The organism is Streptomyces colwelliae (genome assembly GCF_048158785.1).
In the GTDB taxonomy this organism is placed as follows: Bacteria; Actinomycetota; Actinomycetes; order Streptomycetales; family Streptomycetaceae; genus Streptomyces.
The window spans coordinates 1-56,335 of record NZ_JBLTJC010000012.1 but is presented as its reverse complement, the minus strand read 5'-3'; the positions used below and the strand labels follow the sequence as shown (position 1 = coordinate 56,335).

Sequence of the window (56,335 nt, the reverse complement as noted above, 5' to 3'; positions counted from 1 at the left end):
CCTGGATCACCGGCGACCGTCACCCGGTCGACCCCGCCGACCCGCCCCGCTACCTGATCCGCGTCAGCGCACCGGCCCCCTGGCGCAAGGAAATGAGCGCCTACGCCATAGACCGGCTCACCCAGGCCCTGGCAGAGACCGAGGAGAAGGCGGGCCGGGATCCCAACCGGCTGCGCGACCAGCCGCACGCCCTGGTCCACGTCGTCGGCATCCAGGAAGGCAGCCTCGGGCTGTACGGACGTCCGATGAGCAGCCTGGATCTCATCCAGCACATGACCGCCCCGCACCGCGACACCATCGCCCACCTGCCCACCGACGCCCTGCCCCCCGGCACGGTCATCGACCCGGTGTGCGGGATGACCGTCGACCTGAACACCACCGACCTCACCCTGGAGGTCGAGGGCACACTGCACGGCTTCTGCAACGGCCAGTGCCGACGCATCTTCGCCGACGAGCACGGGGTACCACTGAAGGCATAGGGCTCAGCGGTAGTCGGGGTTGGGGGCGTCGAGACGGCAGCCCGCGTCCCACTCCGAGCGCTGGTTGCCGTGCGCCGGGAAGCCCTTGGCGCGCTTGAGCATGGCGGCCATGTGCATCAGGTTCCAGGTCATGAAGGTGGTGTTGCGGTTGGTGAAGTCGTTCTCCGGGCCGCCCGAGCCGGGGTCGAGGTACGACGGTCCCGGTCCCGCCGGTCCGATCCAGCCGGCGTCGGCCTGCGGCGGGATCGTGTAGCCGAGGTGCTGGAGGCTATAGAGGACGTTCATCGCGCAGTGCTTGACGCCGTCCTCGTTGCCGGTGATCAGACAGCCGCCGACGCGGCCGTAATAGGCGTACTGGCCCTCGGAGTTGAGCAGACCGGAGCAGCCGTAGAGGCGCTCGATGACCTTCTTCGTGACCGAGCTGTTGTCGCCGAGCCAGATCGGCCCGGCGATCACCAGGATGTCGGCGGCCATGACCTGCTCGTACAGCGCGGGCCACTCGTCCGTCGCGAAGCCGTGCTGGGTCATGTCGGGGTAGACGCCGGTGGCGATGTTGTGGTCGACGGCCCGGATCTCGGACGTGGTGACCCCGCGCGACATCATGATCGCCGCGCTCTTGTCGATGAGCCCCTGGGTGTGACTCTGCTGCGGGGACGGCTTGAGCGTGCAGTTGACGAACAGGGCGGTGAGGTCGTCGAAGCGATAGCTGTCGTCGGTGGCGTTCACGGCGGCTCCTTGCGCGCGAGGCGGTGTTTCGTCCCGGGACGGGGACGGATCCAGCGGCAGCTTCTCGCGGGGATCTGCGTTTGTCGCGCTTTGTCCGCCATCCGTCATCCTTCCGACCGATGTCGCGCACGAGGGGGCGCCGGCTGGGATCCTGGCCCCGTGGCAATTGATGTGACGGTGCGGCGCGTGATCCCGCTGGCGCCCGAGCAGGTGGCGGCGTACGCCATGGACTGGTGTCACGACACCGAGTGCACGCAGGGCATCCGGCAGGCGGAGCTGACCAGGGAAGCGGACGGCGGCGGGTTCGGAGTGGGCGCCGAGGTGACTCGTACGGCGTACTTCCTCGGTCGGCGCATCGACTATGTCCTGCGGGTGACCGCACACGAGCCACCACGGCTGCTGGACATGATCGCCACGGCCGCCTCCATGCCCATGCACGTCACCTACACCTTCGAGGCCCACCCACGCGGCACCCTGGCCGGCATCCGGGTACGCGGTGGCCCCGGCGGTCTCCTTCGCCTGGCGGCACCCCTGATGTCCCGCCAGGTCCGGTCGTCTCACCAAGGACTTGCGTAACCTCGAACGCCGGCTCACCGACCCGGAAAGCGGCACGTGATGGCGTACGACGAAGGGCTGGCCGCCCGCGTCCGGGAGCGCTTGGGAGCGGGTCCCGACATCACCGAGGTGGGGGGTCCCCCCCGCTCGAGCGAAGCCGAGAGTGGGGGAGGACGTTCGGGGGCATCGCGTTCCTCCACCACGGCAACATGGCCGTCGGCGTGAGCGGCGACGACCTCATGGTCCGGGTCGGCCCCGACGCCACCGACGAAGTCCTTGGCCGGCCCGGCGCGCGGATCTTCGACATGACTGGCCGCCCGATACGCGGCTGGGTCGTGGTCGCGGGCTCCGCCGTCACGGAGGACGAGGCGCTCGGCGAGTGGATCGACGAGGGCCACGCGTTCGCGGCGAGCCTGCCGCCCAAGTGAGGCTCGGGTGTTCGGTCCGTGCCGCACCCGCAACTGTCTCGTTGCCGACGATGCGTCAGTTCCCGGTAAGCAGGTGCCGGACGACCGGTGCTGCGTTTGCGGCGGATCAGGAGGTGCCGGTGTCCGGGGCAGTGGGAGCGCAGAGCTGGTGGTCGATGAGCCTGTCCATCGCATGGTCGGTGGCCAGCCCGTTCGGGGTGCCGTCGCCGCTGACCGCCACCACGACGATGCGGTGCCCGTCGGGGGTGGAGCCGTCGCGAGTAGTGTAACCGGGCATGTCGCCGCCGTGGCCCCAGTAGCCGCCCCCGCAGCTCAGCGGGATCCACATCACGCCGAGGCCATAGCGGGCACCGGGCCACTCCTCGGCCAGGGCCGGGGCCGGGACGGTTGACTGCATTTCGGCGAGCTGATCCGGGCGAAGCAGCCTGCCGCCGATCAGTGCGGACCAGAAGCGGACCAGGTCACCAGCGGTGCTGACGACCGCACCGGCCGCACCGGCCGCGGTCGGATTGAACGCCGTTGCGTCGATCGCCTCGCCCGAGCCGAAATTGGAGTAGCCGTGCATGTGCCGCCCCGGGATACGCGGCGACGTCCCTGGCGCGAGGGTGCGGTGCAGGCCCAGCGGCGCGATGACCCGTTGCTCGACCTCGTCCTGCCAACTCCGCCCGGTGATCCGTTCGATGATCATCCCGACCAGAATGTAGTTGGTATTGGAATACTCCCACCTTGTTCCGGGTGCAAAATCCGGGGCATGACGCATGGCGATGGCCACGAGCTGCCCGCTGGTCCAGGTGGTGTACCGCTGGGCGAGGAAGTTCTCCTTGGTGTCCATCTCCGGGAAGTCCGACGTGTAGTTGAACAGTCCGCTGGTGTGCTGCAGCAGCTGCCGGACAGTGATCCGGGAGCCGTCGTTGCCGTTGCCGTCAACCACCCCGGGCAGCCACCGCTCAACCGTGTCGTCGGGGGTGAGCTGCCCCTCGCCGACGAGCTGGAGGAGCACCGTGGCGGTGAATGCCTTGGTCGCGCTGCCGATTCGGAACCGGTCGCCTGTCTCTACCGGCGTGCCCGCGGCGGTATCCGAGAGTCCGGCCGTGGCCTGCTCGCGCGCGTTCCGTCCGGCCACTTCGGCCACCACCCCGACCGTCCTGGTCCGCTGCACCGAGTCCACCTGAGCACGCAGCCCTCCCGCCCCGAACGCCTCCGCCGGGCCCGAGGCCAACACGATTCCAGCCAGCACGGTGGCGGCCGAAAAGGCCGCGGTTCGGCGGCAGGTCCGTACACGCATACCGGGTCTCCCTCTGCGTCGGGGCATCAGGCACCCACGCTAGGACTCCCGTCCCGCCCCCACGATGGGGCTGACCCGCCGAAGCCCATGGGGCAAACCCCCGGTCCCCGCTGGCATGCGGATGACCAGGAACGATACGAAGGGTCACAGTGAACCGCCCGTGCTTCAACGCGGGATATCGACGCGACGCAAGCCGAGTTTCAGCAGGTCAGCGAATTCCGTCGGTGCCCCCACCCACTCCCACTGTTCTTGGGCAACGAAGTTGGTCGTGCGTCTAGCGCTGACCTGGGCGGACTGAGTTGGATGGCAAAGGCTGTTGCCGATCCTCCGGCTGTGATCGTTTCGGGCTGCGCATGGGCGAGCCGGCGGGCCCCGAGTCGTGGTCGCGTTCGTGCCGTCGCCGTGTATGGCACCCAGGTGCGGGTACGGGGCCCCGTCCGGGAGTCACAGGATCATGAAGGGTGAGTGCTCGGCCAGCAGGAGCCTGCGCAGCGACGAGCGGATGCGCGACAGGATGTGGCGACGTGACGAGGCACATGCAGACATGGCTCCCCCGACAGCGGTAAGGTACGCACTGTTGCGTACCTTCAGGAAGGTACGCAACAGTGCGTACCTTGTCGAGAGGTGGAGCGATGGCGGCGGGCGAGTTGGCGCATCCTCGCGTTGAGGAGCTGGAAGTAGGGGCCATCCTTGTGGCGCTGGCTGATGCGAACCGGCGTCGGGTCGTGGCTGAACTGGCCGCGGGACCGGAGGAGGAGCGGTTGTGTGCTTCCTTCGATCTGCCGGTGGGGAAGTCCAGTCGCACCCGTCACTGGCGCGTCCTGCGTGAGGCGGGGTTGGTGTATCAGCGCGATGCCGGGAACGGGCTGTACATGCGCCTGCGCACAGAGGATCTGGACCGCCGCTTCCCGGGCCTGATCCAGGCCGTCATCTCGGCGGACTAGGCGTACCCGAAGCTGATCCAGTGGTGCCGACCTCGAACCGTTCGGCCCCGGGAGCTTCGGCAACTGCCGTGCCGGGGGCTCTGGTTGTGACCGGAAGTGATCACCGGGTTGGGTGATCCGGCGCCCTGCTGCACCGAGGCAGGGACCCATGATGTGGGGATGACTGCCAGCTCGCGTGCTCATTCGTTCAACTCGGCCGCTGCCCAGTACGAGGCGAGCCGCCCTTCGTACCCGCCGGCGCTCTTCGACTTCGTCGAGGAGTTCCTGAGCCGTTCCCTGGCGGGTGCCCGCGTCGCCGATGTCGGCGCGGGCACCGGAATCGCGACCTCCCTGCTGCGGGAGCGGAGTGCCGATGTGGTCGCCGTCGAGCCTGGTGACGCGATGGCCGCCGAGTTTCGCCGGGTGCTCCCGGACGTGCCGATCGTCCGAGGAGACGGCAACGCTCTGCCACTCGCCGATGCCTCGCACGACCTCATCACCTACGCGCAGTCCTGGCAGTGGACCGACACCGGCCGTTCTGTCCCGGAGGCCCTGCGGGTCCTGCGCACGGGCGGGGCGCTCGCGATCTGGTGGAACACCACCGCCTTCGATGTGCCATGGATCCGCGCTCAGCACGAGCGCATCGCGCACCACTGCGGAGTTCCCTCCCGCTCTGCGGCGCGCCCCGACGACGGCGAGGCCATCCGGCTCGCGGGGCTGACCGGACTGCGGGTTGTGCGCCGGCAGATCCGCTGGCAGCGGACCGTCTCCCTTGCCACACACCTCGCCAATATCAGCAGCCGCTCGGCGTTTCTTGTCCTCGGCCAGACCACCAACCGGGCCTTTCTCGCCGAGGAGCGCAGGCGACTGCGCGAGGCTTTCCCCGATGAACTGGTGGACGAGACCTATGTCGTTGACGTGCTGGTAGCCGCTCGTCCGTGACCGTGCGACGGGCCGGCAGACAGCGCAGGGCGGCACGGCGCCTTGGCCGATCCTGGATCGTTCCCTGCGTTCGGGCAGGCAGCTGTCCGTTACCGTACGCCCCATCGTCCACCACGCCTCGTCGAGTTCGGCGGGGAACCGAGTGAGAGGGCGTCCATGACGACGACCGTCCCTGCCCCCACCGACAACTTCACCCACCCCATCGAGGACCGCTACTTCGAGGACTACGTGCCGGGCGCCGTGCACGTCTTCGGCAGCAGCACCCTCACCGAACAGGACATCCTCGACTTCGCCCGGCGCTTCGACACCCAGAGCTTCCACACGGATCCCGTGGCGGCGCAGGCCGGACCGTTCCAGGGGCTGATCGCCAGCGGCTGGCACACCACCGCCGTCATGATGCGCCTGTACGCCGACCACTACCTCAGCAAGGTCGCCTCGCTCGCATCCCCCGGCGTCGACGAACTCCGCTGGCAGCGGCCGGTACGGCCAGGCGACACCCTCTCGGTCCGGGCCACAATCACCCGCGCCCGCATCTCCCGCTCCAAGCCCGACCGCGGCATCGTGCACACCCAGGTCGAGGTCCTCAACCAGCACGGCGAAACGGTGCTCACCATGACCGTCATGAACATGCTGCGCCGCAGGCCGTAGCGGCCCCGGTCCTCGGTACGGGCGGCGTGCAGGGCGATGATGCCAGTCATCGCCACGGCGCGAAGCCGACGCGCTGCCCAGTCGTCGCCCACCAGTACCAGTACCACTTCGAGAAACGCCAGATGGTCAGTCGGCCACGCGGTATCGCAGGTGCGTGACCCCTGGGGTGTCGATCACACGGACGAGGTCGAGCCGACGGGGCGAGCCCAGCGCCGCACACTGGCCGGGTTGCTGATGCCGACCGAGGGGTACTGCACCACGTGGACCGACCGCGTCGTCCTGATCCCCGAGGACGAGCAACACCTTACCGACTGTATGCGCCAACACCTCCGCCTGCGCAGTGGCGAGCGGGAGTCGCGTGAGGTCCGCTGCCCCGGAGTGGACGGAATCGATCAGCGCCTGCCCCAGCCCGGCGGGCAGGGAGGAGTCCGTGTCCGCGTGGATGCGGACCTCGGCGCCGTCCGAGAACCCTACCCAGGCCGGGCAGGTGCCACCTCGCCGGGCGGTCTCGTCCGCGGGGAGTCGCCGTCCAGACGGGCCAGTCGGACCACCGTCCGGTGCCGGCGACCCGCGTGCGTACGTCCACCGTGCCGTCGAGCGTCGCGGTGGGGTCGTTCCAGATGACACCCAGCATGGGGATCGACGGAGCGCCGGTTGCACTCAAGGTGGCGTCCCGCACAGCGCGCACCTCGCGCTTCACCGGACCGGCTCAGGACTACCCGGGCAGGTGTTTTCGCGATCATCGGATCATCAACACGGACGGTCGGGAGTTCTGCCGAGACGCGCGTCCGAGGCAGTGACGTGTGCTGGACTGGACGGCGTAGTCCCGATCGCTCGGTTCGCGCGACGCTTCCCCACCCCGGACGGACGCGAGGCAAGAAACACGTGTCCCACAGGCCGCTCATGGCTCGCGCCTGGCCGCGACGGCCAGGATGCGGTATTGCGTTCGCGTGGGAGTGGGCGGGATGCGTGCCGCCCGCGGCAGCTGGCCCGTGTGGCGTTTTCACGCCCGGCGATGCCGTGCGATGGCCGGATACGGACGAACAAGAGCGGTCGGGTACGACCCGGTCCTAGTGTGATGGTGTGCAGAGGAACCTGGCGGTGCGATCAGCCCCCAGCGACCCGCAGGATACCGGTCGGCCGTTCGAGATCGTCCTTATGGACGGCGAGCAGAAGGTGGTCGGACGGCTGCGCTTCCGGGTCTGTCTCCCCTGCCGTGCGGGCCAGATCCTGGACATCTGGGTCAGTGAGGCGCGCCAACGCCAGGGGCTGGGGCGCGAGGCCCTCTGCTGCCTGTTGACTCGCTGTCCGGACTACCGGTGGACCACTACCACGCAGTCCCGGCCGGGGCGTGCGTTCCTTTTGGCGATGGCCCAGGAGACCACCACGGACCTCCCACCCGGCGGTCCGCTCTGCCCCCATCTCAGGGGATGGCCGAGTCGGCTCTGGCACCACATGATGAGGCGAAGCGCTTCGTTGTGACCCGGCAGGGGCAGACACACACGAAGTGCTGAGCCGGTCTGCCGACGGGGACCCATAGGGACGTTTGCGACGAAGGACAGTGCGTGCGCGTGCCGAGGAGGGCTGGGCTGAGAAGGAGAAACCCGCCGCGTGACGGTGCTTGTCGTGCGGCCCTTCGCCATGATGGCCGTGGCCGCCGTGGGAGACATCGCCGCGGGCTCCAGGTGGGCTTTGTGCCGCTGGTGTCGCTGGGGCCGGCCTTCGCCTCGCTCGTGGGCGGCTGGCGGCGCACCACGCGCATTGGTGGGTTCGCACTCCTGCTCACGCTCCTGCTGGGCTGGTACGACGACCTGTTCGATGCCCGCCGCGGCTTCATGTCCGTGGCCTCGGTCATCGGCGTCACCGCCGCGGGACTCGTGGCCGTGTCCATGCGCCGACGGAGGGAAGCGGAACTGGACAACATGCGCTCCGTCGCGGAGGCCGCGCAGCGTGTGCTGCTCAAGCCCATGCTGCGGCTCGTAGGGAAATTTTGCGCCGCCATCTCGTATACGTTCGCCGTCACTGAGGCGCGCCGCCGGACGGATCTTCGGGACGCCTTTCGCCTCGGGCGCTCGCGGAGTCCTGGCATGAGACGAGTCCGGGTTCCGGCGAAGGCCGACTGACTGCCGAGCCTCCAGGTCACCCAGAACTCCCTGGCCGGTGCCAAGCCGGCGCTGAGGACAGCGCCGATCATCCCTGTCCGGCGACCACAGCGTCGCCATATGGCTGGGTCGACTTCCTCGGGCCTGCCCCAGCTGGCTCAGCACCTGCAGCGTCCGACCAGGGAGTGACCCCTTTCTGGCCAGCGCGGCCCAGGATGCCTCGGCTGTGCAACGGACACACGAACGGGTTGGGCCCGTCGAAGGCCCCGCCGCCAGAGACGGCGGGGCCCGGCACGGCTGCGTACAGAGGTACGGGACGGGGGCCGGTGCGGTGGCCTCACCGTTTTAGGGGCGGCTGAGGTCGTCGCCAAGGTAGCGCGGACCGCCGGGTTCTTGATGAGAGTCATCTGGCCCTGGCTGCTCCGGCCCGGAACGCGCCGCTGGTCAACAGACGCGGGTGTTCGTTTCGTTGCGTGGATGCGCACGATGGCCCAGCGCCCGGAGGCTGCGCCGAGGCAGGGGCTGTGGTTGGTGAGCTAGGTGGTGGCTCCGCCTACGGGGGGAGGTGGAGCCGTAGGCAGGGTAATGCGCACAGTCGATTTTTGAATCGGAGCAGTACGAATGGCCGACTGGGGAGGACAGCGGCATCAAATCTTCGTAAACATTGCCAGGATCAGGCAATGTTCCGTACGGCGTGGACGTGTGAGCATGCCGGTGCAACGACGAGTGACAACTGGGAGAGGCGGTGACTGGGAATGACCTGGTTTCTGGGGCTCGGCATCGCGGGGGTCGTCCTCCTTGTCCTGTCGCTGGTCCTCGACGGATTCCTTGAGGGTCTCTTCGACGGCGTCGGCGTTCTGGAGGGTCTCTTTGACGGCCTGTTGTCGCTGCCGGTCATCGCCGGGTTCGTGTCGATGCTCGGCTTCTCCGGCGCGATCGTCATGGGCACCACCGATCTGGGCGCCGTCGGCGCCACTGCGGTCGGGGTACCTGCCGGAGTCGCCACGGGCTGGCTCGCCTATCGCCTCAGCCGCGCGCTGATGGACGACCGGTCCGGCGCCGCCCCACGCAACGACGACCTGATCGGCGCCCCGGGGTCCGTGGTGACCGCCATCCCGGCCGACGGCTTTGGCGAGGTGCTGGTTCACCTGGCCGGGCAGCCGGTCAAGCTCGCGGCGAAGAGCCCGGTCCCTGTGGCACGCGGCGCGGAGATCTGGGTGCAGGAGACGCTGTCGCACACGGCAGTCTCCGTCCGTCCGGTGGAACGCTGACCGGCCGCTCCGCTCACCCCGCCCGGCACCGGTCCCGTCGATTCCTACGTGCTCTTTCTCGTCCACATGACCCGTATCGATCTGCCGTCCCCCGGGAGGGCTGAGGGGAAAACACCATGCGTTCGGTTGTCATCGCCGTGATAGGAGTCGTCGTACTCCTCGTCCTGCTCGCGCTGGTCGTCATCACGCGTTACAAGGTCGCCGGCCCGAGCGAGGCGTTCATCGTCACCGGGCGGCGCGGCAAGAAGGCCACCGACCCGGAGACCGGCCGGGTCTTCACCGACAACAGCGGCCAGAAGGTCGTGGTCGGGGGCGGCGTGTTCGTCGTGCCGTTCGTGCAGCAGAAGTTCAGCCTCGACCTGTCCTCACGGCACATCCCGGTCGCGGTACGCGGTGCGGTCACGCTGCGCGGGGTGAAAGCGCACCTCGAAGGGGTCGCCATCGTCAAGGTCGGCGGCAGCGAGGATTCCATCCGGGCCGCGGCCCAGCGGTTCCTGATGCAGCAGAACGGCATCGTCGGCTTCACCCAGGAAGTGCTCTCCGGCGCGCTGCGCTCCATCGTGGGCCGCATGTCGGTGGAGGACATCATCCGCGACCGGGCCGCGTTCGCCGGTCAGGTCGCAGAGGAGGCCGAGGCCAGCCTGTCCGGGCAGGGCCTGGTACTGGACGCCTTCCAGATCCAGGACATCACCACCGAGGGCTCCTACCTGGAAGACCTGGGCCGACCGGAAGCCGCGCGGGCCAAGCAGGAAGCCGACATCGCCGAGGCCGTGGCCCGGCGTGCTTCCGAGCAGGCCCGGCTGAAGGCCGAGGAGGAGATCGCGATTGCGCAGCGGACGTTTGCGCTGAAGCAGGCGGAGATCAAGGCCGAGACGGACCAGGCCGCCGCCCAGGCAAATGCCGCGGGGCCGCTCGCTGAGGCGGCCAGGCAGCAGGACGTGCTGAGTGAGCAGGAGAAGGTTGCGGAGCGTCAGGCGGCGCTGACCGACCGCGAGTTGGACACGAAGGTCCGCAAGCCCGCGGACGCGGCCCGCTACCAGGCCGAGCAGGAGGCCGAGGCCCGCCGTATCGGCCTGGTCAAGCAGGCCGAGGCGGACGCCCAGCGGTCCCGGCTGACCGGTGAGGGTGAGAAGGCGCACCGCGCCGCGCTCGCCGACGCCGTCCGTATCGAGGGCGAGGCGGAGGCCGCCGCGATCGGCGCGAAGGGTGCCGCCGAGGCCGAGGCCATGCGGAAGAAGGCCGATGCCTTCAGCCAGTACGGCGACGCGGCCATGCTGCAGATGCTCGTCGAGGTCCTGCCGCAGGTCGTCGCCAAGGCATCCGAGCCGCTGAGCGCCATCGACAAGATGACGGTCATCTCCACAGACGGTGCAAGCCGGCTCTCGCGCACCGTCGCGGACAACGTCGCCCAGGGCGTCGAACTCCTCAACTCCACCACGGGAGTCGACCTCGCCGAACTCCTGAAGGGCATCACCGCCGGCAAGGCGTCGGTCCAGGCTCCCTCGGCCCCGGCGCCCGCCGAAGCCAACGGAAAGATCGAAATCTCCGGCTGACCTTCTTCGGTTCCTACCAGCACAGAGCCTGGGCAGGGAGCGCGCTGCCCGGGCTCCCGCGCACGCAACTCTCCAGTGGGTGCGCAAGAAGGTGCGCGTCCGTCAGCCGCCTGTGTGTACCTCAGGCGCGGAAGAACCCCGAACGTCCCCGCTGCCTCAAGGGCGCCTCGAAGCCCCCGCAGGAACCACCACTAGGCGAGAAGGGGGATTGACCGCATGTGTAAGTCGCCGCCCGTCACGCACACGACGGCCGTCATGGCACTGCCGGTGACCACGCGCGCCCTCGCGGACCACCGTCGACGCGCATGGCGATGGATCATGACCGGGTGCGCCGCCGCCGTCATCGGACTTGCCCTCCGACCGGCCGCGGACGATGCGCGGATCGGCTGGCTCAGCCATGTCGCTGTTGTCTGCGTGGGCAGCGCTCCTGTCGCCCTCGCCGTGGGAGTGGCAGCCCTCGCCAACAGCCACCGCATGCGGCGCACGCTATCGGCCTTCCCATGGGCGTCGTCCAGCGGAGGCTATGCACGTCCCACCGGATACAGCTGCGACGAGTACCCCTTCGCCTCCAGCCACGAGGGCGCCGCCAGCAACCCGCTGCTCGGCCGGACCTTCGACTGGTGCCAGATCAGCACACTCACGAGCCGCACCGGCCCCGGCTGGAGCGCCTGCATGATCCCCGCCGAGGAAAATACCGCCGCCGGGCGCGACGACCTGCGCGTTTTCTACAACGAGAACCGCGTCCTGGAGGACGACGCGTTCTACGTGTGGATCGTCCAGTAACAGCCCCTACCATGGCCGCATGACGGAGCCAGCACCCACCGTGGCCTCCAGCCCGGTCCACGTTGACTACCACACGTTCGAGCTGACCGACTCGGACAAACGCATCCCCATGGGGTTCGACACGTCGAACGGGCTGGTCTTCTCCCGGCCCGGGCAGGTCGTCATCTGCACCGGCATCAGCACGGGCCCCGTGAACGTCAGTGTCCAGGTGCGTCGGCAGCCTCCAGCACAGGTGGATGCCGACGTGTGGGACGAGATCCTCGACCACAGCGTCGCAACAGCGACCGGGGCCCTGCGCGTCACGAGCGTAATGACCGATGCTCCGGATCTGCCCCTCCTTACGCCGCAGGGGCCGGGGACGTACCGCGTCCGGGTTCAGGCGCGGGGCCGCGACAACGCCCCCGACGGTGTTGCCGACGACCCCGTCGAGGATTATCTGCTCATCGTCTGGCCGGCAGAGTCTCAGCCAGACGAGATCCACAAGCAGACAGACCTCTACGGCGCCGAACTACGAGCCCGGCCAAGCAGGCCGGCGCCCCCGCTGTCCACAGGCGATGCCGAAGACGATCGGCGGCGCACACGCGAACGGCTCCACCGCCGTCGCACACCATAGGCCCTCCTTCCTTCAAGGAGCCACGCTCGTTGCCAGTGATGGGATCAAGCTCCGGCAAGGCTCACGTGTGTTTGCCTTGACGGACTTCGACGATGGGCAGCGTGGTGACGGTGGCAGGAAGGACTCCAGCAAAGCCCAACTCCCAAGGAGAATTTGCAGCACATGCTCGCGTTCATCTTGCTGACCGAGGATGAACGTGCCGCGGTCGACGACGGCCAGACTGCCCTCGACGGGCTCCTCGCCCGACTCACCGACATCCCCACCCCTGCCGGTCCCACCCCACGGGAACTCAGCCTGCGCCACCCTCGATCTGCGCGGGCAGTGCGCAGGCTATTGAGGCACGGGGGCTCTCCGTGTGCCGACAGTGCTTGGTGTGCCACCCGTCGGTCAAACCAGCAAAGCTCAAACATTAAGGACTCGTGTCACATGGACAGGAAATGGCTGGATAGCATCTATGCCGACATTGCTTTCGCGGCGGGAGGACTTGCCATTACGCTCTCTTGGTTGCCTGCTTGGTATTCAGCGGTTCCAGGGATCTTCACCAGCGGGTGGATTGTTCAAATTTACAGGCGCGTGTTGAATGGCAATAAAGGCGCTGACTCGAACAGTGGTGGTGTCGATTCCGCAAGTTAGGCGGATAATGGCTAGCTTCGGTCAGTGCTCGACGTATTGGTGCGGCGGGCCTGGACGGACAAGAACCCGTCTGCTGCACTCCGGTCCCCGCTCCAAGCGTCGGGTCCTCAAGCATCCCGGAACCCTTGAGAAGGAGAGCCGCAAGGCCGCCGCCTACAGAGAACGCCCCGGTGATGACGGCCGCGCGAAGACCTACTCTGCGTCTCATCACAGCGATGATCTTCGGCGAGCTGTAACGGCATGGCGCCGAGTGGAAGTTCCGCGCGGTCGACCAGGGCTACGCCTCCGGGCTGGCCGGCATCGCCTCCGACTTCGGCAGCAACGTCTGAGGGCAGCCGACCGTCGCCTCATCGCTGTCACGTTCCCAGCGGGCGGGCAGTGGGTTGAACCCGTACTCCTGCCGAAGGTCCGCCCCGGCACGAAGGCGGGCACCCTGGCCACGGTGTGGGTCGACCGGCGGGGCCAGCTGACGTAGAAGCCGCTCGCGCACGTTGAAGGCCCGCTCCAGGCGTCCTGGACCGGTGTCCTGGTCGGCCTGGGGGCGGCCGGAGCTCTGCTCGGCGGCGCCCAGTTGGTTCCGTTTCTGCCTGGCCAGGCAGCAGTCGAGGCAAGAGGGCGACGAGTGGGCCCGTGCCGACACGCACTGAGGGTGGAAGGCCGGCTGTCATGGCATGGCGGCAGCACCATGGAGGACGACTTCGTACACCTGCCCGACCGTTCCCAGGACCAGACATCACGAATCGTGGCACGATGCAAAGATAGCCGGAACACAAGCTCGTGCCGCACGACGAGGGGACTGACCATGTCCGCCATCACCATCGCGATCCGCCGGGCGATGCGCCTCGACGGAGCACCCGGCGTGGCGGTCGTCGACTATGTCAGCCGTATGACGCTCGGCGCCCTCGGCGAGCCGGACGGCCTCGACCTCGTCAAGGCCACGAGCGGCGGCACGGACATCGTTCGCGCCGAACTCTCGGCCATGGACCTGATCGGTTACGCACCGGCGCGACTGGAGGACATCCTCATCACCCTGGATACGGAGTACCACCTGATCCGGCCTCTGACCCGCCGCGCACACGAAGGACTCTTCCTCTACGTTGTCCTCGACCGGGACCGCACCGATCTGCCCAGCATCCGCAAAGAGTTGCGGCAGATCGAGCAACTCCTGTGACTGCTCTCCGCCAGCCACTCGCGGCACCGACGCGGCGGAAATGAGGATGTGCCCGACCGCAACTGGGCAGTCCTGTCCCCGTCGCTCGCGGCAGCCGCGAGGCCCAAGTCGAGCGCCCGCCGTGTGCGGCGATGCCCGCCCGTCAACGCCCCACGCCCCGCCCGACAGCCGGGAGTTCCTGAATCCACTCCTGTACACGAGAGTACGCAGGGCCCGGCTGATTCCCACGAGGCCGCACGCTGGACCACGGGAGCCGAAGCAGTCCGGACCGCAGCACCGCCGGACGCCGACCTGAGGAAGCGATGACCAGGAACACCGGCGCGCCGACCACAAAGCGCCATACACCATCGCTCCGCGAAGCCGCCGTCGACCGCTGCCGTGTCCTCGCCCTCACCTTCTCCCCCGGCGGCAAGGATATTCGGAAGGCGGCCACTGCCCGGTTGCCGCTCCCCGCGTCCAGCTGGCCGGCCCAGCAGTGCAGGAGGAAGGACCGGGCCCTCATGCTGTCGACGCGCCGGATGCACGTGTCGCCGCGTTCGTCGAAGACCACCATGGCCCGCAGTATCGGTACCGGTCGGCGCAGCAGTACGACATCAAGGTGGCAGGCGCGAACGCCGGAGACGAGCGGCATGAGTGCAGGCAGGGCGGAGCCTAGGGTGGCCATCCGCCAGCCGACCGGACCATGAGGCTCCGCGGCGCCCCGGGCCATGCTCCGTCGGCCAGCACTTCGCCCCGCTGGCCCGGTTCGTAGTCCTGAGGGGACTAGGCATCCACCGCATGCGTCGCGCCTTCCGCTCGGACACGGATGCTCGTGTCGCCGCGCGCCACGACCCAGCCTGTGAGGTGATCGGCCCTGCGGGCCAGCGGGCATCGTCGCGGACGCCGTGAAACGCCGTACATTCCGCACCGGCCTCGACTCCCAGCAGTGTCAGTGCCACGACGATCTGGAACATACCGCGCACCGACGCCTTATCGGCACCGGTCACGCGGTGACGTGTCGCACCGGACACCTGACCAGCCATCAACCACTGCCGCCGACACGCGACCAGGCCCCGCACCCACACTGCGGCCACAGTCGGCCAGCACCGCCTCGGCAACGACGGTGTGGAAGCCACCCGACTACGGGAGCGTCTCGGCGACAACCACCAGAGCGAACACCGGACATGTCAGCAGCACCAGCCCGGGGAAGCGCGGCGACCACAGAAGCAGACCCGGCAACAGGCCCCACGTGCACACACCTGGCCAGTCCGCACGGCACGGATTGCCTGTGCCGCATGCAGGGACTGCGGCAAGGAGGGACAGAGCGACCACCGCCGCAACCACGTCATCAGCGTCGGCCAGAACGGTCGGGCCCACCGGGTCAGGATACTGGGCCGCCCATCGGCCCGCGTCCTGTGTCGTCCGGTCGGACACGCCGTCGGGTATGGAAGCCCGAGACGGCAGAGCCACCCTGTCGGTTTCGATCGCTGATCGACCATGCAGGAGCCCAAAGGCTCCGGGCCCCTTCCGCGGGATCACCGACGGGCGGCTCCCTTACGTCCGAACAGAGATGAGGTGTGAAGCCAGCCGGGCCGACGAACAGTCGCAGCCACAGCTGCCGTTGCCGACGATGCGTCAGCTCCCGGTAAGCAGGTGCCGGACGACGTACCCGGCGGAGTTCACACCGGAGCTGCCGCCCTCGACCAGGGCAGCGACTGCGATGCGGGAGTCGTAGGCGGTCAGCCAGCCGTTGGTGTGGTCGCCCTCCTCCGCAGTGCCGGTCTTGGCGCCGACGCCGGCCAGACCGCCGAGCCGTGGTGCCGCGGTGCCGCTGGTGGCCACGGAACGCATCATCGTCTGCAGGTAGCCGGCCGTGCGGGCGGAGATGGGCCTCGGCGCGGTGTCCTGATGCTGTCCGGGGAGGATGACGGGCTGCTTGAAGCCGACGCCTCGCACCGTGGCTGCCACGGACGCCATGAACAGCGGAGTGGCCGTGACCTTGCCCTGGCCGATGAACTGGGCCGCCTGGTCGCCGCCTTGGACGTCCGCCGGGATGCTCGGGTCGGTGGTGGCGACTCCCCCGCCGATCGACCAGCTGCCCATGCCGAAGACGTTGACGGCCTCGTCGTGGAGGGCGGAGGCGTCTCCGTCGTGCACGAGGTAGTGGAAGCCGTCCTTGATGAAGGCGGTGTTGCACGAGACGGTGAACGCCTGAGTGAGTGTGGAGGCGGGGTTGGCCCTCACCCCCGAATCGTTGTGGAACAGCTGGCTGTTGGCTGTCAGCGACTCCGTGCACGGGGCGGCGCTGTTCGGGGTGAGGCCCGCTTGGTCGAACAGGGCCGCCGAAGTGATGATCTTCATCGTGGAGCCCGGCGACTTGATGCCGTTGACAGCGATGTCGCCGTCCGCGCCGGAATGGGCGATCGCGAGGATGTGACCGGTCCTCCAGTCCAGTGCCACCGTCCCGGCGGGCTTGTCCTGAAGGTGCGCGTCCTTGACAGCGGTCTCGGCCACTCCTTGGAGAGAGGCGTCGATGGTCGTCTTGATCACGGGGGCCTTCCCCTTGGAGAAGACCCTCAGTGTCTTCACACCGTCGCCGCCCGCGTCGACCACGGCGACGCCGGTGCCGGTGCTGCCACCGGTCGGGGTGGCGCTCTTGCGGATCGTCGCCACGATGTCGTGCAGCGAGGAGAAGCGGGCGAGGTCGGTCCTGCCGTCGCTCGCCACGACCTTGGCGGTGCTTGCGTCGACGGGCAGTCTGCCCGCGGTAAGCGACTGGTCGTCACCGAGGCCGGGATAGAGCACCGAGTTGTTCCAGTGCGCCGCCAACTGGCCGTTGGTGCTCTGCCGTACGGCCACAGCGCCCGGGTACGTCCAGGTGCCGCCCGCCACCTGGGCCGTGACGGCGAAAGTGACCTTGGTGGCGCCCGCCGTGGCCGTCGACGGTCCCGCCGAGGCGACCTGTGCGAAGGTCAGCGTCTTCAGGTGCAAGCCGTCCGCGTATCCCCTCAAGGCCGATACGGCAGTGGTCGACGCGTCGGTGTAGCTCGCGGCCTGGTCGAGCCGCTGCTTGGACCAGTTGTCCAGGAACGCGCGGGCCAGTTTGACGGCCTTGGCGTCCGACGGCGGCTCGCTCGACGCCGCCGCCGGGTCGAAACCGCGCGCCGCCTTGGTCTCACCGCTGCCTGTCGTCCCGGAGGACATCGCCTGCACGACGTTGTAGGCACCGATTCCCCCCAGAGCGAGCAGCGCCGTACAGGTACCGGCTATGCCGATCTTCGCAGCTCTCTTCATGTGGTGGATCGTATGTTTCTTTGCACTGTGCAGGTGTTCGCTCATACAGATCGTTACCGGACTGTCAAGCCGTCAGCCGGGCGGGGACGATCAGGTGGTCGAGTCGGCAGTGTCCGGTCGCCTGGGACAAGCGGGCCCATTGGGCCGACAGTACGATGATCCTTTCGCCGACCGTGCTGGTAGGAGAGCCGTTGAAGGCTGCCACCGGCCATGAATCCTCGGGAACCGCCTCGATCCGACGAAGATCGGTCGATCTGTGTCACCACTCCGTGGAATCCGCCGCACCACCGCCGGTCTGGACACAGGAAGACTCGTGGCGCTTCCTTGTAGCAGGACGTAGAGCGAAAACTGGAGCTGACCGTGCGGGCACGTGACCTGGCAGTGGAGTACGAGACCGTCGGCGTCGGCGATGACGCGATGGACGCTGCGCGGCTGATGGCCGAACAACGGCTCCCGGCCCTGCTGGTGGTCGACGAGCAGGGGGCGCCCAAGGCGATCCTGCCCGCTTCGCAGATGGTCAAGATCCTGGTGCCGGCCTATGTGGTCGAGGACCCGACCCTTGCGGCGGTGGTCGACGAGCGCCATGCCGACCGGCTGTGCGAGGCGCTCGCGGGCCGTAAGGTGCGCGACTGCCTGTCGAAGAGCACGCCACCGCCCGCCGTCGCCGCGCCGGACGACACCGCGCTGGAGGTCGCCGCTCAGATGGCGCAGGTGCGCAGCCCGCTGGTGGCCGTCGTGGAGAAGGACGGGGCGGGCGTGCGTCTGCTCGGCGTGATCACCGCTTCCCATCTGCTGGAACGGCTGCTCGCCGCCGCTTCCTGCTGACTTCCGGGGTCAGAGCTCGTCCCGGTCCGAGTCGGCGCGGATGTCGATGAGGCGAGCCAGGCCCAATTGGGTGAGCGTGGTCCGGGCACGGGCACTCGCGTGCGTCACGGTCACCAGGGTGCCGTGCGGGCGTGGCGCCCGCAGTGCCCGGAAGAACGCCGCGCCCCCGTCGTTGCTGAGGTAGGTCACCCGGCCGAGATCGACTTCGAGGACACCGGGACGGGCGTCGAGGGCCTCCCTTAGGCGCTCGCCGACTTTCTTTGCGTTGCGGGAGGTGATTTCCCCTGCGAGGCGTAGAACGATGTGGTCCCCGTCGGAGATCACGCTGACGGTCGGGTGCCGCAGGGCGTTCCGGAGGCGGTGTCCGACCTCCCGGAGACGATGGTGCTCGTGAGGTCCGTGAGCTGCGGAGGAGTGCGGCATGCGGGGCTCCGAGGGCAGAGGAGGACCGATCGCCGACCAGACTTCCCGGCACACCTGATCGTCAGCCTAGGCGCATGTGGTGTGGGCAGCCACGCAGGCGGGCGTTGACTGACAGGAAGTGGGGGCGCCACACCGCGCGGCTTGCTCCTTGCCGGAAACCGGCAAGACCGTGCATCCCGGGGTGCCTGGCAACAGCCTGTTAAAGACGCGTCAAGAACCGGTAAGGTTCCCGGCGGTGTGCCGGGAAGCCTGGTCGGCGAGCAGGGGATCACTCTCTCTTCCGATCGGGGGCACTCGGCATGGTGCTGGTGGCGGTGTTCGGTGTCGCGTTGCTGGTGGCGGTGCTGTTGTCGGGCCTGGCGGCCCGCACGGTGCTGTCCACGTCCTTCCTCTTCCTGGCCGGGGGCGCGCTTGTCAGCGACGGTTTTCTCGTCCTGATCCACATCACCCCCAACAGCGGGATCGTCTCCGTGACGGCGGATCTCGCCCTGTTCGCGGTGCTGTTCACCGACGGCATGCACGTTTCGCTGCCGAAGCTGCGCGCCCACTGGAGGAACCCGGCGCGGGCCCTCGGGCTGGGCATGCCCCTCGCCTTCGTCTTCATGGCACTGGTCACCCACTTCCTGGTGGGCCTGGACTGGACGACATCGTTCCTGGTGGGCGCCGTGCTGGCGCCGACCGACCCGGTGTTCGCCTCGGCGATCGTCGGGCGCACCGAAGTCCCTGCCAAGCTGCGGCAGTTGCTGAACGTGGAGAGCGGCGTCAATGACGGACTCGCCCTCCCGGTCGTCCTCGTCCTGATCGCCGCCGCGGGTCCCACCGCGGGCAGCGCCGAGGCGTCGCCCGGGAAGATCGCGGTCGAGCTGCTGCTCGGCCTGACCTTCGGTGTCGTACTGCCCCTGCTGGTCAATGCTCTGGTGCGGTTCCGGCTGCTGGGCGCGGAGGCGAAACTCCAGCCGCTGCTGCCGCTGGCGAGCGGCATCATCCTGTACGCGGCCTGCCACCTCACCCACGCCAACCCCTACCTGGCGGCGTTCTCGGCGGGCGCGGTACTCGCCCACGTCTCACCGGAGGCGAAGGCGTCCTTCGAGCCGCTCGGCGAAGCCCTCGCGGAACTGGCGAAGTTCGCGGCCCTTCTCGTGTTCGGCGCGCTGCTGACTCCGAAGCTGTTCGGCGACCTGTCGCTCGGCGGGTACGCGGCGGTGGTCCTGGCGATCTTCCTGATCCGCCCGGCCTCGCTGCTGCTGTCCCTGCTCGGCACGGGCATCTCCCGGCGGGAGAAGCTGGTGGCGGCCTGGTTCGGCCCGAAGGGCTTCGCCTCGGTCGTCTACGGGCTGCTGGTCCTGCAGTCCGGAATCCCGCAGGCAGAGCAGGCGTTCACGCTGGTCGCGGTGTGCATCGCCTTCTCGATCGTCGCCCACAGCTCCACGGACGTGCCCATCGCCCGAGCCTTCGACGTCGAGGACCTGGCAGGCATCCCGGACGGAAGTGGCGACACGGACGCCCCCACAAGCACCTCACCACAAGCACTCTCGGCAACCGGAGGACCGTGAACGACTGGCACAGCTGGGCGGCGATCGTCGTATTCGTCGGCGCCTACGCCCTGATCATCAGCGAGAAGATCCACCGCGTCGCCGTGGCCCTGGGCGGCGCGGGCCTGATGCTCGCGATCGGGGCGACCGACGACGTCTCGGCGTTCTACTCCGAGGACTCCGGCATCGACTGGAACGTCATCTTCCTGCTCATGGGCATGATGATGATCGTCGGCGTGCTGAAGAAGACCGGCATGTTCGAATACCTGGCCATCTGGGCCGTCAAACGCGCCCGCGCCCAACCCTTCCGGGTGATGGCCATGCTCGTCGTCATCACCGCGGTAGCCTCCGCGCTGCTCGACAACGTCACCACGGTCCTGCTGATCGCCCCGGTCACCCTGCTGGTCTGCGAGCGCCTCGCCCTGCCCGCCGCACCCTTCCTCATCGCCGAGGTCATGGCCTCGAACATCGGCGGCACGGCGACCCTGGTCGGCGACCCGCCCAACATCATCATCGCCAGCAGGGCCGGTCTGACCTTCAACGACTTCCTGGTCCACCTCGCCCCGCTGTCCGCGGTCCTGGTGGTGGTCCTCGTCCTGCTGTGCCGGGTGATGTTCCGCAAGACCTTCGTCTACGACGAGGACCGCGCCGCCGAGATCATGGCCCTGGAGGAACGGGAGGCCATCAAGGACCCGCGCCTGCTCGTCCAGGGCCTGCTCGTCCTGGCCCTGATGGTGGCCGGCTTCGTGCTCCACCCGGTGCTGCACTACGAGCCGAGCATCGTCGCCCTCCTCGGAGCGGGACTCCTCATCGCGATCTCCAGCGTCGACACCCACGACGTCCTGGCCGAGGTGGAGTGGCCCACGCTGGCCTTCTTCGCCGGACTCTTCGTCATGATCGGCGGACTCATCGACACAGGGGTCGTCGGCGAGATGTCCCAGAAGCTGGCGGACGCGATCGGCGGCAGCAAACTGGGCGGCTCGATGACCCTGCTCGGCGGCTCGGCCGTCCTGTCCGGCATCGTCGACAACATCCCCTACGTCGCCACCATGGCCCCCATCACCAGCGACCTCGTCCACGACATGGGCGGCGCCAGCGACCACGTCATGTGGTGGGCCCTCGCCCTCGGCGCCGACCTCGGCGGCAACGCCACCGCCATCGGCGCCTCCGCCAACGTCGTCGTCCTCGGCATTGCCGAACGAGGCCGACAGCCCATCTCTTTCTGGCAGTTCACCAAGTACGGCCTCGTCGTGACCGCCGCGACCGTGGCCATCTCCCTCGCCTACGTGTGGCTGCGGTACTTCGCGCTCGCCTGAGCAACCCAGGATCTCGCCGAAAGGTCGTACCTCCGTCTCCGGCCGGCCGAGCAGCCGGGCGTCGATCGCTGCGGTCTGCAGGGTGCAGCGGTGTACGGGGCGGCCGGATTGGTGCCGGTGAGCTGGCGGATGTGCTCCAGCCGGTAGGTCAGTGCACACGCGGACGGGATATGCCGCGACTCATTGCGCACCATTGATGCCTCTGTACGGCGATGTGCCGCACCGGAGCCTTGCGTTGGCTACAGATCGCTCGTGCGGGTTGCCGTCCTGAGTCGGTCGAGACTGGTGTAGCGCTGGCCGAGTGTCCATGCCCAGGCGCGCCCCGTCTCGGTGACGGTGTCGTTGACGATCGGCCCATCGAGCTGGATGGTGTCCAGGTCCTCGGAAGCGGACAACAGGAATACCCCGTTGGATTCGCCCTCGGGTCGATATCCCTCCTTGATGAGGGCAGCGATGAGATCCGCAAGCTCGGCGCGTCCCGCGCTCCGATGGGATTCGGCTTGCTCCCGGGTGAGCAGGACCTCGGGGTGGTATGCGCGAATGCGGGCGAGAAGCGGCTGGATGGCCCCGTCGGTATAGAACCCGAAGTGCGTCAGGCCCTCGCGGAAGGACCGGCCCGGCTGACAGACGTAGGCCGCGAGGCGTCGGTACTCCGGCCAGGCGGAGCGGGCCGCGACGATCACGGTGTCGTCGTTGGTCAGCAGTCCCTCCGCCTCGTAGAGGGCGATGAGCTCCTACAGCAGGAAGCGGGTCTGCTCGCCGACGAGTCGTGCCGGGTTGGTCACCGCGGCTTCGATCGCGGTGGCCAGGTCGCGGAAGGACAGCCACAGCACCCGGTCGCGGACCTGATGGGGTATGCCGTCGACCTGTGTGAACCACGCCGGGCGGACGGGGTCCGGCGTCAGGACGAACAGGCGGGCGCTCGGGTCCCCGTCCAGTTGCCGCATATGGGCGCGCAGTTGGCTGCGGCCGTGCCCTTCTCCGGCGTAGGCGCCGCGCACGGTCTTGGTCTCGAACCACCAGGTGAAGCGCGCCGAGATCCGTGCGTCGGGAACCGCCTCGTCGATCGTGACCTGGTTGTGGAAGGAGATGGTGGGCAGTTCTCCCGCGCCTGCGGTCGCGGTCTCCAGGAGCTCTTGTACCAGTGCCAGATCGATGCGTTCGAACACGGCCATGGTCGAGGAGGTGACGCGGTTCTCACCGCTGCGGTAGGTGGAGAAGAGGGGGTTGGGCGGCATGCGCGACAGAATAGACGCTCGTGCACGCAGCTCTTCCGGCCCTCTGCGGCCGGCGGCCTGATCCGGTGTTTCAGGCCGACAGCGGGCCGTCGCCCGGCTCGCCCAGGTGCTCGGCGAGCTGGAAGAGGGCGGGCAGTGCGGCGGCAAGGGCAGCGCGATCGGCAGCGCCGAGGGCTGCGAGCGCCGCGTCCATGCGTCGTTCGTGGGCGCCGGTCCACGCCGCGAGCTGCTCGCGGCCGACGTCGGTGAGAGTGACGACCGAGGCGCGACGGTCGGCGGGATCGACCTCGCGGACCACCAGCCCCTCAGTGATCATCTGGCCGATCAGCCCGCTGACGGTGCTGGGTGCCAGACGCTGGCGCGTAGCCAGCTCACTGACCCGGGCGGGCGAGTGCTCGCTCAGCACCTGCAACAGCTCGACCTGCGCCATCGGCAGGGTTTCCCACGGATAGTCGGTACGGATCGAGGCCCGCAGCGCGCGACGCAGCCGGGTCACCGCCTCGGTCAGCACCCGGGCGTCCGACGCCGCAGCGGCGGGCCGGGACAGCGGGAGTTCAAAACGGGGCTGGGCGGACATGCGGCAAGGGTAGCCGGGACAGCCGTGTACACCTGTTCGGCCGGCAGGATGCCCACCGATCAATTACTTCGGTGTCCGATGTATTGTCAGTCAGATCCTTCCCCGGCCCGGCGGCCGGTTGCCCACGCACGCGAGAACGGTCGAGCCCATGAACCTCGCCTACCTGCCCAGCCCTTCCCAAGGCGTGTGGCACCTGGGGCCGATCCCGGTCCGCGCGTACGCGCTGTGCATCCTGGCCGGTATCTTCACCGCCGTATGGCTGACCGGCCGCCGCTGGGAAGCCCGCGGAGGCCGGCGCGAGGACATCGCCGACATCGCGATCTGGGCGGTGCCCTTCGGGATCCTCGGCGGTCGCCTGTACCACGTGATCACCGACCCCGAGTTGTATTTCGCGGCCGGGAAGCAGCCTCTGCACGCCCTGTTCATCTGGGATGGCGGCCTGGGCATTCCCGGCGCGGTGGCCCTCGGGGCGGTGGGTGCCTGGCTCGGATGCCGCCGCCGCGGCATCCGGCTGTCCGACTTCGCCGATGCCGTCGCGCCAGGGCTGGTGCTGGCGCAGGCGATCGGCCGCTGGGGCAACTACTTCAATCAGGAACTGTACGGCCGCCCCACGCACCTGCCGTGGGCGTTGTACATCGACCCGGCCCACCGCCCCGCCGACAGCCCCACCGTCGCCCTGTACCACCCGACATTCCTGTACGAGTCCCTGTGGGACCTCGCCGTCATGGCGCTGCTGCTCCTGCTGGACGCCCGGCACCACCAACGCCTGCGCCGCGGACGCCTGTTCGCCTGCTACGTCCTCGCCTACACCACCGGCCGGGCCTGGATCGAGGCCCTGCGCATCGACCATGCCAACCACTTCCTGGGCTTGCGCCTGAACGACTACGTCTCCCTGCTGCTGTTCACCGGCTCGCTCCTCTATCTGTTCACCACCCGCCGGTCCCGCAGCGGTGACGACGCCCCCTACCCGCCCGGCGAGGATCGGAAGAACGCGCTTACATCGATCATGGATGGCCCGTCCGGCCGGGAACGGGTGTGACCACGGTGCCCGAGGCCACACCCGCCACCGCCGGCGAAACCCCTGCCCGATGGCACGTCGGTCCACTGCTGCCCGCGAGACTGCGCCCCCTGGACCGGTCCCGCCTATGGACGGAGCTGGTCTGTACCGCGCTGCTCTACTGGGCCTACACCCTCACCCGCAATGCCGTCCCCGCCCACCGCACCGCCGCCTTGCACCGCGCCCACGCCATCCTGCACGCCGAGCAGCAACTGCACGTAGACATCGAACTCACGGTCAACCACGTCGCCGACGGGGTCGGCTGGCTGATCGTGGGGATGAACTACTACTACGCCACCCTGCACTTCAGCGTGACCATCGGTGTGCTGGTGTGGCTGTACGTTCGGCACCCCGGCCGCTACCGCTCCGTGCGTACGGCGCTCTACACAGCCACCCTGCTGGCCCTGATCGGCTTCGCCTTCTGCGCCACCGCACCGCCCCGCCTCCTGGCCGGGCAGGGGTTCATCGACACGGTGGTCGTCCACCACACCTGGGGCTCCTGGGCTTCCGGCGACGTGGCGTCGCTGTCCAACCAGTACGCCGCCATGCCCTCGGTGCACATCGTGTGGTCCGCCTGGGCCGGCCTGACCCTGGCTTTCCTCGCCCGCCGCACCTGGGTGCGCATACTGGGCGCCTGCTACCCGGTGGCGACCTTCACCGTCATCCTGGCCACCGCCAACCACTTCGTCACCGACGCGGCAGCCGGCGCCGCCACCCTCGCACTCGGCTTCCTCATCCAACGGCTGCTCACCGGCCGCCCGGCCTACCCACCACTACGGCGGAACACCCTGACGCCCAGCCGGCCCTGACGCGGCGCCACCACGGCCCCGCACCACCGCCGCTGCCGACAGCCAGCACGCCTGCAGTGCAACCGCCCCGGTCGCGGTCACGGCGGTGACCACGACTTCCGTACCGGCCGTCAACGCGTCGGGCGCCCCGGCGGCCGCATGCCAGCTCACCGGGTACGCACCCGCCCTGCAACCGGTCGATGCGGCCCCCGGGAAGGCCGAGCCGACGGCGACTGCCGAGGTCCCGCCGCCGAGGTGCAGCGCGAGCGCGAGGCCCAGCGCCGTACCCAGACCTCGCACCATGCTGACCAGGCCGCCGCCCGTACCGGACGAGGTGCGCGGGGAGAGCTGCCCCGCGAGCGCCCCGAAGCACACCGTGCCGACCGCGAGCCGCCAGACGTTCGGCCGTGACCATACGGCCTCCGGGCGGGCCCGCTCCCATGCGAGCTCGGCAAAGCAACGACCCCCGTCCTGAGCGAGTCATTTGCGTGCACATGACCCCGGCATTACATCGGCTACCGAACTATTCTGCTACCGTCCCATATTGGGGCCCGGCGGCAGTGCCGCCAACGCGGGCAACCGGCCCGCCGAGGAATGTCCAACGGCGCTGTCGCGGGCCCCACCCTGGAATTCACCGAGCCCCGACATCAAGGGGAGTCATGCTGATCGAACCCGACGAGGACGTCGCCATCGACCACCTCACCGACCACCTCAAGACCTCGTACAGCGACAACCGCACGCCAAGTGAGATCGAAATCGCCGTCGACATCGCCCGCTCCTTCTTCAAGGGTTTTCCCATCCGGACCTACGTCCCCGTCCTCGTGGAACGCCGGGCGCGCCGCATCCTGAGCAAGGACTCCGGCCGGACGTCGACAGCGACCGAACCTGTGACGGATCGGCTCCGCCACGTCTAGGGTGCGCCCATGCTCGACGCAACCGTGCTGCAGGCGGCGGCCGACCCGCACGCCAAGCCACATGACCTGCGCGCAGCAGTCGCAGCCCTGCCCATCACCACGGGCCTGTACGCCTGGTGGGCCGCGCCAGAGGCGGTGGCCACCGTCGGCGGGCCGGCGAATGAGAGCTCTCCCGGGCAGCGCCTCCTCTGGCTCGGCAAGGCCAAGCGGCTGCGGACCCGCATCGTCCCCAACCACATCAGAGACTCAGGCCGGTCCACCCTGCGTCGCGCACTGGCCGGGTTGCTGATGCCGGTGGAGGAGTACTGCACCACGTGGACCGACCGTGTCGTCCTGATCCCCGGGGACGAGCAACGCCTTACCGGCTGCATGCGCCAACGCCTCCGCCTCACCTGGTGCGAGCACCCCGATCCCGTTCCCCTGAGACAAGGCTCATCTCCCGGCTCCGCCCGCCCCTGAACCTCGACGGCGCAGAGCACGGCACCACCCGAGAACGCGTCAAGCGGGCGCGGGCCGCCTACTTCACCAGCGCCGGGCCTCGCCCGGAGACGTTCCACGTGCCGACCTAGGCCAGCCCGGATTCCGCCGCGAAGGGCAGGCCGGGCCACCGCATCGGGTCATCGGAACCGGCGGGAGCGCCACCGTCGACGCAGCCAGTCGCCGGCCTCCCCGAGAGCGACGAGGAAGACCGCCGAAGCCGCGCACCGGCCCGGCGAGGCGGGTTCTGCGAGTGCCTTGCCCAGGAGCCAGAGGACCGAGGCGAGCAGCGCCCACCACATACCGAGCGACAAAGCCGCGCGTCTCGCGCGCGGGCTCACATCGTCCCGGCCGGACGCGTGCCCGGAGTGTCGTCCGGTCCGGACGGCTCGGCGCCGCCCATTTCCAAGGTGAAGACCGACGGATCGCTGTCGAAGCCCTGGATCATGTCGTGGAACTCCCAGGTACCGGAGCCGTCCCTCGTGAACTCCGCGACCGTCGTGGCGGTCGAGTCGGCGACCCGGGCGAAGTCGTCTGCCAGTAGTTCCCTGTATCCCTCGACGACCAGTACGCCGGCATTGGCCATGTTGCCGAATGTCCGGCGCCCGCCGTCCTGATGGATGGCCACCCCCACCACGACCCGGCCGTAGGCGGATGCCAGCCGGTCGAACTCCAGACTCATGGCCTCGACGTATCCCAGGCCCAGCCCGGTCCGGCTGTGCCGGCGCATGTTGATGGTGCCGTCGGGTGACCGGCTGTCGTAGTGGACGACATAGACCGGCCGCCCGTAAAGGGCGTCCGCGGAGTAGGTCGCGGCGATGATGTCGAGATGCCGAGGCTGTTCCCCCAGAGGACTCGGGTCCCACTTGAGCCGCACCTCGACCTTCCCCAGTCCCCTGCCCGCACTGCTCACCGGACGCCACCTTTCCCGCATCGAACCATCCCACGGCCGGTCGGCCCCTCCTCGTCAAGTATGGCCTGTGACCTGCCACTTGATGCTTCCTTGATGACCTCCGTACCGAGCTGGCAGCAATGGCAGCACGCGAGACCACCTCTTGGAGCCGGTCGGCAGGTTGCTGCCCCCTGGTCAATATGCCGACCGACCAAGGCAGTTGATCTTTTGTCCGGTCATGGCGCGCTCGCGTGTGTGTACGTCCAGGGAGGAGGGTTGTACGCTGCAAAGGTGGAGGGGGACAAGTATCGCTTCGGGGAGTACGAGCTGGACCTGGCTCGGCATCAGCTCCACCGAGCCGGTGAGTCGGTTCACGTCGAGCCCCGGGCCCTGGACCTTCTGTGCCGTCTGGTCGCGCACCGGGACCGGGTGGTGACCAAGAACGAGTTGCTGGACGAGGTGTGGGGTGACCGCTTCGTCAGCGAGGCTGCCCTGACCACGGCACTGCGGACCGCGCGGCTGGCCGTGGGGGACACCGGCAGCCGGCAGCAGGTGATCCGCACTGTGCACCGGCGGGGATACCAGTTCGTGGCCCCGGCGGAGGCCGTCGGAGGCGGCCCTTCGGCCGAATCCGGTCAAGAACACGGTGCCGAGCCGCCGCCAGCACCTGCCCCCATCGGCGCCGACCGTCAGACGATCCGGTTCTGCCGGGCAGGCGACGGCACCCGGATCGCCTATGCCTCCGTCGGGTCGGGCCCCCCTTTGCTCAAGGCGGCCAACTGGATGAGCCACCTCGACCTGGAGTGGACGACGCCGGTGTGGTCGCACTGGCTGCGCGGTCTCGCGCGCAGCCGCCGACTGGTCCGGTACGACGAGCGGGGGTGCGGCCTGTCGGACTGGGCGGTGCCCGGCTTCACGTTCGACGACTGGGTCGACGATCTCGAAACCGTGGTCGATGCCGTGGGGCTCGACCGTTTCCCCCTGCTCGGTGTGTCGCAGGGCGGTGCGGTTGCCGTGGCCTACGCCGTACGCCATCCCGAGCGGGTCAGCCGGTTGATCCTCGCCGGCGCCTACGCCCGGGGACGCCAGGTAAGAGCCCAGAACGGGACGGAGCGCGACGAAGCGGCTCTCGATCTGGATCTGGCCCGGGTCGGATGGCTCCACCAGGACGCCAAATTCCTGCGGGTCTTCGCCTCCCAGTTCCTGCCCGAGGGCACGCCGCAGGAGTGGGAGGAGTTCATCACCTTCCAGCGGCAGACGACGTCGCCCGCCAACGGGGTGCGTTTCCTGGAGGAGTTCGCCCGGATCGATGTGTCCGACATCGCCCACCGGGTGCAGTGCCCAACGTTGATCATCCACTCGCGGGACGACGAGCGGGTGCCTGTCTCGCAGGCCGGTGAACTGGCCGCGCTCATTCCGGACAGCCGGCTGGTCGTGCTCAAGAGCCGTAGTCACCTGCTGACCGCGTTCGAACCGGCCTGGGACGAGTTCCTCACCCACATCGACGCCTTCCTGGCGGAATGACCTCGAAGCGGGTGGCCGGCCGGAGCCAGACTACGCAATCGGCTGCCCGCGGTAGCAACCGACGAGATCGGTGACCGCCACCTCACCGCTCTGGTGCTCGGGCACCGAGGCCGTCCCCTGCTGCTCTCCCCCTCCCCTACACGTCGTGAAGGCCCCGTTCGGGACACCCCGCACCCGCTCGGCACGCAACCTGAGGACGCGCGCCCTCAGCTCGCCCTCAGGGAAGCCTCAGACCGCCCCCAAGCTCCAGACCGGGGTATGGCCGAAGCTCGAACTACGCCAGGCCGAGGGGCTCTTGACGAACCTCGCACCCAAGCCTGGCCTTCATCCAAGAGAGACACGAGAGAAGAGGGACAGTCGATGCGACTCGACAACACCAGGACGTCCGGCACAATTCGGACTCGACGGGGGCTGGCGCTGCTGATCGCCTCGGGGGCGGGGCTGGGTGCCCTGCTGCTGGGAACGGTGCCCGCGCAGGCCAACGACACGACCAAGGTCGTCTCGGCGGACGGCCAGTCGGTCACGTTCGCCGCGAGTGACAGCAGCCGGGGCGTCAGTGGAAGCGTCTCCTTCGTGGTCAACGCGGACGGCAACTGGTCGATCACCGGGACCGGGCACAACTCGCACCTCCTCGTCCGCACGTTCCACTGGACCTGTGATCTGACGTGGGACGCGGCGACCGTCACGCACGCCACCGGAGACAAGGCCGTGCCCGGCAAGAAGACCCGCACCATCAGCTCGGCGGCGTACGACCCGAACATCCAGGCGGACTTCGCCGACATCGCCGACCACGGCAGGGCCGACTGCGACATCGTCATCGGCTAGTCGCACACCATTCGCACAGGTCGGCGCGGTGCCAGCCCGGCAAGACCACGGGCGTCCGTGAAGCCGTTCGACGCCTTCACGGACGCCATTTCGGAACACCACAGGGGGAACCCAGACACATGATCACTCAGCGCTACGGCGACCTGGAGGTCGCCTACACCACGCAGTGGCACGCGAACACGTACCCGTACTTCCCGGCCGGAGTCCCCGCGGGGGACGGGCAATGGCGCGCCCTGGGCGCCGTCTTCGCGAACAATGCATCTTCGACGACGTGGCCGGGCGGCGAGTTCGGAGGGCTCCTGGTCAAGGACCTCTCCTCCGGCCAGGACCTGCTCCGGCCGCCCGTGGACTTCCAGAAGGTGGGCCGTTTTGACCCCTGGACGTCCCGCGACGCCGACATCTGGCGGCCCGTCCCGCCCGCCGGCTACGTCGCCCTGGGAGACGTGGTGACCATGCACACGAGCGCGGGGGCTGTCAAGCCCCGCGTCTCTGAGTTGGGCCTCGTGTGCGTCAAGCAGGTGCACGAAGGACGCGCCTATGTACGCCGCGGCGAACTCGGCCGGCTCCCGCTTCGGGTAAATGGCTCGGGGGAGGCCCTCTGGGCCGTCACGACCCCGCTGTTCCCGGCGGACGACACCGAGGAGCATCTGCTCCTGCCGGCCGCCACCTTCAGCTGCGGACCCGACACGCCGCACGCGCCGACGGCCGTGACCTGGGTGCTGGACCTGCCGGCCGCCGTCGACAAGACCGGCTACGCCCCGGAGATGACCCTGACGTCCTACAACCCGCCCCCGGCCCAGGCGATCGTCACCGACCGGACCGTGACCGTGCCGTACCACATGGTCAAGGACGATGGGCGCACCGAGGCGTGGAAGGTGGCCAACTCGCCCTTCTACAAGATCCAGCGCAAGCGTCAGTACGATCTCGTCCGCCACGTGGACTACCGGGGCTCGGGCAGCGGGACGATCCTCGAGGAGATCCAGCAAGGCGTCTCGGAGGAGAGGGGGCAGGAGTTCTCGCAGAACGTCGGGATCTCCGTCAGCGTCACCGCGGGCGTGGAGGCGTCGGCCAAGCCCTTCGGCATGGGGGCCAGCTCCTATGCGGAAGCCACGGTGAGCGCGTCCCTCGAACTCGGGTACGCCTCGCGCTACAGCGTGTCCACCTTCGAGAACAAGGCGGTGAGCGTGTCGTACGACGTGCCCGCCGACCATGCCGGCGCGCTGTGGACCGACACTCATCTGCTGGTCCCGATCCGGGGCGACGGCACCCTGGTCACCGACGCGAACCTGAGGCTGAACTCCGGCTACTACGTGGGTCGCACCTTCCCGCACCTCGACGCCACCAAGATCGTCGTCGCCCGCAAGTTCTCGGACGAGGAGATCAAGGCCGCACAGGACATGGGGATCGACCTCAAGATCCTGACCGAATCCGACGTCACCGAGATCCAGCAGTAACCGTCACCTGGCGGGCAACAGGGGCCCACCGGCCGACGCTGTGCAGGTGGGCCCTCGCCCGTCGCCCATCTCTTCCCGGCATGGCCACGGACTGTGCGACCGCCACACCCACCGGAGCGCGACCGGCATCCGCACGCAGTCGCCGATACGGCCGTGCACCGCGCCGCGCGGGGCCCTCTCGTCAGCGCAGGCGTTCCGTCTGCCGGGCTACTCGGAGAGGAAGTTGTAGAGGTGGGTGAGGAAGGTGGGCCATGCGGGGTCGTCCGCGGTGAACAGGTGGTTGCGGCTTTCGAGCAGGATCAGCCGGCTGTCGGGGATGAGCGTGGCCAGTTCCAGGGCCTGTGCGACGGGGACGCGCGCGTCGTCGCGGGCGTGGATGATCAGTGTGGGGCAGATCACGTCGCGAGCGATGCCCGAGACGTCGATGCGGGTGAACTCCTCAAGGAAGCGGAGGCCGTTGGCGGGCGAGGTCGTCTGCCGTTGGTAGGCGGCGAACGCGTCCCACTCAGCGGGAGTGGCGTCGGCGAGGAACTGGGAGGCGAAGTAGCGCAGGAAGCTGCTGTCCTGCGAACGCCATCCGGCGCGGGCAATGTTGAGGTCGACCTCGGCGGCATCGCGCTCGGCGTCACTGCCCGCGCGGATCTGCAGCCCCCTGGCGTAGGCCGAGGTGAGCATCAGATGGCTGACCCGCTCGGGACGGCGCGCGGCATAGGCGACCGCCACCGCACCGCCCTGTGACACGCCGAGCAGCGGGAAGCGGTCCAGGCCGGCGGCGTCGACCACGGAATCGAGGTCGTCGACCAGGTCGTCGAGGGTGAAACTGGGCACCGTCCACTCGGAGAGCCCACAGCCCCGCTCGTCGTAGCGGATGAGTTGCCGGCCACGGGTGAGGCCGTCGAACCAGTGGGCCCACATCGGGTTGGTCCGATCGAGGTCGAGGTGGGTCAGCCAGTTGGCGGTCTTCACCAGGGGCGGGCCTTCGCCGGTGAGGGCGTAGGCGATGCGGGTGCCGTCGACCGACCGGCAGAAGCGGATGACCTCGTGATCGGCCTCCGTGACGGGTGCGGCGCCGGGAGGAGAGAGCGGCGTGCCGGGGACCACTGTCGTAGTCGCGACGAACTGATGGCTGTGCGGGCTCACGGTGCGAATGAGCTGTTGCCCGGTGTCGCTGTCGCCGATCGCGAGGCGGGCCGTGCGCAGCCACGTGGCGAGAGTGGTCTCACTGACCGTGCGTCCGCGCCCCATCCTGTCGCGCAGTTCGTCCTCGGACACGACACGGTCGCGGTGCTCGACCAGGAGGCACAGCAATTCGAGGGCCCGGGGGTCGACATCGACCTGCTGTCCACCGCGGCTGAGCCGACGGCGGTCCGCGTCCAACGCGTACTGCCCGAACCGATAAACCGCGCCGTCCACACGAAAACTCTACAACATCCCTTCATATTAAGGGAGTTGTGGGCTCTCTGGGTCGGCCCGAGCGCCGGGGCGGCAGGTACGGCCTGGGTCTCAGGAGCGCGCTGGCTCCCGGTCCCTCAGCTGGCGCCGCAGGATCTTTCCGGAGGCCGCCTTCGGCACCGCCTCGATGAACTCGACCCGGCGGATCCTCTTGTACGGGGCGACCTGGCCCGCGACGTGGGCCATCACCTCGGCGGCGGATATCGGCACCCCCGTCATCGGCACCACGAACGCCTTGGGTATCTCGTTGCCCTCCTCGTCGTAAACGCCGATCACGGCCGCGTCCGCGATGCCGGGATGCTGCACCAGGATCGCTTCCAGTTCGGCCGGCGCCACCTGGTAGCCCTTGTACTTGATGAGTTCCTTGACCCGGTCGACGATGAACCAGTTCCCGTCCTCGTCGACCCGCCCGATGTCGCCGGTGTGCAGCCAGCCCTCCGCGTCCACCGTCGCGTCGGTGGCCTCCGGGCGGCCGAAGTAGCCCTTCATCACCTGCGGCCCCCGGATCCATACCTCACCCGGTTCGCCCGCCGCCACGTCCAGCCAGGTGACCGGGTCGACCAGCCGCGCCTCGGTCGACGGGAGCAGGCGTCCGACACAGGCGGCGGGTTCATCGACGTCGCCGTCGGCATGGAGGTGAGAGACGGGGGACAGTTCGGTCATGCCGTACCCCTGCCCGATCTCCACGCCCAGCCGGGTTGCCGCTGCCGCCTGCACCCCGGCGTCCAGCGGCGCCGCGGCACAGATGATCCGCCGCAGATGTGACAGGTCCAGATGTCCGACCGCGGGGTGCTTGGCCAGCGCCAGCATCACTGGCGGGGCGACGTATGCGTGAGTGATGCGGTCGCGCTCCAGGCTGCTCAGGAACGCGTCGAGATCGAACCGCGCGTGCACATACACGGTCGCACCGCGCAGCAGTGCGTTGTTGAGCAGCGCGGTCAGCCCGAAGATGTGGAAGAAGGGCAGGATCGCGATGATCCGGTCGCCCTCGCCGACCCGATGCAGGGCGTCCACCTGATCGAGGTTGGTGCACAGGTTGCGGTGGGTCAGCATGACGCCCTTGGGCACACCCGTCGTGCCGCTCGAGTAGGGCAGCACGGCGATGTCCACGGCCGGATCAGTCTCGAACGCCGGCACCTCGCCGTCGCTGAGCATCCCCAGCACCGGCCGGTGACCGTCGGCACTGTCACAGACCAGGATCTCGATGTCGCGTCCGGTCATGCGCCTGACCACCCCGACCGCCGCCCGCCCGGTCTCGATCAGCACCGACACGCTCACCATCAGCCGCGCCTCGGAGTCGATCAGTTGTTTCGCGATCTCGGCCGGCGTGGCCAACGGCGACAGCGTGGTCACCGTCCCGCCCGCGGTGGTGGCGGCGTAAAGGACCACGGGGAAAAGGATCGTGTTCGGCGAGTGCAGCGCGACCACATCCCCCTTGCCGATGCCTTCGGCGGCAAGACCCGCCGCGAGCTTGCGGACCAGCCCTGCCAACTCGCCGTAGGTCAGTGTGCGTCCAGTGGCCACGTCCACCATGGCGGGCCGCGAGCCACGCCGCGCAGCATCGCCGAGCACGCGTTCATGGAGGGGACGGTCGATGTCGGGGACATCCGGGTACTTGCTCTTGTGGATCATGGGAACTCCGTTTCTCGGTCTGTGGCATTGGCCGGAACCGCCAGTTGTCCGCGCGGTGGGCGACGACGGGCTTGTATTCGAACGGCCCTCCCGGGCCGGGGCATACAGGGCGCAGTACGCGTGCCTGACAAGGCAGGCATGAGCTGGTGCCCGCCTGGTCGGACCCGACCAGGAAGCGGGCCGGTCGAACCCCTGCGCAGCGGTGTCAGTCGCCATGGATCGGCGTCACCTGGCGGTTCGGTCAGTCAAGGTTGGACAGCTCGATCATGGTTCCTGCCACCGGGTTCTCCTTGGCGGAACCCTGAGGCTTCTCTGAGGACGGGCTGAGGGCGACCGCCTTGCCGGATCGTGCCATCAAAGCACCGGCGGCTGCATCCCCAACTACGGCACAGCCAGCCTCGACTGCGACGAATTCCCCTTCGCCACCACCTATCGGTAGTCCGTTAGCCTCGATCTTTCGCGAGGGTCCGCCGACGGAGTCGGTGGACCCTTTCGCTTTCTGAAGCTGATGGTGGGCAGGCCGACGGCCCCGTTGTCGCGTCGGGTGGGCGCCGGGTTCCACGACCGGGGGCGGGTGGTGTTGTCGTCGGGATGGCGGAAGTGCTGATCAGCCGGGGGTGGCCAGAAGCGCGAGCCGTTCGAGGGCGGTGGTGATCTCGTCGGTCCAGGGCCAGTGCCGGGTGAGACGGAGAATCCTGCGTCGGCCGGTGGTGACGAGCTGAGCGGCCGCGGAGAACAGGCGGAATCGCAGGCGGCGGGGTTCCCAGAGTCGGGCCTTGCCGGTGAGGGCAAGCATGGACATCCAGGCCAGCAGGTCGAGGGCGATCTGGACGATCTCCAGCCAGACCTTGTTCTGGGCTGTTGTGTGCAGGGGCAGGTTGCGCAGGCCGGTGGCGCGGGCGGCCCGGATCCGGTCCTCGGCCCGGGCCCGCAGCCGGTGTCGGAGCTCGAGTGCGGCGATCGGCCGGCCGGTGGTGTTGGTCGCGAAGCACGTGATCCGCATGCCGTCCGCGTCCGTGATCCTCAACTGAGCGCCAGGATGGGGCCGTTCCTTTCGTACGATCAGCCGCATGCCCTTGGGCCAGCCGTTAAGGAGCGTGCCGGTGAGCTCGGCGACCCAGGCTCCGTCACGGGCCTCACCGTCGGTCTCAACAGCCGGTGTCCAGGCTGAGGCGGGGACCTTCAGCACGTGTTCGTGGATCGCTTCGGTGATCACCATGCCGACCGAGTAGGACAGCCAGCGCCCCCGCTGGGCGAGCCAGGAAACGAAGTCGTGGGTGCCGCCGGCGGAGTCCGTGCGGATCAGGGTCTGCCGCCCCCGTCGGTAGTGCTTGGGCAGTTGAGCCAGGGCGAGTTGGGCGGTGGTGATGTGGTCGGCTGCCGTGTTCGAGCCCGCGTTTCCCGGTCGCAGGAGGGCGGCAACGGGCTCACCGGTTCCGCCTGGTCCGTGGTCGAGGAAGGCCGTCAGGGGGTGATGGCCGTAGGTCTTCTTCCAGGTCGGGGCCGCTTCCTCCTTGTCGGAGTGGGCGATCACGAGGACGCCGTCGAGATCGATGACGACCTGGCCGTCGGCGTCCGGGGCGTTCTTGCCGGCCAACGACCAGGCACGGCAACGGACTTCGGACCGTGCGGACCGGATGGCCTGCAGGGCTTTCTCCCCGGAGGCGGCGAGGGTGTCGATCAGGCGGGAGACGGTCGGGTCGGAGGCGACCGGGCCGAAGACGGCCGGCTCGCACCGCAGCATCGCGACGTCCGCGAGACAGTCCCCGCCCAGTGCGACCGCCAGGGCAACGTCCAGGAGGATCTTGCCGGGATCGTGGACGGCCCGCGGTTTGCGCCACGGAGCCAGAGCCTGGGATATGGCCTGGTCAAGGCCGGTCTTGCGGACCGTTTCGACGAGCAGGACCGAACCGGCCTGGGAGACAACCTGGCGGCCGTCGTCCTGGACACGGACGCGGGGGTAGGACCCGATAGAGTGCTTCACCTGGGAAGTGCCTCCGGCGGTGGCAGGAACAAGGACCTCGACAATCCTCATTCTTGCTGGTCAGGGGCACTTTCTGCTTTCCTGACCGCCTGCCGGACAGCCCGCTCCATGAAAGCGCGAGGTTAAACCCGGCGGTAGAGATCAAGGGGTTTGCCGGTGGTGACCGCGTCGAGGAGGGCCTGGAGTTCGAGCGGCGGGTCCTTGTCGGTCCAGGCGCGCCACCAGCGGGTCAGGGTGATCGCCGGGGTGAGCCAGGAACGGACGGCGCGTAAGGCCCTGGGCCAGCAGGGCGGTTGGGGCTGGTGGGGTGTAACGGATCCCCCTCTCTGCTCCCTCGTCGGGTTTAACGGACTACCGGTAGTTCCCAATCAAGTCGCCCCCTGAGTTCATCCATGCTCGCGTAGGACAAATATTCGATCTCCTGTAGTGCTTATTTGGACTCCGGCGGCTTCCCGTCCGTTGGTTTGGAGGGCTACGCTGCTGACGTGAAACCGTTAGAGGCAAGTCTCTGGGCCAGCGGCAGCGCACTGCTCTTAATCATTTTGGGAGCAATTTTTGTAGGTCCCCGCCTTATGAAAACGCCACTGTTCGAGTGGTCTTTGAGTGATTTCGGGGTCATGATACTCATGAAGCTTCCGGAGGTTATTCTCTCTGGAATCATGGTTGCGGTAATCGGTGTACCCTCATCTTCTGTGGGTAAGTGGCAAGCTTCCGTGATGGGTGTGGGATTTCAATCGATTTTCCATCTCGCCCTCATTTTTGCCGCCCCTATCCTTACGCCTGAAGGGCTTGCGCACAGGAGGGTTGCCAGATCACGTCTCAATGAATCGCCTCGGAAAGATTCAAGAACTCCAGGCCTTCGAGTGGGTGAAGATGATGAACGTGAGGTCGTCATCGAAGAGGCCATGGATGCACTTGAAGAGCAAATGGGAGGCGTGTTGGAGTTGGGTACTGGCCCTGAAATTAGGTACGCAGCGGCTGAATTATCAATAGGCCTTCGGGACCTATTCACACTCCTGGGAGGCCCCCCTGAGACGGCCTTGGGGCCGGGCGGAAGAAACGGTGGCCCGGGCGGCGCTGGCGAAGAACCGGGGCGTGATCGTGCCTGACCTGCTACCAGACGAATCGTCAGAGGCTCGTGCGTTGCAGTTTGCGAGGGAGTGGGCGCAACTTCCCCCTGCTCATTTAAGGGCTGCCTTACGGGCTCTGGAGCCCCAGATGCAGAGGGATCATGAGTTGGCGACGATGAAGCATAAGCATAAACATGCTTTGGACTTGCTCGGTCTCGTCTCTGGGTTTGTTATCGCGTTGAGTTCCCTGGGGGGCGGAATCTATTTCGGGATTCGCGGGCAATGGTGGGGGACTGCGATTCTGACTGGGCCCAGCATTCTTGTGATGGTTCGTGTTTTCGTTCTGCGAAAGACTGAGAAAACGGACATGCGTTACTCGGGTTCGGTGATTAGTTCCCTCGGTAATTCTGGTGGGCAGCCGCCTGCTTGATCCGCCAAGTGAGAATGCAACTTAAAATGTCTTTAGCCGACACCATTTACGTGTTACCGGTAGTCCGTTAAACCCGGCGGTAGTAGGGCTTGACGTCGGCTCAGGGCTTTCATAGAGGGGGAGGGAGGGGCGTTTCGTTCAAGGAGGGGAGCGATGACCGAGCGACGTGTCTGCCCGCCTGCGCCGGGCCCGCTGGAGAAGTACGCGGCCTGTTTTGATGACCTGCTGGTCTCGCTGGCCCAGCGTCGCGGCCTGCGGGAGTACCTCACTGCCCTGCTGGCGCCGCGTGACCGCAATAAGACGCTGACCTGCCTCGCCGGCGTTGAGCCGGTGACCGGCTCGAAGGACGCAGCAGTGCAGCGACTGCAGTTCTTCCTGTCGGAGTCCACCTGGGACGCAGCGAAGATCAACGACCGGCGCCTTGAGCTGATTTGCGCTGATCCGGCCACCGCCCCACACGATCGGGGTGTGCTGGTCATCGACGACTCCGGAGACCGCAAGGACGGCACGGCCACGGCGCACGTGGGCCGGCAGTGGCTGGGCCGGCTGGGCAAGACCGACAACGGCATCGTTACGGTCACCACCGTGTGGACCGACGGGCGGGTGTACTACCCGCTGCACGCGCAGCCCTACACCCCCGCCCACCACTTCCGCCGCGGCCGGGCCGACCCGGACTTCCGCACCAAACCGCAGATCTCCGCCGCGCTCGCGGCACGGGGCAAGGCGGCGGGCTTCGCCTGCCGGGCCGTGGTCGCCGACTGCGCCTACTCGGTCAGCGACGACTGGTACCTCGCCCTGCGCGACGCCGGTCTTCCCTACGTCGTCGCGCTCAAACCGCACCGCGGCACCTGGGCCCGCGCCGATGAGCCGCACACCCCGATCGATGCCGCCCGCGCCCTGACCGGAACCGACCCCGACCATCCCGGCGACTGGACACCAGTAGAACGGCGGTTCCGGGACGGTCACACCGAGACGTGGTGGGCCGCCGACGCCCGCCTGGGCGGCTACGGCCCGCACAGTCCCTGCCGCCTGGTCGTGGCGACCACCGACCCGGGCCTGTTGCCGGAGAAGGCCACCTGGTACCTGACCACCAACCTGCCCCACCCCGACGCCCCGCACGCCGCCGACAGTACGCACCCGCCGGCCGACCTCGCCGAGATCGTCCGGCTCTACGGTCTGCGGCCCTGGATCGAGCAGAGCTACAAACAGATCAAGGACGAACTCGGCTGGGCCGACTTCCAGGTCCGCTCCGCAGCTGCCATCCAACGTCATCAGACCCTGGTCAACTGCGCCTTCTCCTTCTGCTGGGACCAGTGGTTCGCTCCGCCCGGACCGCTCGCCGCCACCGCACCGGACCCCTGTCCCGACGAGGGAGCAGAGAGGGGGATCCGTTACACCCCACCAGCCCCAACCGCCCTGCTGGCCCAGGGCCTTACGCGCCGTCCGTTCCTGGCTCACCCCGGCGATCACCCTGACCCGCTGGTGGCGCGCCTGGACCGACAAGGACCCGCCGCTCGAACTCCAGGCCCTCCTCGACGCGGTCACCACCGGCAAACCCCTTGATCTCTACCGCCGGGTTTAACGGACTACCGCTATGAAGGCGCCGCACGCCACGCCTACGACGCAACCGCGCCGGCGGACGACTTCTCCGCCGAGATGACCGACTCAGCCGAGACCCAGGCAGGCGGAAGCCAACTCGGCGTCTACTACGGGTACAACCGCCTCGCAGCACACTGAACTGGACGAAGACCGACTGCCGAAGCGGCGGGCACACGCAGCCTGACGGGCCTCGGCGGGGTCATTCCCACGACACCACCCTCCAGACCAGTACCGAGTCCTGACCGCCTCACCCCTGCCAAGCCCCAGACGCCGGCGATGACTGAAGGGGCCGACAGCCTGAACCCCGTCTGGTGTCACCCGGGCCCGGAGATTGCGCGGAGCCGTGTGATGGCCTGCCGCAGTTCATTGAAGGCGCGTTCTTCCTCCCGCGCGTCGGCGCGGGAGGCGGCCAGGACACTGTCACGCGCCCCACGGACGCGAGCATAGACATCGAAGCAGGCGAGGACCTCCTGGATCACCAACTCCTGCGGCGTGGGGGAAGGTGTGGAGGAGGGTCCGTTTCGGAGTGACATGGCCGAACTCCTATCTCATGGCGAGGCTACGAATCGGGACGAAGCAGTGTGTCCATCAGACGGTGCACGCCCAGCTCCCGGAGAACGCGCACGCTGCGGGGCGAAGCCCGAGCGATGACGAACCGCACACGGGACCGGCTGCAGGGACCGGCAGCAGCGCGCAGGTCTCCGGGGCCATAGAGGTGACCTTGCCGGGGTCTACTTCCACGACGCCGGGGCCCGGCTCTCAGGAGTTGCCTCCGGACACGACGAGCATCCCCGGCGGTCAACTTGCCCCGCAGCCGGACGACCGCACGAGAGCGTGGAGGGAGCATGAGCGGCACAGCAAGCCTTTCGAACGCGGACTGACACGTCGCCGACCAGGCTTCCCGGCACACCACCCACCCCCGAGCGGCGAGGTGAGCTGCCGTCACCCTACGCGCCACCACGGCCACCAGCACAGTCCCGGCCGCTGCCTCAGCCGTTCAGACCCCATGTCCGCCAACTGCTGCCTCAGGGAGGCGACGGCCGCCCAAGTCGTCACTCTCTCGGTCCGGCGGATGCGAAACAGGCCCGCCGCCGCAGGCCGATGTTCGCTCCACTTCCTCCTGCCGTCCACAGCGTGTGCACAGGCCGGGACGGAGCCGAAATCCGCGATGGTGGAGGCGGACGCCGCCCGCTGGGCCTGCTACCTCTTCCTTGCGGGTGAGGCGGCTGCCGCTCTCGGGCCACAACCGCGGGCTGGCGGGGCCGGCGACGGCGCGCAGGCCGCAGCGATCGAATGTCCTGGCCTGGTCAGCGTGGTGGATGGTTCGCGCCCAGGCCGTCGGCGTGGTGGCCTGTGCCGCATAATCCTCGCGTGTCTGAAACTCCAGTCCCGATAGCGTCGGGATCCGTTCCTGCGGGTACGGCCGCCTGGTCGTCCGCTGACGCCATCCAGTGGCTGCGGACCCGGCCCGCACACTGGGCGCGGCCGATGTGGTCCGTGCTGGCGCTGCTGGTCACCGTCGTGTGGGCCATCGCGGTGGAGCCGGAACCGCCGTGCAGTGATGCGGTGCCGTGTGGGCCGGACTGGGGCGGGATGGTGCAGATGGGCCTGGCCGTGGGCCTGTTGTACTGGCTCGCCCGGCTGCCGGAGCTCACGCTGATCGCCGCGCCCGCTCTGGCGGCCATCGTGGCATGGGGAGAGCTGCCGGGCGCCGACTCGATGTCCTTGGCCGCGAACGTCGCTGTGATCGGGGCTCTCGCCTTGGGCTGGGCCGCGGCCCGCGAGCGACTGGCCGCCCGCTCCAGGCAGCGTCGGCTCACGGAGCGGGCAGCTGGAGTGCGGCACCCGCTGCCAGGGCCCGTCGGCCCGCTCGCGCGAGGAAAGCTCCCGATCGCCGCCGCGCTGCTGTTGTGCGCTGTGGCCGCCGGTGCGGTCCTCATGGGGCTGAGAGGGATCGGCGCGGACGAGCAGCACGTGGTCCGGGCCGTACGCATCACAGCGAAAGTGATCAGCCAGGGCGAGGAGTCGGTACGGCTCCGCACCGACGATGCACGGCGCATCACCGTTGCGGCGTTCTACCCGGAGGACTACGGCGTCGGCAGCACGGTGACAGTGCTGGAGGACGGCTCGTGGCGGCGCCTGGTGGCCGAGCCGTACGACGCCTTCGGCTGGCAACTGCTGGCCCTGGCCGCGGGACTGCCGGGACTGTCCCTGCTCACCGTGGGCGTCCTCGCCCGCCGCCGTGCCGCGGCGCTGCGTCGCGCACCGGTGCCGGCCCTGCGCGTGCTGGAACGCATCGATCACGACGGTCGGACCTGGGTCTACGCGGCCGACAACAGCTCAGGCCGCGCCCCGCTCTTCACCTGCCTGCTCACAGCGGCGCTCCCGGACGGCGCCGAGCCCGTGAACCGCATCGAATACGACGACGAGGAGGAGGAACTCTCCGTCGTCGACACGCGATTGCACGAAGCGGTCATACTCGGCGCTCCGTACGAGGGCGGTGAACTGGCCCTTGTCACGACAGGCCGGGACGGGCACCCGATCGTGACCCGTACCGCCGGCCCGGTCCGGCTCCCCCGAACCGGCAAGGGTCCACTGCTGGCACCCCATACCCTCACGGCAGCCCCCTCCGACACCACAGAGTCACGCCACCGGGCCCAGACGGACCGGATCGCCGCCACGCTGACACCCACCAGCCACCTATTGCGCTGGGGACCCGGCTCCGTGGCCCGAACCGCGGGAGTGGCACTCACCGCAGGCGTGGCAGCCGGCATCGCCTACTTCACGCATTCCCTTATGACCGACGGCTTCGGCTGGGAGATCCTGCCCCTGCTCGGGCTGCTCATATGGATCAACCTGGTGGCCATCCTCCTCAACTGGCGCGTCACCGCGGACAGCACCGGCCTGTGGCTGGCCGGGGCCTGGACGGTGCGGCACGTCCCCTGGGAACGGCTGGCGGCAGCCCAGTACACCGATGAGGGCAGCGTGGAGATACGCCGGTCGGACGGCAGCACCTGGCACCTGACGGGCCTGGGCGAGCCGCGGCTCGAGCGACGCCTGCGGCTGCGTCCGTCGTACGTCCGCATGGTCGAGGAGGTCACCGCGCTGCGCCTCCACCCGGACCTGCGCCCCACCGGCCGCAGCTCACCGCGCGACCACGGCCTGCCGCTCGGCCCCGTTCTGCTTCTCCTCGTGGCCCTCACCGCGGCAGCCGCGCTCTTCGTGTGAGAAGGCGCAGGCCCAGCCCGCGGATCGGGGTTCCCTGCATCCGGGCGATTCATCGATAGCTGGTCATGATTCGTCCGCAGGTCAACCCGGGTATCTTCGCAACGGCCTTGCGAGGGCGCGCCGTGAAAGGGGCGGGCCGGGGACCAGCGACGCCGAGAACCGCCGTCACATGTGGGTCAGTTCGGCGGGGCCGAAGGACACATCGAAGCGGTCGCGCCAGATGTTGCGCGAGCCCCGGGCTCCCGACCTGGTCAGCATTGCTTGGGGTTGTCCGCCCCCGGCCGACAGCCGACGGCCCGCTCCGAGCGCTGGCACTGATCACATACGGATCAGGGTCGTACGCTGCCTTAGCGGGCCACCGGAGAGGCCCGGGGGCGGCCACGTCTCCTGCTCCTGCGGGTCACGTGCGTACCCGATCGCAGGAGCTGGGACAACAAAGCGGCGCGGCGCAGCAGCGTTTCGACCACCTCGTGCGTGACGCCTACCTGTTCCCCAGCAGGCTACCGGCCGCCGTGCCGTACGCGTCACACCGTCACTCCGCCTCGGCGCCCGCCTCGACGTCTTCGATGCCGGTGGGGCGGACTGCGCAAGGTGAGCCTGATGTTCATCGGCATCCTCCCCGAAGGCGTCGAGTAGGCCGACGGCACCCGCGTGAAGGCCAACGCGCTCATCTGGTGCACCGGCTTCCGACCCGCTCTGTCTCGCCTCGCCCCGTTCCGACTCTGTGGCCCATCGAGCGGCGGCGACGTGGAGACTTCCCGGCTGCCTCTGCCCTTCCGTGATCAAGCGTGCCCCTGTCCGGCCGAGTCGCTCCTGCCACACTCGCGGCCTTGCACCGCTGGTCGCGCACCGGCTCCCGGGCGATCACGCCGGGCCCTCAACCGGAGAGTTCTCGCAGGCGCTGAACGTGCGGGCATACGCCTGCCGCGCCGGACATTCCCTGTCTGATGGGTTTGTATGCAGTTCAGCATGACCATCTCGAAGGGCGCCGGACGGGGTCCGCCAGTCGGTCACAAGTGGGCAGCTTCGGCCGCTGCCCAGCCAGTAATCGGCACTTGGAGGTGGATGTGGCCGGGATGCGCTGAGATGGTCCGATTCACCTTCAGCGCTAGCCAGTTGGGGCCGACATGGGCGACACCATCACCGCGGAGGCAACCGACGGAGCCGGGTCCACCGGGTGCATACACCACCACTGCGTCGTACGGGCCCGTGAATTCGAGTCGCCCCGGGTGGAGGACCGGTTCCGGGGGTTGTTGGAAGCGGCCCCGGACGCGATGGTGATCGTCGACGACTCCGGGACGATCAGGCTCGTCAACGCGCAGACTGAGACACTCTTCGGGTATCTGCGGGCAGAACTCCTCGGCCGCCCGGTGGAGATGCTCATCCCGGGCCGATTCCGCGCCCATCACGGCGTCCATCGCGACGGGTATGCCGGCACCCGGCAGGTCCGTCCGATGGGGGCGGGGCTGGAACTGCACGGGCTACGCAAGGACGGCAGCGAGTTCCCCGTCGAGATCAGCCTCAGCCCCCTGGAAACCAGCGACGGCCTCCTCGTCTCCGCCGCCGTCCGCGACGTCAGCGAACGCAAGGCCGCCGAGGAAAGGTTTCGCAGCCTCCTGGAGTCGGCTCCGGACGCCATGGTGATCGTGGACGACACCGGGACGATCAAGCTGGTCAACGCGCAGACCGAGACCCTCTTCGGCTACCCGCGCAAAGAACTCCTCGGCCGTCCTGTCGAGTTGCTGGTGCCCGAGCGGTTCCGCTCCCATCACGTACTGCACCGCTCCGGCTATGCCACCAATCAGCAGGTGCGTCCGATGGGGGCGGGGCTGGAACTGCACGGGCTACGCAAGGACGGCAGCGAGTTCCCCGTCGAAATCAGCCTCAGCCCCCTGGAAACCAGCGACGGCCTCCTCGTCTCCGCCGCCGTCCGCGACGTCAGCGAACGCAAGGCCGCCGAGGCCCGCATCAACGAACTCGCCGCACTGGTCGAGTCCTCTCAGGACGCTATCCTCGCCAAAACCCTCGACGGCCGCATCACCTACTGGAACACCGCCGCGCAACGGCTGTACGGCTACACGGCCGAGGAAGCCATCGGCCGGCACGTGTCCATGCTGGCGCCGCCGGAGCACAAGGACGAGATCATCCTGTTGCTGGAGAGGCTGCAGGAGGGCGAGAAGATCGAGCACTTCGAAACCTTCCGGCTCACCAGCATCGGCAGGATGCTCGACGTCGACGTCACCCTGTGGCCCACCCGCGCCCCCGGCGGCATGGTCGTCGGCGCCTGCGCCATCGTGCGCGACATCAGCGACCGCAAGCGTGCCGAAGCCGAACTGAAAGCCCTGTACGAACAGCAGAAGCACATCGCCCTGACCCTGCAGCGCAGCCTGATGGGCACCCCGCCCGCCATCCCCGGCCTGGCCACCGCCAGCCGTTACCGGCCCGCCACCCAGGGCGCCGGAGTGGGCGGCGACTGGTTCGACCTCATTCCGCTCGGCGCCGGGCGGGTCGGCATCGTCATCGGTGACGTCATGGGCCGCGGTCTGGAAGCGGCCTCCGTAATGGGGCAGCTGCGCTCCGCCGCCCACGCCCTGGCCAAGACCGGTATGCAGCCCCGTCAGCTCATGCAGGCCCTGGACGCGGTCGTCGCCGACCTCGACGTCCCCGACCAACTGGTCACCTGCTGCTATCTGGTCATCGCCCCGGACACCGGGTCCGTGACAACCTGCTCGGCCGGCCATCTGCCCACCCTCGTCGCCGTCCCGGGCGACGGCACCCGCCGGATTCCGGCGCCCGTCAACGCGCCGCTCGGTGTAGGCGACGTCCTCTACCAGCAGTCTTCGGCAGCGATTCCGGCCGGTGCCACCCTCGTCCTGTACACGGACGGCATGGTCGAAACACCCGGCAGCGACATCGAGCACCAGATCGACGTGCTGACCACAGCCCTCAGTGACGCCTTCACCTCCGGCGCCGGCCTCGAAGCCGTCGCCGACCATGCCCTCGCCACGTTGCTGCCCGACGCCGAAGGTCACAACGACGACGTCACTCTGCTGCTGACCCAGTTCCCGGCCGCGCCGCTGGCCACCGCCACCGCGCAGCTCCCGGCCGTGGCCTCCGCGGTGGCCGAGGGCCGCTCGTTCGTGGTCAAGACTCTCACCGAGTGGGACTGCACGGAGAGGGCTGACGACGCCAGGCTCCTGGTCTCCGAGGTACTCACCAACGCCGTCCAGCACGCGGAGGGCCCCCTCGTCCTGCACCTGCGCCGTACCGACACCGAACTCGCCGTCGAGATCAGTGACCTGAGCCCTCATCTGCCCCAGCCTCGGCTGGCCGCCGAGGACGAGGAGTCCGGACGGGGCCTCATCCTCGTCGACACCCTCGCCGACCACTGGGGCGTCCGCCCCACCGACCAGGGAAAGGTCACCTGGTTCACCCTCCGGCTGTGAGTAGCGGCGCTGGCGACCCACTCGCATGGGAGGCCACAGCTCCGCCTGGTGGAACCGTAAGGTGATCGCACCGGATCCCGGCCTGGCTGAGACGACCGCGAGGAACTCGAATGCCGCCCACGCGCCCGTGGCGCAGGCAGCGCCTCCGCACAGTGGTCTGGAGCTCCTCTTCACACCCCTTGCGGGCACCCGCTACCTTCGGACATGGGAACGGAAGGGGTGCGACCGTTCAGTCGCGCACGGTCCGTACCCCGCCGCTGACCCCCAGCCCCCGGGTCGACAGGTGACCGTCCGACACCGTTGGGCGGCCGGAGGTCGCGTTCTACGCCGACAACGCGACCCCGGCCCTTCGCCCTCCCGGCCCGCTCTCGAGACAGCTCCCGCAGCCCCGGGCGTCGGAGAGGGCGAACGTGCGAGGAAGACGCAGCGGAGCCGCGCGCCCTCCTCGCGCCGAGGCGGCCGCCGCCGGCATGGGCCCGTCCCCGGCGGCGGCCGCTCTTGGGCTCACGGCGCGAGCATCCCTTTCCCGCCCCGCCACCCGAGACGGCTGTCGTTCTATGCATCCTTCAGCCGAGGCTCGGCATGGCCCGTCCGTGTGCACAAAGCTCGCCCTCTCCGGACGACAGGCAGCCTGCATCCCGGTCCCTCCGGTCCCACCGGGTTCAGGAGATGGTGCGGAGCCGTGCGATCGCTTGTTGCAGATCGTTGAAGGCACGTTCTTCCTCGCGCGGGCCGACGCGGGAGGCACCAAGGACGCTGCCACGCGCCGAGCGGATACGGGCATAGGCGTCGAAGCAGGTGAGGACCTCCTGGATCACGATCTCCTGCGGCGTGGAAGGAGGCGGAGAGGAGGGGCCGTTTCGGAGTGACATCGCCAGACTCTTGTCTCATCGCAAAGCTACCGGTCAGGAACAAGTGGTTCATCCATGAGGCGCTGCATGCCGAGCTCACGAAGAACACGCACGCTGCGCGCCGAGGCACGGGTGATGACGAAACGCGTACCGGAGCGGCGTGCGGCGGCGGCTGCGGCCAGCAGCAGCGCGCTGGCCGCCGGGGCAAGGTAGGTGACCTTGCCGAGGTCCACTTCCATGACGCTGGGGGCCCGGGCGAAGGCTCTGAGGAGTCTCCTGCGGATGTGAGGCGCCCTGCTGGAGGTCAGCTCCCCGCACAGCCGGACGACTGTCCGAGCACGTTGGCGGGGTGGGGGCGTGAGCGGCACGGCAAGCCTTCCGGGCACGACAGACACTTCGCCGACCAGACTTCCCGGCACACCACCCACCTTCGAGCGGCAAGGCGAGCTGTCATCACAGTACGCGCCGCCACGGTCACCAGCCCAGGACCAGGTGGACCGACCCGGAGGAACGGCGCCACGAGCGAAGCCCTCTCTTACCGGCGGTGCGGGGAATGCGGTGGCGGGGGCGGCATGGTGGTGAGGCCGGGGACCGTCTCTGGCCAGACGAGCAGAAGGGGACACGGAGCGTGGTCGACGACGAAGCGGCTGGCGGGGCCGAGGCTGTGCGGGCCGAGGCGGGTGCGGTCGCCGTCGCGGGCCAGAATGAGCAGTCCGGCGCCCTCCGTCGCGGCGACGACCTCGCGTTCGATGCGGCCGGTGCGCTCGGTGCGAGTACAGGGGCGGCCCAGGCGATCGGCGGCGGCCTGGAGCAGCTGGGCGGCGGACATGGCGGCGAGGTGCTCCAGGCGGTTGCCGGGGTCGCGTTCGCGGTGGCCGCGGCCGAGCAGGCCGGCGAAGGCGCCGTGCGCCGCGCCCGGGATGTCGGCCCCGGTGACGTGGAGCAGGGTGATGTCGGCATCCGCCGGGGCATAGGTTCGGGCGGCGTCCACACACGCGGACCAGGTGCCCTCGACGATCCAGACCACCACGGTCATGGGTCAGCCTCCTCCGATCACGGCCAGTGAAGCCCACAGTGCCAGCACCGCGGCGCCCAGGCTCGCCGGAACGGCATACAGGCCGAGCCGGGTGAACTCCTTCAACTCCACCTCGCCATCGTGGGCGTGGACGATACGCCGCCACAACAGGGTGGCCAGCGAACCGGCGTAGGTGAGGTTGGGGCCGATGTTTACCCCCAACAGCACCGCGAGCACGGCTCCGGGCCCGGACGGAGCCGTCAGCGGCAGCATCACAAGCACCGCGGGCAGGTTGTTGATCACATTCGCCAGCACGGCGGCCAGGGCGGCGAGACCGAACAGGGCGGGCAGAGCGGTGCCGTCGGGGATGAGATGGCCCAGGGCCGCATCCAGCCCGTTGTCGACGACCGCCCGCACCACGATGCCCAGCGCGAGGACAAAAGCGAGGAAGGGCACCGAGGCGGAGCGCAGCAGCACCTTCGGGGTGGTGCTGCGCTGGAGCAGGGCGCGCACGGCGAGGGCCAGGGCGCCAGCCAGGGCCGCCCAGGCCGGATTGATGCCGAGCGCTGAGGTCAGGACGAACCCGGCCAGCGTGCAACCCACGGTGACCAGGGCGAACAACGGCACTTCGGGCGGGTCGGCGGCGGGCGGGGACTGCGCCCCGGCATCCAGGTCGGTGGCGAAGAAACGCCGGAAGACCCCGTACTCGACGCCGATGGCGGCCAGCCAGGGCAGCGCCATCAGCGCGGCGAACCGGGTGAAACTCAGCCCGCTGGCCGCGAACGCCAATAGGTTGGTCAGATTGGAGACCGGCAGCAGCAGCGAGGCCGTGTTCGACAGGTGGGTGCAGGCGTACACGTGCGGTTTGGGGCGCGCGCCGAGCCGGGCGGCAGTGGCGAACACCACCGGGGTCAGCAGCACCACCGTGGCATCGAGACTCAGCACCGCCGTGATCAGCGACGCGGCCAGGAACACCTGGCCCAGCAGGCTGCGTGGCCGGCCCGCGGCAGTACGCGCCATCCAGGCCCCGCACGCGTGGAACAGCCCCTCGTCGTCGCAGAGCTGGGCCAGGACCAGGACCGCCGCCAGGAAGCCGATCACCGGCCCGAGCCGTCCGGCCTCGGCCACGGCATCGTCCCAGGAGATCGCCCCGGTGGCGATCACCAGCGCGGCGGCCGGGACGGCGACCACCGCCTCCGGCCAGCCGAAGGGACGGACGACCGCGCAGGCCAGCACCAACACCAGCAAGGCCACGGACAGTGTCTCCGCGAGCGAGGCGTTCAGCATCGGGTCCTTCCGTGCAGCGGCGGCGGGCCGCCGGGTGAACCACGGAGAAGGTATCCCGCCAAAGTAAGACGTCCCGGCCCTGAGCATGTGCCCCGTCAGGTCAGGACGCTGCCCGGGAAGTGGCGGCCATGCCGTGATCGGCTGTCAAGGCATCGGCGACCTGCCGCTGGTGGGATCGCAAGGTGGATACTTGGAAGCGACGGGTGCTGGTACGCCCCAGGCGGTCGGGCTCGGGCGTCACGCAGCGCGGTACCGCGCTGGTACCGAGGCCAATGGGTGGCCGACTCGGTCGCGGTAACTCAGCAGCGCGCGGGGCGAGTCCAGGGCGACCGCGCCCACCAGCACCGGGATCCCCTCCGGCCCGGGACGCGTGTAGCCGACTACCGTGCGGCGCATGGTCGGCTCTCCGTCCAAAATGGTCATTTCGGTGCCCAGGCCGGGCATACCGACTGACTGGATGCGCACTCCGTGCTGGTGCGGCCAGAAGCGGGGCACCGGCGCGAACGGGGCGGCGGCCTGAGGGCCTTGGAGCAGGGCTTCGGCGGCGTGGCGGCCCATCTCGATGGCGTTGATCCAGTGCTCGACGCGGCGCGGGACGTCGTCGAAACGCGGGTTGGGCCAGCGAGCGATGTCGCCTGCCGCCACGATGCCGTCGACCGGGTCGCCGTCCGGGCCGGCGACGTGGGTGGTGAGGCCGCGCAGGACCCCGTCGGTGAGGTCGACGCCGGTGTGCCAGAACCAGTCGGTGCGGGGGACGGTTCCTACACCGACGACGGCGGCATCCGCGTGGTCCTGTTCCCCGTCGTCGAGCAGGACTGTCACGCCGCGCTTGTCCTCGCTCCAGCCGTGTACGCCGACGCCGAGGTGGAGGCGGACGCCGTTGTCCCGGTGCAGGTCGCCGACGACCGCGCCGAGCGCGGGGCCACCCCCGGAGCGCCCAGCGGAAACACATCCCCCGCACTCCCCGAACCCGGCGGGAGCATTGGCATCCTCCCTGGAGATCCCCATCGACCTGCGGTTTCATCACGACCCGCACGGCCCTCCGGGGCAGCTCCACAGGGTCCGAACGCGCCGGAGGCACATGCCTCATGCGTCAAGGGAGCATCCCCGGCCGCCCTGTTGATATCCAGTCGAATACGCCCTCGCGAGGTTCCCCCCGGACCACCAGCGGTCATCCTCCGTAACGGATCAACTACGCACCGCAACAGCGCGGTTGCGGGAACCTGAGGAGAAGCACATGGCAGTCTCGACCACACCCGGCACGAACTGGGGAACCTGGATCAACCTGGAAGGCGACATCTACGCCGAACCGGCGCCGGTCCTCAACGCGGACAACCGGGTGCAGGTCTTCGTGCGGGGCGGCAGCGACACCCTGTGGAGCCGCTGGGAACAGCGGAACCGCGCGTGGGCGGCGTGGACCCAGCACCAGGGATCGCGGATCGCCGGCACCCCGCACGCCATCCGCGGCAAGGACGGCAAGATCCGGGTGTTCTACCGCACTCCTGGCAACGCCATCGAGGTCATCACCCAGAACGCCGTCAACGGCGGCTTCGCCGCGCCGCAGAGCATCGTGACCTCCGTCGGCGGCGACCCGGTCTCCGTGCTCAACGCGGACGGCCGCATCCAGGTGTTCTTCCAGGGCAGCGACGGGGCCCTGTGGTACGTCCGCAACCAGGACCTCAAGTACGAGACGTACGGCAAGCCCACCTCGCTGGGCGGCGGCATCTACGCCTCCCCGTCACCGGTCCTGGACGCGACCGGGCGCGTGGTGGTGGCCGTCAAGGGCGGGAGCGACACCCTGTACACCATCCAGCAGCAGGCCCCCAACTCCGCCGACTCGTGGGAGGCGTGGCAGTCCAACACCACCGGGGTGACCAGCAAGCCCACGGCGCTGCTGGACGCCGCCGGACGCGTGCAGATCTTCTACCGGGGCAGCGACCAGGCCGCCTGGTGGGTCGGGCAGACCGACGACTACGAGAACTTCAACCCCTCGGTCAAGATCAACAGCGGCATCATCGACCGCCCGACCGCCGCGCTCGGCCAGGACGGACGCGTCAACGTACTGGTCAAGGGCAACGACAACGCGCTGTGGGTGGACGTGGAGAACCAGGAGAACGACAGCGCCTACGGCACCTTCCAGTCACTGGCCGGAGTCATCGGCACGGTCCACGTCAGCCCGGTCATCGCCAACAGCGAGGGCCTGCTCTACGTGTTCACCCAGGGCTCGGGCACCGCCAAGGACCTGTGGCTCCAGCGCCAGAACTGGGCGTAGGCACACACCGGTTGTGGCGCCGACCCTCCGGAGGACCGGCTGCCTGGCTTCCGCATCAGCATGTCCCGACGCTGGGGCTGTGGCCTCGCCCCCCGGGCCGGAAGCCCGCGCCGGATACCCTGAGCGGATGATCGAGAACCTTCCTGCTTGTCCGAAGTGCTCGTGTGAGTACACCTACGAGACGAACGCCCTGGTGGTGTGCCCGGAGTGCGGCCACGAGTGGGTTCCCGCCGAGAGTGGCGCACAGGGCGGGGACGTTACCGGGGAGCGGGTCGTCAAGGACGCCGTCGGCAATGTGCTGCAGGACGGCGACGCCGTTGTCGTGGTCAAGGCGCTCAAGGTCAAGGGGAGCCCCTCGGGGATCAAGGCCGGCACCAAGGTGCGCGGCATCCGGCTGGTCGACGGGGTCGACGGCCACGACATCGACTGCAAGATCGACGGTTTCGGTGCGATGCAGCTCAAGTCCAGTGTGGTCAAGAAAGCCTGACCGCAGCCGGCAGCCACCGCCTTCCTCTCGGCCCTCCGGCCTGCATGGAGAAGTCTGCCGGACAGCAACATGATGCTGAATTGCAAAATTTCGCAATTCATTAGATGCTGTGCTGGCTGTGCCCGTCGCCGGTAGCCGCGGGCACAGCCGTCATGTCCGCGCCGGGTGGGGCGCCGTCGGGAAGCCGAGGAAGCCGTGTCCGTTCCGCTGTACCAGGCCAAGGCCGAGTTCTTCAGGATGCTGGGGCATCCCGTACGGATACGGGTGCTGGAGCTGCTGCAGGACAGGCCGATGCCGGTACGGGAGCTGCTGGCCGCGATCGAGGTGGAGCCCTCCAGCCTGTCGCAACAGCTGGCGGTGCTGCGCCGCTCGGGCATCGTCACCTCCCGGCGCGAGGGCTCCACGGTGGTGTATGCGCTGGCCAGCGGGGATGTCGCCGACCTGATGCGGGTGGCGCGCCGGATCCTGAGTGACGTACTGGCCGGGCAGAACGAGCTGCTGGCCCAGCTGCGGGATACCGGGGTTTCCGCGTGATGAGAGCCTTGCTGGGCCGGGTGGGTGGCCGGCTTGCCGGGCTGCTGCCCGGCCGCGGTGATCTGGCGGAGATGCGCCGGGATCCGCGCCGGGACCTGCTGGCCGGCCTGACGGTGGCGATCGTGGCGCTGCCGCTGGCGCTCGGTTTCGGCGTCTCCTCCGGGCTCGGCGCCGAGGCGGGGCTGGCGACCGCGGTGATCGCGGGAGCGCTGGCCGCGGTGTTCGGCGGTTCGAATCTGCAGGTGTCCGGTCCTACCGGTGCGATGACGGTGGTGCTGGTGCCCATCGTTGCCGAGCACGGGCCGGGCGGGGTGCTGGCCGTCGGCCTGATGGCGGGCGTGATGCTCGTCGTCCTGGCGGTGCTGAAGGCCGGCAAATACATGCAGTACGTGCCCGCGCCGGTCGTCGAGGGTTTCACTCTGGGCATCGCCTGCGTGATCGGGCTGCAGCAGATCCCCAACGCCCTGGGCGTGCCCAAGCCCGGGGGCGACCGCGTCCTCGTGGTGGCCTGGCACGCACTCCAGGAGTTCGCGCAGCACCCGAACTGGACCGCCGCCGCCTTCGCCCTGGCCGTCGCCGCCGTCATGCTGATCGGCGCCCGCTGGCGGCCCACGGTCCCCTTCTCCATCCTCGCGGTGATCGCGGCGACGGTGGTGGCGCAGCTCGCCGGCCTGGACGCGGCGAAGCCGATCGGTGACCTGCCGTCCGGCCTGCCCGCGCCTTCACTCGCCTTCCTGGACGTGGGGGCGCTCGGCTCGCTGCTGGCCCCGGCGGTAGCGGTGGCGGCATTGGCCGCGCTGGAGTCGCTGCTGTCGGCCTCCGTGGCGGACGGGATGACGGTGGGACAGAAGCATGATCCGGACCGGGAGCTGTTCGGCCAGGGGCTGGCCAACATCGCCGCCCCGCTGTTCGGCGGGGTGCCGGCGACCGGCGCGATCGCGCGGACCGCGGTCAACGTCCGTACCGGCGCGAGCTCGCGGCTCGCCTCCCTGGTCCATGCCGCGGTCCTCGCGGTGATCGTCTTCGCGGCCTCCCCGCTCGTCTCGAAGATTCCGCTCGCCGCGCTGGCGGGCGTGCTGCTGGCGACCGCCGTCCGCATGGTCGAGGTCGGCTCGCTGCGGGCCATGGCGAAGGCGACCCGTTCCGACGCGCTGATCCTGGTGCTGACCGCCGTCGCAACCCTCGCCCTCGACCTCGTCTACGCGGTGATCATCGGCCTGGCAGTGGCGGGCGCCCTCGCCCTGCGTGCCGTGGCCCTGCAGGCCCGCCTCGAAGAGGTCCCCCTCGACCGCGGCGACCACAGCGCCGAGGAGCATGCGCTGCTGGCCGAGCACATCGTCGCATACCGCATCGACGGCCCGCTGTTCTTCGCCGGTGCCCACCGCTTTCTGCTGGAGCTGGCGGAAGTCGCCGACGTGCGCGTCGTCATCCTGCGCATGTCCCGAGTGAGCACCATCGACGCCACGGGTGCGCTCGTCCTCAAGGACGCGGTGGACAAGCTCCAGCGGCGGGGCATCGCCGTCATGACCTCCGGGATACGTCACGGCCAGCGCCAGGTCCTGGACTCGGTCGGCGTGTTGGAGCTGCTGTGCCGGGAGGGGCGCGAGTACGCCACCACACCCGAGGCGATCCGGGGCGCCCGCACCTACCTGGAATGCGCCGGTGTCATGCCGCCGCTCCCCGCCCAGTCGCCCCGGCCGATCAGCGAGGAAACAGAGGAAACCGTCGGATGAGCACTCTGCCCGCAGCGCTGCGCATGGTCGAGGTCTCCGGTACCGAAGCCCTATGGCTGCTGGAGGGCAGCACCCTGGGGCGGCTGGTGTACCCGCAGCGGGACCTGACCGTCATCCGGCCCGGCCACCACACCTGGGAGTACGGGCGCCTGGTGGTACGTACACCCGCCCCCGCCGCTGCGGTCCCCTTCGACGTGACCTACCACGTGGACGAAATCCGCACGGCCACCGGCACGGGCTGGAGCGTCACCGTCGCCGGACGGGCCGACATGATCACCGACCCCGACGAGGCCGCGCACTACCGGCGCACTCTCAGCGGCTGGACGCACGGCCCGCACGACACCCTGCTGCGCCTGCACCCCCGGACCGTCACCGGATTCCGCTTCGCTCGCGCGGAGGCGTGATGAGCACCCGGCTGGAGGCCCTGCCCCACCGGCATGTACTGACCCTGCCCACGATGCCGTCCGCGGTCCGCACGGCCCGGGAGACCGCCGAGCGTGCACTGGCCGAGTGGGGTATAAACCCCCGCCATCCCACCGTCGATCCCGCCCTGCTGATCCTGAGCGAACTGGTCACCAACAGCGTCCGGCACGCCGCGGAACTCTCACCTCAGCTGACCGTCATCTACGCCGCCGGCGAGGACACCCTGGCCTTCGCCGTGCACGACCGTCACCCCCATCAGCCGGCGCTGTACGCGACGCTCATCGACGCCGGGTCCGGCGGCCTGGCGACCGTCATGGAGCTCACCCTCGGCCTGGGCGGCACGGCGGTCGTCCGGGGCGACGCCGACGGCAGGGGCAAGAGCATCTGGATCACCCTCCCCCTGTGAAGCAGACCGGCTGACGTGCAAGGAAGTTGACGATCATGACCATCGAGTGGCGTTACACCGTCGAGCAGGAACTCGGCATCCTGTCCGTCTGCGGGTACCTGGGCCCGGACGCCGTCCACCGCTTCGCCGGTGCCATCGGCTGGGTGGTACAGCGCGGGAGCGGTCCGGTCATCGTCGACCTGACCGCGCTGCGTGGCTGGTCGGCCGAGGGCCAGACGGCGATCACCGAGGCCGCACGCCGTCTCGCCGCAGCGGGTCGCGGCCTGGAACTGGCCGCGATCCCCGCAGACGGCTCCCTCGTGCCCGACGCGGACTGTCCGCCCATCCCCGTGCACAGCGATCTGGCCGGCGCGCTCGCGGCACACAGCACGCGGCACACCGAACCGGCACAGGGCCGCCACGAGTGGCGCACAACAGGCTGGCCGAGCACCGACCACGCACAGGAGTGAGTCCGCTGGGGTCAGCCGGGGGCGAAGGCGCCGTCGCCGTCCCGTACGGGTACGACGGTGTCGACGTCCTCCTCCGTCGCGATGGCCACGTCCTCGACGAAACCCGTTGCGGCCAACTCCCGGCCGGAGGTGCAGCCGGCGACCGCGCGTCTGAGGTCGGCGGTGCCCTCATAGGCCGCTTTCGCGGCGGCTGCCTCAACGGACATGGGTCCCGCGCCCTGGACGTGCAGGTCGCAGATGAGGGCACCGGCGCAGAGCAGGTCCTCCAGCGCGGGGCGCAGGCTGCCGTCCGGCCACTGCTCCCCTGCGGCGATCACGGCCACCGGACGGTTGGGCGTGCCATAACCATGGGCGGTGAGCCACTCGCCGACCGCGAGGATGTTGCGCAGGCAGGCGGCGACCACCCGCACGCGCGGCGGTGCAGCCGCCGCGATGGCCGCACTGTTCGGGGAGGGCAGTACCAGGCGTGCGGCGAAGGGGGCGCGGCGCAGGTGGGCCGGGGAGAGGGACCAGGGACTCTCGGGAGTGACGGTGTGGCGGGCGACGGCCAGTCGTGCACCGCACTGCCGTGCGTATACGGCGGCGGCCTTCGCCGCTGCGGCCCGCTCGGCCGGGGCGGCGAAACCGTCCGGCAGCCAGAACGGCAGCACCCGGATGCCCTGTTGCACAGCGACGCTCACGGCGGTGGTGAAGGACAGCACGTCGACGACGACCAGACAGGCGGCCTCCCCGGCGAGGTGGCCCGCTCCGGCGGGCCCCCACTCGAAGCGGATCCCGCTGCCGGACTGGACGGCCCAGTCACCCATGCCC

General features: G+C 69.0%; 55 protein-coding genes and 2 pseudogenes (1 of these 57 cut by a window edge). 36 read left to right on the top strand and 21 right to left on the bottom strand.

Features of this window, described 5'->3' with window-relative positions; all coding sequences use genetic code 11:
- Positions 1 to 479 carry the 3' portion of a hypothetical protein gene (locus ACNFOC_RS04570; protein WP_416956802.1) on the top strand. The gene continues 169 nt to the left of window position 1, outside the view, so 479 of the gene's 648 nt are visible here — the last part of the coding sequence; the start codon falls outside the window, past its left edge; it ends in the stop codon at positions 477 to 479.
- 3 nt (positions 480 to 482) lie between these two features.
- Here ACNFOC_RS04570 and ACNFOC_RS04565 read toward each other — a convergent pair whose 3' ends face one another.
- On the bottom strand, positions 483 to 1,259 hold the full coding sequence (locus ACNFOC_RS04565) for a flavodoxin family protein (protein WP_416956822.1): 777 nt from the start codon (positions 1,257 to 1,259) through the stop codon (positions 483 to 485).
- Positions 1,260 to 1,364: 105 nt separating this feature from the next.
- Here ACNFOC_RS04565 and ACNFOC_RS04560 point away from each other — a divergent pair, with 105 nt between their 5' ends.
- A complete protein-coding gene (locus ACNFOC_RS04560; RefSeq protein ID WP_416956800.1) occupies positions 1,365 to 1,781 on the top strand; it encodes an SRPBCC family protein in 417 nt (138 codons plus the stop codon).
- Between the two features lie 188 nt (positions 1,782 to 1,969).
- A complete protein-coding gene (locus tag ACNFOC_RS04555; protein WP_416956798.1) occupies positions 1,970 to 2,188 on the top strand; it encodes a hypothetical protein in 219 nt (72 codons plus the stop codon).
- 106 nt (positions 2,189 to 2,294) lie between these two features.
- Here ACNFOC_RS04555 and ACNFOC_RS04550 read toward each other — a convergent pair whose 3' ends face one another.
- Positions 2,295 to 3,473: a serine hydrolase domain-containing protein gene (locus ACNFOC_RS04550; protein ID WP_416956796.1), complete on the bottom strand. Its 1,179-nt coding sequence runs from the start codon at positions 3,471 to 3,473 to the stop codon at positions 2,295 to 2,297.
- A 632-nt stretch (positions 3,474 to 4,105) separates the two neighbouring features.
- Between ACNFOC_RS04550 and ACNFOC_RS04545 the strand changes: the two genes are divergently transcribed.
- The 11 genes and pseudogenes from ACNFOC_RS04545 to ACNFOC_RS04495 form a co-directional block, all read left to right on the top strand.
- Entirely contained in the window at positions 4,106 to 4,417 is a 312-nt protein-coding gene (locus ACNFOC_RS04545) for an ArsR/SmtB family transcription factor (protein WP_416956794.1), read from the top strand.
- A 159-nt stretch (positions 4,418 to 4,576) separates the two neighbouring features.
- Positions 4,577 to 5,338 carry a class I SAM-dependent methyltransferase gene (locus ACNFOC_RS04540; protein ID WP_416956792.1) on the top strand — a complete coding sequence of 254 codons (762 nt, stop codon included), beginning with the start codon at positions 4,577 to 4,579 and terminating at the stop codon, positions 5,336 to 5,338.
- A 156-nt stretch (positions 5,339 to 5,494) separates the two neighbouring features.
- On the top strand, positions 5,495 to 5,986 hold the full coding sequence (locus tag ACNFOC_RS04535; RefSeq protein ID WP_416956790.1) for a MaoC family dehydratase: 492 nt from the start codon (positions 5,495 to 5,497) through the stop codon (positions 5,984 to 5,986).
- A 1,158-nt stretch (positions 5,987 to 7,144) separates the two neighbouring features.
- Positions 7,145 to 7,468, top strand: a complete 324-nt coding sequence (locus tag ACNFOC_RS04530; protein WP_416956820.1) for a GNAT family N-acetyltransferase — start codon at positions 7,145 to 7,147, stop codon at positions 7,466 to 7,468.
- 212 nt (positions 7,469 to 7,680) lie between these two features.
- A complete protein-coding gene (locus ACNFOC_RS04525; protein ID WP_416956788.1) occupies positions 7,681 to 8,109 on the top strand; it encodes a hypothetical protein in 429 nt (142 codons plus the stop codon).
- A 734-nt stretch (positions 8,110 to 8,843) separates the two neighbouring features.
- Complete coding sequence (locus ACNFOC_RS04520; protein ID WP_416956786.1) at positions 8,844 to 9,359, top strand: NfeD C-terminal domain-containing protein; 516 nt, start codon at positions 8,844 to 8,846, stop codon at positions 9,357 to 9,359.
- A 116-nt stretch (positions 9,360 to 9,475) separates the two neighbouring features.
- On the top strand, positions 9,476 to 10,912 hold the full coding sequence (locus ACNFOC_RS04515; RefSeq protein WP_416956784.1) for a flotillin family protein: 1,437 nt from the start codon (positions 9,476 to 9,478) through the stop codon (positions 10,910 to 10,912).
- Positions 10,913 to 11,128: 216 nt separating this feature from the next.
- Positions 11,129 to 11,695: a NucA/NucB deoxyribonuclease domain-containing protein gene (locus ACNFOC_RS04510; RefSeq protein ID WP_416956782.1), complete on the top strand. Its 567-nt coding sequence runs from the start codon at positions 11,129 to 11,131 to the stop codon at positions 11,693 to 11,695.
- A gap of 19 nt (positions 11,696 to 11,714) precedes the next feature.
- On the top strand, positions 11,715 to 12,308 hold the full coding sequence (locus ACNFOC_RS04505; protein WP_416956780.1) for a hypothetical protein: 594 nt from the start codon (positions 11,715 to 11,717) through the stop codon (positions 12,306 to 12,308).
- Between the two features lie 426 nt (positions 12,309 to 12,734).
- Positions 12,735 to 12,941 carry a hypothetical protein gene (locus tag ACNFOC_RS04500; RefSeq protein WP_416956778.1) on the top strand — a complete coding sequence of 69 codons (207 nt, stop codon included), beginning with the start codon at positions 12,735 to 12,737 and terminating at the stop codon, positions 12,939 to 12,941.
- Positions 12,942 to 13,150: 209 nt separating this feature from the next.
- Positions 13,151 to 13,270: pseudogene (locus ACNFOC_RS04495) on the top strand (TerD family protein); the annotation flags it as partial.
- Here the strand turns inward: ACNFOC_RS04495 and ACNFOC_RS04490 are convergent.
- Positions 13,219 to 13,581 carry a hypothetical protein gene (locus tag ACNFOC_RS04490; protein ID WP_416956823.1) on the bottom strand — a complete coding sequence of 121 codons (363 nt, stop codon included), beginning with the start codon at positions 13,579 to 13,581 and terminating at the stop codon, positions 13,219 to 13,221. The pseudogene ACNFOC_RS04495 and the gene ACNFOC_RS04490 sit on opposite strands and share 52 nt — an antisense overlap.
- Positions 13,582 to 13,743: 162 nt before the next feature.
- Here ACNFOC_RS04490 and ACNFOC_RS04485 point away from each other — a divergent pair, with 162 nt between their 5' ends.
- Positions 13,744 to 14,112 (top strand): hypothetical protein, encoded by a 369-nt coding sequence (locus ACNFOC_RS04485; RefSeq protein WP_416956776.1) that lies wholly within the window; start codon positions 13,744 to 13,746, stop codon positions 14,110 to 14,112.
- Positions 14,113 to 15,726: 1,614 nt separating this feature from the next.
- Here the strand turns inward: ACNFOC_RS04485 and ACNFOC_RS04480 are convergent.
- Entirely contained in the window at positions 15,727 to 17,385 is a 1,659-nt protein-coding gene (locus tag ACNFOC_RS04480) for a penicillin-binding transpeptidase domain-containing protein (RefSeq protein ID WP_416956774.1), read from the bottom strand.
- Between the two features lie 360 nt (positions 17,386 to 17,745).
- Between ACNFOC_RS04480 and ACNFOC_RS04475 the strand changes: the two genes are divergently transcribed.
- On the top strand, positions 17,746 to 18,210 hold the full coding sequence (locus tag ACNFOC_RS04475) for a CBS domain-containing protein (protein WP_416956772.1): 465 nt from the start codon (positions 17,746 to 17,748) through the stop codon (positions 18,208 to 18,210).
- A gap of 9 nt (positions 18,211 to 18,219) precedes the next feature.
- On the opposite strand, the gene ACNFOC_RS04470 is transcribed toward ACNFOC_RS04475, so the two are convergent.
- On the bottom strand, positions 18,220 to 18,534 hold the full coding sequence (locus ACNFOC_RS04470) for an STAS domain-containing protein (protein ID WP_416956770.1): 315 nt from the start codon (positions 18,532 to 18,534) through the stop codon (positions 18,220 to 18,222).
- 398 nt (positions 18,535 to 18,932) lie between these two features.
- On the opposite strand from ACNFOC_RS04470, the gene ACNFOC_RS04465 reads away from it, so the two are divergent.
- Together ACNFOC_RS04465 and ACNFOC_RS04460 are read left to right on the top strand one after the other, a co-directional pair.
- Positions 18,933 to 20,186: a cation:proton antiporter gene (locus tag ACNFOC_RS04465; RefSeq protein WP_416956768.1), complete on the top strand. Its 1,254-nt coding sequence runs from the start codon at positions 18,933 to 18,935 to the stop codon at positions 20,184 to 20,186.
- On the top strand, positions 20,183 to 21,481 hold the full coding sequence (locus ACNFOC_RS04460; protein ID WP_416956766.1) for an ArsB/NhaD family transporter: 1,299 nt from the start codon (positions 20,183 to 20,185) through the stop codon (positions 21,479 to 21,481). Before ACNFOC_RS04465 ends, ACNFOC_RS04460 begins: the two co-directional genes overlap by 4 nt.
- Positions 21,482 to 21,720: 239 nt before the next feature.
- Here ACNFOC_RS04460 and ACNFOC_RS04455 read toward each other — a convergent pair whose 3' ends face one another.
- The 3 genes from ACNFOC_RS04455 to ACNFOC_RS04445 all read right to left on the bottom strand — a co-directional run bounded on the left by ACNFOC_RS04455 (position 21,721) and on the right by ACNFOC_RS04445 (position 23,296).
- Positions 21,721 to 22,164 carry a hypothetical protein gene (locus ACNFOC_RS04455; protein WP_416956764.1) on the bottom strand — a complete coding sequence of 148 codons (444 nt, stop codon included), beginning with the start codon at positions 22,162 to 22,164 and terminating at the stop codon, positions 21,721 to 21,723.
- A 51-nt stretch (positions 22,165 to 22,215) separates the two neighbouring features.
- On the bottom strand, positions 22,216 to 22,719 hold the full coding sequence (locus ACNFOC_RS04450; RefSeq protein ID WP_416956762.1) for a hypothetical protein: 504 nt from the start codon (positions 22,717 to 22,719) through the stop codon (positions 22,216 to 22,218).
- A gap of 70 nt (positions 22,720 to 22,789) precedes the next feature.
- Entirely contained in the window at positions 22,790 to 23,296 is a 507-nt protein-coding gene (locus tag ACNFOC_RS04445; RefSeq protein WP_416956760.1) for a MarR family winged helix-turn-helix transcriptional regulator, read from the bottom strand.
- A 148-nt stretch (positions 23,297 to 23,444) separates the two neighbouring features.
- Here ACNFOC_RS04445 and lgt point away from each other — a divergent pair, with 148 nt between their 5' ends.
- Positions 23,445 to 24,335, top strand: coding sequence for a prolipoprotein diacylglyceryl transferase (lgt, locus tag ACNFOC_RS04440; RefSeq protein ID WP_416956758.1), 891 nt, complete (start codon positions 23,445 to 23,447; stop codon positions 24,333 to 24,335).
- The gene (locus ACNFOC_RS04435) at positions 24,332 to 25,162 is read left to right on the top strand and encodes a phosphatase PAP2 family protein (RefSeq protein WP_416956755.1); all 831 of its coding nucleotides are present in this window, start codon (positions 24,332 to 24,334) and stop codon (positions 25,160 to 25,162) included. The genes lgt and ACNFOC_RS04435 overlap by 4 nt, the downstream gene beginning before the upstream one ends.
- On the opposite strand, the gene ACNFOC_RS04430 is transcribed toward ACNFOC_RS04435, so the two are convergent.
- Positions 25,127 to 25,516, bottom strand: coding sequence for a hypothetical protein (locus ACNFOC_RS04430; RefSeq protein ID WP_416956753.1), 390 nt, complete (start codon positions 25,514 to 25,516; stop codon positions 25,127 to 25,129). The genes ACNFOC_RS04435 and ACNFOC_RS04430 overlap by 36 nt on opposite strands.
- A 284-nt stretch (positions 25,517 to 25,800) precedes the next feature.
- Between ACNFOC_RS04430 and ACNFOC_RS04425 the strand changes: the two genes are divergently transcribed.
- Positions 25,801 to 26,055, top strand: coding sequence for a three-helix bundle dimerization domain-containing protein (locus ACNFOC_RS04425; protein WP_328934963.1), 255 nt, complete (start codon positions 25,801 to 25,803; stop codon positions 26,053 to 26,055).
- A 9-nt stretch (positions 26,056 to 26,064) separates the two neighbouring features.
- Positions 26,065 to 26,514 (top strand): GIY-YIG nuclease family protein, encoded by a 450-nt coding sequence (locus ACNFOC_RS04420; protein WP_416956751.1) that lies wholly within the window; start codon positions 26,065 to 26,067, stop codon positions 26,512 to 26,514.
- A 355-nt stretch (positions 26,515 to 26,869) separates the two neighbouring features.
- Here the strand turns inward: ACNFOC_RS04420 and ACNFOC_RS04415 are convergent, their stop codons facing one another.
- Positions 26,870 to 27,445: a TerD family protein gene (locus ACNFOC_RS04415; protein ID WP_416956749.1), complete on the bottom strand. Its 576-nt coding sequence runs from the start codon at positions 27,443 to 27,445 to the stop codon at positions 26,870 to 26,872.
- Between the two features lie 270 nt (positions 27,446 to 27,715).
- Here ACNFOC_RS04415 and ACNFOC_RS04410 point away from each other — a divergent pair, with 270 nt between their 5' ends.
- From ACNFOC_RS04410 to ACNFOC_RS04400, 3 genes are all read left to right on the top strand, one after another.
- Positions 27,716 to 28,948 (top strand): alpha/beta hydrolase, encoded by a 1,233-nt coding sequence (locus tag ACNFOC_RS04410; protein WP_416956747.1) that lies wholly within the window; start codon positions 27,716 to 27,718, stop codon positions 28,946 to 28,948.
- A 360-nt stretch (positions 28,949 to 29,308) separates the two neighbouring features.
- Complete coding sequence (locus tag ACNFOC_RS04405) at positions 29,309 to 29,773, top strand: hypothetical protein (RefSeq protein ID WP_416956745.1); 465 nt, start codon at positions 29,309 to 29,311, stop codon at positions 29,771 to 29,773.
- 119 nt (positions 29,774 to 29,892) lie between these two features.
- Positions 29,893 to 31,227, top strand: a complete 1,335-nt coding sequence (locus ACNFOC_RS04400) for a Vps62-related protein (protein WP_416956743.1) — start codon at positions 29,893 to 29,895, stop codon at positions 31,225 to 31,227.
- A 207-nt stretch (positions 31,228 to 31,434) separates the two neighbouring features.
- Here ACNFOC_RS04400 and ACNFOC_RS04395 read toward each other — a convergent pair whose 3' ends face one another.
- The 4 genes and pseudogenes from ACNFOC_RS04395 to ACNFOC_RS04380 form a co-directional block, all read right to left on the bottom strand.
- Entirely contained in the window at positions 31,435 to 32,640 is a 1,206-nt protein-coding gene (locus ACNFOC_RS04395; RefSeq protein ID WP_416956741.1) for an alpha/beta hydrolase, read from the bottom strand.
- A 90-nt stretch (positions 32,641 to 32,730) separates the two neighbouring features.
- Positions 32,731 to 34,311, bottom strand: coding sequence for an AMP-binding protein (locus ACNFOC_RS04390; protein WP_416956739.1), 1,581 nt, complete (start codon positions 34,309 to 34,311; stop codon positions 32,731 to 32,733).
- A gap of 607 nt (positions 34,312 to 34,918) precedes the next feature.
- Positions 34,919 to 36,295, bottom strand: a complete 1,377-nt coding sequence (locus tag ACNFOC_RS04385; protein ID WP_416956737.1) for an IS1380 family transposase — start codon at positions 36,293 to 36,295, stop codon at positions 34,919 to 34,921.
- 141 nt (positions 36,296 to 36,436) lie between these two features.
- Positions 36,437 to 36,637, bottom strand: a pseudogene (locus tag ACNFOC_RS04380) (IS701 family transposase); the annotation flags it as partial.
- A gap of 92 nt (positions 36,638 to 36,729) precedes the next feature.
- Between ACNFOC_RS04380 and ACNFOC_RS04375 the strand changes: the two are divergent.
- Positions 36,730 to 37,404 carry a hypothetical protein gene (locus ACNFOC_RS04375; protein WP_416956735.1) on the top strand — a complete coding sequence of 225 codons (675 nt, stop codon included), beginning with the start codon at positions 36,730 to 36,732 and terminating at the stop codon, positions 37,402 to 37,404.
- Between the two features lie 544 nt (positions 37,405 to 37,948).
- Positions 37,949 to 39,358 (top strand): IS701 family transposase, encoded by a 1,410-nt coding sequence (locus ACNFOC_RS04370; RefSeq protein WP_416956733.1) that lies wholly within the window; start codon positions 37,949 to 37,951, stop codon positions 39,356 to 39,358.
- A 350-nt stretch (positions 39,359 to 39,708) separates the two neighbouring features.
- Here the strand turns inward: ACNFOC_RS04370 and ACNFOC_RS04365 are convergent, their stop codons facing one another.
- Complete coding sequence (locus ACNFOC_RS04365) at positions 39,709 to 39,927, bottom strand: hypothetical protein (RefSeq protein WP_406129542.1); 219 nt, start codon at positions 39,925 to 39,927, stop codon at positions 39,709 to 39,711.
- An 838-nt stretch (positions 39,928 to 40,765) separates the two neighbouring features.
- Here ACNFOC_RS04365 and ACNFOC_RS04360 point away from each other — a divergent pair.
- Together ACNFOC_RS04360 and ACNFOC_RS04355 are read left to right on the top strand one after the other, a co-directional pair.
- Complete coding sequence (locus tag ACNFOC_RS04360) at positions 40,766 to 42,622, top strand: hypothetical protein (RefSeq protein ID WP_416956731.1); 1,857 nt, start codon at positions 40,766 to 40,768, stop codon at positions 42,620 to 42,622.
- Positions 42,623 to 43,749: 1,127 nt separating this feature from the next.
- Positions 43,750 to 46,068: a SpoIIE family protein phosphatase gene (locus ACNFOC_RS04355; protein ID WP_416956729.1), complete on the top strand. Its 2,319-nt coding sequence runs from the start codon at positions 43,750 to 43,752 to the stop codon at positions 46,066 to 46,068.
- 662 nt (positions 46,069 to 46,730) lie between these two features.
- On the opposite strand, the gene ACNFOC_RS04350 is transcribed toward ACNFOC_RS04355, so the two are convergent.
- The 5 genes from ACNFOC_RS04350 to ACNFOC_RS04330 form a co-directional block, all read right to left on the bottom strand.
- Positions 46,731 to 46,886, bottom strand: a complete 156-nt coding sequence (locus ACNFOC_RS04350) for a hypothetical protein (protein ID WP_416956727.1) — start codon at positions 46,884 to 46,886, stop codon at positions 46,731 to 46,733.
- 80 nt (positions 46,887 to 46,966) lie between these two features.
- Positions 46,967 to 47,287: an STAS domain-containing protein gene (locus tag ACNFOC_RS04345; RefSeq protein WP_416956818.1), complete on the bottom strand. Its 321-nt coding sequence runs from the start codon at positions 47,285 to 47,287 to the stop codon at positions 46,967 to 46,969.
- Positions 47,288 to 47,454: 167 nt separating this feature from the next.
- Positions 47,455 to 47,955, bottom strand: a complete 501-nt coding sequence (locus tag ACNFOC_RS04340; RefSeq protein ID WP_416956725.1) for a universal stress protein — start codon at positions 47,953 to 47,955, stop codon at positions 47,455 to 47,457.
- Positions 47,956 to 47,958: 3 nt separating this feature from the next.
- Entirely contained in the window at positions 47,959 to 49,221 is a 1,263-nt protein-coding gene (locus ACNFOC_RS04335) for an SLC13 family permease (protein ID WP_416956723.1), read from the bottom strand.
- A gap of 237 nt (positions 49,222 to 49,458) precedes the next feature.
- Positions 49,459 to 50,229: an FAD-dependent oxidoreductase gene (locus ACNFOC_RS04330; RefSeq protein WP_416956721.1), complete on the bottom strand. Its 771-nt coding sequence runs from the start codon at positions 50,227 to 50,229 to the stop codon at positions 49,459 to 49,461.
- A 229-nt stretch (positions 50,230 to 50,458) separates the two neighbouring features.
- Here ACNFOC_RS04330 and ACNFOC_RS04325 point away from each other — a divergent pair, with 229 nt between their 5' ends.
- The 7 genes from ACNFOC_RS04325 (at position 50,459) to ACNFOC_RS04295 (ending at position 55,525) form a co-directional block, all read left to right on the top strand.
- Entirely contained in the window at positions 50,459 to 51,493 is a 1,035-nt protein-coding gene (locus ACNFOC_RS04325; protein WP_416956720.1) for a DUF8189 domain-containing protein, read from the top strand.
- A 127-nt stretch (positions 51,494 to 51,620) separates the two neighbouring features.
- Entirely contained in the window at positions 51,621 to 51,980 is a 360-nt protein-coding gene (locus tag ACNFOC_RS04320; protein ID WP_416956719.1) for a zinc ribbon domain-containing protein YjdM, read from the top strand.
- A gap of 195 nt (positions 51,981 to 52,175) precedes the next feature.
- A complete protein-coding gene (locus tag ACNFOC_RS04315) occupies positions 52,176 to 52,514 on the top strand; it encodes an ArsR/SmtB family transcription factor (RefSeq protein WP_416956718.1) in 339 nt (112 codons plus the stop codon).
- Complete coding sequence (locus tag ACNFOC_RS04310; protein WP_416956716.1) at positions 52,514 to 54,247, top strand: SulP family inorganic anion transporter; 1,734 nt, start codon at positions 52,514 to 52,516, stop codon at positions 54,245 to 54,247. Before ACNFOC_RS04315 ends, ACNFOC_RS04310 begins: the two co-directional genes overlap by 1 nt.
- On the top strand, positions 54,244 to 54,651 hold the full coding sequence (locus tag ACNFOC_RS04305; protein WP_416956715.1) for a pyridoxamine 5'-phosphate oxidase family protein: 408 nt from the start codon (positions 54,244 to 54,246) through the stop codon (positions 54,649 to 54,651). Before ACNFOC_RS04310 ends, ACNFOC_RS04305 begins: the two co-directional genes overlap by 4 nt.
- Positions 54,651 to 55,076, top strand: coding sequence for an ATP-binding protein (locus tag ACNFOC_RS04300; protein ID WP_266863942.1), 426 nt, complete (start codon positions 54,651 to 54,653; stop codon positions 55,074 to 55,076). Before ACNFOC_RS04305 ends, ACNFOC_RS04300 begins: the two co-directional genes overlap by 1 nt.
- 35 nt (positions 55,077 to 55,111) lie before the next feature.
- Positions 55,112 to 55,525: an anti-sigma factor antagonist gene (locus ACNFOC_RS04295; protein ID WP_416956713.1), complete on the top strand. Its 414-nt coding sequence runs from the start codon at positions 55,112 to 55,114 to the stop codon at positions 55,523 to 55,525.
- 11 nt (positions 55,526 to 55,536) lie between these two features.
- Here ACNFOC_RS04295 and ACNFOC_RS04290 read toward each other — a convergent pair.
- Positions 55,537 to 56,335: 2-phosphosulfolactate phosphatase (locus ACNFOC_RS04290; RefSeq protein WP_416956711.1), on the bottom strand; the 799-nt coding region annotated here is incomplete at its 5' end.

Bases quoted from the DNA above. Each gene is read 5' to 3' on its own strand.
- ACNFOC_RS04295 (WP_416956713.1), top strand. From the start codon at position 55,112: ATGACCATCGAGTGGCGTTACACCGTCGAGCAGGAACTCGGCATCCTG.
- ACNFOC_RS04555 (WP_416956798.1), top strand. From the start codon at position 1,970: ATGGCCGTCGGCGTGAGCGGCGACGACCTCATGGTCCGGGTCGGCCCC.
- ACNFOC_RS04355 (WP_416956729.1), top strand. From the start codon at position 43,750: ATGGGCGACACCATCACCGCGGAGGCAACCGACGGAGCCGGGTCCACC.
- ACNFOC_RS04445 (WP_416956760.1), bottom strand. From the start codon at position 23,296: ATGTCCGCCCAGCCCCGTTTTGAACTCCCGCTGTCCCGGCCCGCCGCT.
- ACNFOC_RS04500 (WP_416956778.1), top strand. From the start codon at position 12,735: ATGGACAGGAAATGGCTGGATAGCATCTATGCCGACATTGCTTTCGCG.
- ACNFOC_RS04535 (WP_416956790.1), top strand. From the start codon at position 5,495: ATGACGACGACCGTCCCTGCCCCCACCGACAACTTCACCCACCCCATC.
- ACNFOC_RS04405 (WP_416956745.1), top strand. From the start codon at position 29,309: ATGCGACTCGACAACACCAGGACGTCCGGCACAATTCGGACTCGACGG.
- ACNFOC_RS04310 (WP_416956716.1), top strand. From the start codon at position 52,514: ATGAGAGCCTTGCTGGGCCGGGTGGGTGGCCGGCTTGCCGGGCTGCTG.
- ACNFOC_RS04370 (WP_416956733.1), top strand. From the start codon at position 37,949: ATGACCGAGCGACGTGTCTGCCCGCCTGCGCCGGGCCCGCTGGAGAAG.
- ACNFOC_RS04450 (WP_416956762.1), bottom strand. From the start codon at position 22,719: ATGCCGCCCAACCCCCTCTTCTCCACCTACCGCAGCGGTGAGAACCGC.
- ACNFOC_RS04330 (WP_416956721.1), bottom strand. From the start codon at position 50,229: ATGGGGATCTCCAGGGAGGATGCCAATGCTCCCGCCGGGTTCGGGGAG.
- ACNFOC_RS04520 (WP_416956786.1), top strand. From the start codon at position 8,844: ATGACCTGGTTTCTGGGGCTCGGCATCGCGGGGGTCGTCCTCCTTGTC.
- ACNFOC_RS04425 (WP_328934963.1), top strand. From the start codon at position 25,801: ATGCTGATCGAACCCGACGAGGACGTCGCCATCGACCACCTCACCGAC.
- ACNFOC_RS04545 (WP_416956794.1), top strand. From the start codon at position 4,106: ATGGCGGCGGGCGAGTTGGCGCATCCTCGCGTTGAGGAGCTGGAAGTA.
- ACNFOC_RS04305 (WP_416956715.1), top strand. From the start codon at position 54,244: ATGAGCACTCTGCCCGCAGCGCTGCGCATGGTCGAGGTCTCCGGTACC.
- ACNFOC_RS04480 (WP_416956774.1), bottom strand. From the start codon at position 17,385: ATGAAGAGAGCTGCGAAGATCGGCATAGCCGGTACCTGTACGGCGCTG.
- ACNFOC_RS04465 (WP_416956768.1), top strand. From the start codon at position 18,933: ATGGTGCTGGTGGCGGTGTTCGGTGTCGCGTTGCTGGTGGCGGTGCTG.
- ACNFOC_RS04320 (WP_416956719.1), top strand. From the start codon at position 51,621: ATGATCGAGAACCTTCCTGCTTGTCCGAAGTGCTCGTGTGAGTACACC.
- ACNFOC_RS04485 (WP_416956776.1), top strand. From the start codon at position 13,744: ATGTCCGCCATCACCATCGCGATCCGCCGGGCGATGCGCCTCGACGGA.
- ACNFOC_RS04515 (WP_416956784.1), top strand. From the start codon at position 9,476: ATGCGTTCGGTTGTCATCGCCGTGATAGGAGTCGTCGTACTCCTCGTC.
- ACNFOC_RS04505 (WP_416956780.1), top strand. From the start codon at position 11,715: ATGACGGAGCCAGCACCCACCGTGGCCTCCAGCCCGGTCCACGTTGAC.
- ACNFOC_RS04335 (WP_416956723.1), bottom strand. From the start codon at position 49,221: ATGCTGAACGCCTCGCTCGCGGAGACACTGTCCGTGGCCTTGCTGGTG.
- ACNFOC_RS04400 (WP_416956743.1), top strand. From the start codon at position 29,893: ATGATCACTCAGCGCTACGGCGACCTGGAGGTCGCCTACACCACGCAG.
- ACNFOC_RS04340 (WP_416956725.1), bottom strand. From the start codon at position 47,955: ATGACCGTGGTGGTCTGGATCGTCGAGGGCACCTGGTCCGCGTGTGTG.
- ACNFOC_RS04365 (WP_406129542.1), bottom strand. From the start codon at position 39,927: ATGTCACTCCGAAACGGACCCTCCTCCACACCTTCCCCCACGCCGCAG.
- ACNFOC_RS04540 (WP_416956792.1), top strand. From the start codon at position 4,577: ATGACTGCCAGCTCGCGTGCTCATTCGTTCAACTCGGCCGCTGCCCAG.
- ACNFOC_RS04510 (WP_416956782.1), top strand. From the start codon at position 11,129: ATGTGTAAGTCGCCGCCCGTCACGCACACGACGGCCGTCATGGCACTG.
- lgt (WP_416956758.1), top strand. From the start codon at position 23,445: ATGAACCTCGCCTACCTGCCCAGCCCTTCCCAAGGCGTGTGGCACCTG.
- ACNFOC_RS04300 (WP_266863942.1), top strand. From the start codon at position 54,651: ATGAGCACCCGGCTGGAGGCCCTGCCCCACCGGCATGTACTGACCCTG.
- ACNFOC_RS04325 (WP_416956720.1), top strand. From the start codon at position 50,459: ATGGCAGTCTCGACCACACCCGGCACGAACTGGGGAACCTGGATCAAC.
- ACNFOC_RS04420 (WP_416956751.1), top strand. From the start codon at position 26,065: ATGCTCGACGCAACCGTGCTGCAGGCGGCGGCCGACCCGCACGCCAAG.
- ACNFOC_RS04530 (WP_416956820.1), top strand. From the start codon at position 7,145: ATGGACGGCGAGCAGAAGGTGGTCGGACGGCTGCGCTTCCGGGTCTGT.
- ACNFOC_RS04390 (WP_416956739.1), bottom strand. From the start codon at position 34,311: ATGATCCACAAGAGCAAGTACCCGGATGTCCCCGACATCGACCGTCCC.
- ACNFOC_RS04550 (WP_416956796.1), bottom strand. From the start codon at position 3,473: ATGCGTGTACGGACCTGCCGCCGAACCGCGGCCTTTTCGGCCGCCACC.